Below are 57,671 nucleotides of genomic sequence, written 5' to 3'. Positions count from 1 at the left end.
GTATATTCTCCTCCCGGTAAATACAACACAAATCTACCATCCCTGTCGGTAAGCGAACTAAAAGAGCTATTGTCCGCATTATTGGTAGCGGTTACCCGAATATTATCTATCAGAACATCGCGCTGTGTACCGTACCGGTCGCGTTGCAACAATATACTCCCACTCAACCTGGCACCATCACTATACGGCAGAAAAAGCGTCCGGTTACCCGAAACTTCTTTATAAAAGCGTTTAATGTCGGCCATGGCCCCCTGTGCGGTCAAGGGTATGGTTTCAATGATGTAGTTGCCTTTGGGTAAGTTCCTGAAAGAAACGACTCCCTCATCATCGGAAATAAGACTGTACGCTTCTGTCTCATAATAAAAATCATTGCCATCCATATCTCGCATCGGGCTATCCGGGCTGGCCTTGACTAATACATCGGGAATGCCATGTTCGGCACCATCTAAAATTCCGTTGCCATTGGCATCCTGAAAAACGACAAAGCGGGCATCATAATTGCGCGGCATGGATGCCGGAACATTCAGATTAAACTTAAGTCCCGCCCCATACTCGGTATAGCCATAAGAAGTAGCCGATTGGGTAATGGTTGTCGGCACCCCGCCTCGAACGATGTCTCTGTCGTAATCCCCATGACCAAAAATCATGTGTCGTGCATAAACGGAAAAAACAAAGCCATTTCTTGATCTGTAAAACAGTTCAGGCAGAAAATTAAACTGATGTCGGTTCTGATAAGTAGCGTAGTAATAATTCAGCCCCGTATGTAAATTGATATAATCGCTGAACAACCACCAATCATGCAGCAAATTGAGATAGACTTTTTGAGGATTAAAACCGGTTTGAATGTATTCCATCTGATCCATCGTTGTATATGGACCATAGTAGTAGCGCACAGAGGCATTGACATCTTTGTAACGCAAAGATGCCCGGGCATTGGCAACAAAAATGGTTGCTAAATCCTCTATTTCCGGAAAAGCCATAGCCCCCAAAAAAGCATTGGCAAAAACACTTACCTGCCCCGTCCGGGTACGATAATCCAAATCCACCCCATAATTATCGCTGAAAAGATAGGAGCTGCGCATAAGATACCAAACCGCTCCCAAACCATAATTATCCGATCCGTGTCGTTGATGATACTTGAGAAGCACCCTGGTGCGCTCATTAAAAACAGAATCGGTGAGTAATTGTCCCCGACTGTAACGCTGTGGGTCATATTCAAAAAGCGAAGCTGACAGGCTTAAGCGATTGTTATCATCCATGGAATAGCTTAAGCTGGTGGCAGCTGATAATACACCGTTTTGTGCGACATACCCGGGAGAACCGTAATACCCATTGGCAGAAAAATTAAATTTCTGGATGCTTGTATTATAACCAAAACGTGCTAAATAACCATTGACAACAAAGGAGGAATCCGGCACCCAAGCGTGTGTTTCAGCACTATAGCCACCTCCCAAACGCAATCGGTGTCGGGGGATAAACTGCCAGGAGACATCTGCGGTTGCCAGAACCGACTCGGTGTGCCGGATTTTACTCTCGGTGAACTGCCCATAACCATCCACTCTCAACTTTTGTGTGTTGTACGAATAGAAACTGCCCATGCCACTCCCAGTGGATTCATTCATCAGGTCAGGTTGCCGCAAATAGATGCCTCCAATCCGGTGGTTACCGTAAATATAACTTCCCCGCAACCCCTTTCCGCTGATACCGTATCCTGCCTTATTCATGGAAAGGTTACCTGCTTCAAGGGTCATTTTCTGACTAAAATAGCCCATGTAGTGATAATTCCCCAGAAAAGATTCCAGGTTCATTTGATTTTGCAAAAAATCCGTCTGATAATAGTAGTTTAAAAGTCCGTTGTTGCGCTCAAACTCCTTTGTCCCGGAGAGGCTAAGTGTGGCGTAAGTGTAATCAGAAACAATGTTATAGGTATTAAAAGCCACTGTAAGTGGTAAGGCATTAAAGCGGGAGGGTTCCATTTTTGCATCACTGTCCAACCTAAAGCACTCAACTGCACCTGTCCATGTACGCCCGGCTTGTCGAACCCCTCCCTGTGATTGAACAGAAAGCTTTATGCGGTAAGTTTGGTCCTCATAGCCACGTGGCTGCCCATCTGGTCGGGACATCTTAGCAATCAACTTCACAGGCAACCAAAGAACAGTATCCTGCCCAGGAGGCAACTGAACGGCCATCTCCAGCTGCCGGATAAAACCATTGTCACTGTCAAAAACCAAACCCTCGGGTGCCTCTGCACGCATCATCAATCGTTCATTGGTGTTTCCGTCATTAGAAAGGCGTAAAGAAACACTGGCTGTATCTGAATTATGTGCGAAGTAGAGCCGATTGCCCGAAGTGGAGACCAACCAGGCACTTGTGCGCAATAATCGCACACTCCATTCAGCGTTGGCAATAACCATGCCCCTTAAGGAAACGACTGCATTCAGGGCATAATTTAATTCCCCATTTAGTGGCGTTCCACTACTGATACGTACAGGAACAAAGGCAGAATCACTGGCTGCCACATGAACCGTTCGGGTATTCTGTCCCCATAATTGCCATCCATTCGGCGCAATCAGTTGCACCTGAACATCCTGAGATTGTCCGGAATTGTTCCTAATCACAAGAACATTGGAAGCCAGGCCTTCATCCTTTAAGTCGGTTGCGGCAGACCTGAAACGGACTTCCAAACCACCTGCCTGGGCATGCAGATCAATGTGCCCCACCAGTAACAAACAACTTATTAAAACAATATAGCAGATTCGCCCCATGCACAACTTATAAATCCTGAACAATAACATAGTCAATTCTCAACTCATAAAGACCGGCCCGGTATTCAAGTCCCGGAACAATCCTTAAATCAACATCAAAGCGGTAGCAATTAGGATTTAAAACAAAACTTCCTGGCGCATTGGCTCCGGTGTTGGGACAAGCCACTAAAGCATCGGTAGCAGCAGATCCAATTAAGTAAACCGGATCAGACAGATCGCGCAGTGGAACAAAATTGGACACCTGAGAAGTGTTGGAACCATTTCTGGCCCTCAATTGAAGTATAGAAACAGGAGGTCTGTCCCCATTTAAAGAATAAAGACTAACCTCATCCCAAAACCCTGGCAAATCAGAGGTTGTTCCAACGTACAAGTCCCATTGATCCGTAGTTTCAATATTAAGCTGAATGGCATTCACGCGTGTAACTCCCGCGAGGTATTGATTAACCGTTGTAAATTCAAAGGCCACATTGGGGGATGTTTTTAGTTCAAAACTGACCGATTGCCCCTCAGCCGTCGTACTTAAACAGGGTGTGACCATTATCAAAATAAGGTAAAAGGATAGCGTGCGAAACATACATTATATTTCCTACCAAAATAAGCAAAAAAAAGGAAACAGGGCTTACCTCCCCCGTTTCCTTTCAAGTACTAAAGACCAAAATGTTATAAATCTTCAACTAAGGAATAAACAACTTCCATATAATAGTAGCCCGCCTGAGCAAAAGCAATATTGTTTCCATCCAATGTTAAATCAACACCGGTAGTAGCAAAAGTGGCGGGAACTTCAGGTCTCAAACGCATATCGATACGAAACTGGTGGGTGTCGGGATTAGCAGATGCGGTTCCCGGGTCAAAAGACTGACCGGCTGCGGTACCAAATTCCCCGGCCAGAAACTGAGTGGCAGCAGTGGGCACACCGGCGGCTACAGTAGAGTTGGTCAAACCCAACAATGAAGTGAAGGCATTCATATTTACAGGTGCTGCACTGGTTACTGAAGATTGCATCTCCAAAATTTCAGCAGGCAATACAGGGTTACCATTGGTTGAATAAGCTTCAACCTGTGTCCAATTATCCGTACTGGCATAAACGAACAAGTCCCAGGCCAAAGTCGCATCCACTTCCAATTGCGTGGCATTAAAACGGGTAATGCCCTGCTGGTATTCCTGAATGGTTTTGAATACAAAATCAACTTGCGGATTGGTGGTCATTGTCAAATTTAAAATCCCGCGCAAATCCATTGTTACATAATTGTACTCCTCATCACTTAATTGTGCAGAAGCGTTTGGCGCCATTGATAACCCAAGTATCATTGCGGCAGCAAATGTTAGTAATTGTTTTCTCATATCAATCAGCATTTAATTAAAAATAACAACTATAATATATTAAATTTTAGAACATTAAAAACAATATAGTAACGCCAGCGGTATACTTTCCTGTGGTCTTTTGCAGAAAAGTATAATGCGGCTACGCTGCATTATACTAACAATAAGGGGAAAAAGTTACCCCTTTTTTCAATCCAGACGCAAAAATTTTAACTACCTGTCTGTCCCCATCTGCCAACTCAATCTTTCTTCTGGTATAACACAGAAACTCCTCCGATTTTAACAGAGTTCCGTGCATAATTTCCTATTTTTGGGGCTACACCAAAAAAATCAGGATGATGGATAAAATCAAACCACTGCTCCCCTATCTGGCAGCCATTGCATTCTTTATTGTAATCACATTGATCTATTTCAGTCCCGTGCTGGAAGGAAAAAAGTTGCCTCAGATGGACAACACGCATGCCATTGGCATGGCGCAGGAATTGGTCGAACTTGAGGATGAAACCGGCGAGAGGGCCCAATGGACCAACTCCATGTTTGGCGGCATGCCGGCCTATCAGATAAAGGCGGATGCTTCTGCCAACTTGTTTTCTTATGTCAACAGAGCCGTTCGTTTGGGACTCCCCTACCACACGGTGGCCATCGTCTTTCTTTATCTGCTGGGCTTTTTTATTCTGATGCGCAGCATGGGCTTCAGTCACTGGCTCAGCATTATTGGCAGTTTGGCCTTTGCCTTCGGCTCTTATAACTTCATCATTATTATTGCGGGACATATCACCAAGGCCTACGCCATAGCACTTATGGCTCCGGTGATTGGCGGCATTCTCTATACCTACAATAAAAACAAATGGGGCGGTGCCCTTTTTACGGCGGTAGCACTGGGCAGTGAAATTGCCTATAACCATGTGCAAATCACCTATTATCTGGCCTTACTGGTATTAATTCTAATTTTGGACCGGTTGTACCGGGCCATTGTTGATAAGACTTTTCCCGACTTCCTGCAGCGCACGGGCCTTTTGGCTGTGGCGGCGGTTTTGGCCATTATGCCCAACATCTCTAACCTGTGGACCACCTACGAATACGGACAGGAAAGCATGAGGGGACAGTCGCTCCTGGCCGAAGAAACCACGCAAAAAAAGGTGAGCGGACTGGATCCGGATTACGCCTTTGCCTGGTCGTACGGAAAAGCGGAGACGCTAACCCTGCTGATTCCTAACTTTCATGGTGGCGCCTCGGAGCCCATCGGACAAGATCCGGACCTGGGAGATGGCCTGCAACAGCGCATTGCCGGTTTTCTAAGTCAGAAAGGCATCAATTACGGCCAGCAACAACCCCAATTTGTCAACCAGCTGGCCAATGAAATTTTACAGCAATCAAAATACTGGGGCAGCAAGCCTTTTACTTCCGGACCGGTTTATGTGGGTGCCATCGTGTGTTTTCTGTTTGTCCTGGCCCTTTTCTTTTACCAAGGCCGGGAAAAATGGTGGTTACTGGCAGGCACCATTTTATCGATCCTTTTGGCCTGGGGAAATAACCTCGAGTGGTTCAACCTATTCCTGTTTGATCATTTCCCCCTTTACAATAAATTCAGAACGGTTGAGATGACACTGGTGTTGGCCGCATTGACTATGCCGGTACTGGCCTTGTTGGGACTCAAAAAAGTAACGGAAACGCCACAGATTATTCGGGAAAACCCCAATAAATTTCTATTGGCGCTTGGACTGACCGGTGGCGTGGCGCTTATCTTTTATTTGATTCCGGGGAGCTTCCTTAATTTCATCAGCGAACAGGAGTTAAATGCCATCAACGCCCAAAAGGCGGCCAACCCGGATCAGGCTTTTATCTACGATTTGTTTGTCCAGGAGATGCAGTTCATGCGGACCAACCTCTTGAAAACGGATGCCTTCCGGTCTTTGATCTTTATCGCTCTGGCCAGTGGTTCTCTGTGGTTTTTCTCACGCAACAGCATCAGCGTCAAATATTTGCTACCCGGTTTGGCCATTCTCATTTTGGTAGACCTGTGGGGCGTCGATAAGCGCTACCTGAACAATGAGCACTTTGAGTCCAAGCGAATGGTGAATCAGCCCTTTACAGCAACAGCGGCGGATAAAATGGTGCTGGAGGACAAAGATCCCAACTACCGGGTATTCTCGGTCTATCGAAATCCCTTCAATGAGGTACACACCAGCTACTTTCACAAATCCATTGGCGGTTACCATGGTGCGAAACTCCAAAGGTATCAGGATGTTATCGACTGGTACATTCAGAACGATTTACAAGTTTTGCGCCGCATGATGCAACAAAGTCAGCCCAACGAGGCCATTCAGACTGCCTTGCAAAAGATGCCGGTACTTAACATGTTAAATACCCGCTATGTCATCCACAACCCGGAAGAAGAGCCCGTCAGAAACCCCTTCGCCATGGGCAATGCCTGGCTGGTGAATGATGTATTGACCGTTACGAGCACCCGGGATGAAATAGAGGCACTGGCAGAGGTTAATCTGAGTGAGACAGCAATTGTGCACAGCGAATTTGCCGGGATTTTGGAGAACCAGACGGTTGGCGCGGAATCCGGTACCATTGAGCTGACCGACTATCATCCTGAGAAATTGACTTATCAATCGGAGACCGGCTCAGCACAACTGGCGGTCTTTAGCGAGATATACTACAACAAGGGATGGAAGGCCTTTGTGAACGATACTGAAGTGCCCGTTTTGAGGGTCAATTATTTACTGAGGGGCATTTTTGTACCGGGCGGAACCAACACCATTGAATTTCGCTTTGAACCGGCCTCCTACAGATACGGAAAGGCCTTGGCCTATTTTGGTTCTGTTCTGATCCTTGTTTTGATGGTGGCTTGGTTTATCCGCCGAAGAAAAGAACAGAAAAGGAGCTAATTTTCAATATAAGGAAAGTAAATCCCCCTTTTCGGCGGCTCAGCAGAGCCACCGAAAAGGGGGATTTTTAAAAGGGCAGGTGTCGATTATACTTTTTCTGCCACCATGAGAATGGCCGAACTTTCTTCATGAATGATTTCCAGTTCTTCCTCGATCTTTAAAATTCTTGAGCTCAGCCCCTTCATCAACATTCCCAATGAATCGACGGTTTTTTGCACACAGAAACCGGTCATCCGTAACTTGCGGGACTCCACCCAATCGGCGGTGAGGCAATTAAAGAAATCGGTCCTGAAATGCATGACGGCCTGAAAGTGCAGATCCAGATCTCTGCTTTGGGCAAATTCGTTGACCTCACTTTTAAATCCGCAAAGGTGGATACAGGCGTTGATAACGGATTCAAACATACGCTCGAGCAGGGCATTGGCATGGTCGTCGTTTTCTCCCGGAAGAGCAGCTTCACCACTGCCCCAAAAGGTGATCTCTCTTAGGTCATTGGACAAGTTGCGTAGATGGCGATGGGCCGCTTCTCCATGAATTCTTGCTTCACGGGCCGCCTTTAACTGACCTTTGTAATCCCCTATTTTTTTGGTAAAGTTAATAAAACGCACCTGGGTGGATCCTTCCATCAATTCGGACGCTTTTTCGAGCTGGCGCTGAAATTTTTGTTCGTCCCGGCGAATGCGCTTTAAATTAATTTCACCGCTGTAGCTCATGTTTTCCAGTCGCCTGCTCAAATTGTACACAATTTCTTCGCTGGCCAGGCAGTTCAATTGCATGATCAAAAGTTTTTGCCGGGTAACACTGCGCTTGGTGGAATCGGGACTAAATGTGGAGCAGATAAGGTGCCAAAGCTGTGATTTGTTATAGGTCTCAGGCAAGATGCCTGCTCGCCTCAGCGCACTGGAAGTTTTTCTTAACTCAGAAATCTCATTTTTAAGTACTTTACTGCATTCGAGCAATAAACGGTCGTGGTGGGTGACCTGACAAATGGTTTCGCGGGTTTCAAAAACCTGTTTTTGATAAACATCAATCATAACAGAAATTTTTAGGTTAAGGGCGTCATTCATCCTCCTTCCTGAAAACAGGAAAGCAAGGCATCAAGTTTTGGGGGTGGGAATAAAAACACGTCGGGTCTAACAACTCTCACATTATAGACCCCATCCTAATAAACAAACTTTATTCCCGGCGTCTGTTTAAAATCTTCGATGTATTAATAGATAACGTAAAAACCTGCAAGTTATTGGAATATGATGAAAAAAAGTAGCCAAAAGGCCAAAATTTTTCTTCATTATTTTGAATCGCTCCTTTAATCCGGGCAGGATATTCTTTTTCGTGAGGCCGCCATCCAGAAATCTGGACAAGACCATTTCGCCATTCACCACCACCCGGGCCCGCCTCAGGGCGGACAACACCCAATCGTAATCGGCCGAGAAACGATACCTCAGGTCATAAGGTGTGGCCAGCGACCGGGCCACCAAAATCGATTGGTGGCTCACCAACATGCCCCTGTGAAAATCTTTCCAGGTGAGCGACCTGGGGGGAGACAGACGTCGATGCCCTATTTCCTTTCCTTCCAAATCAACAATCATGGTATCACCATAATAGATGTCGGCGCCAGGACGCTGCTCAAATAATCGTGTCAACACCTGAGGTGCTGCCACCTCATCGCCTGCATTCAGAAACCAGACATAATCCCCGGTAGCCATGTTCAGACCTTTGTTCATGGCATCGTACAGTCCTTTGTCCGGTTCACTGATCCAGGCATTGATGTGTGCTTCATATCGTCGGATAATGTCCAGGGTTCCATCGGTGCTTCCACCATCCACGACGAGGTATTCCACATGGGAATAATCGAGCGATCTGACACTCTGAATGGTTCTTTCCAGGGTGGACCGGGCATTAAAGACCACCGTTATGATGGATACTTTGGGATTTTCCGAAGGATTATTCATTGCACTATTCATTTCCACCTTCCTTTTCACCAAGCAATTGTTGATAGAGATTCAAATACTGCCGGGCCACAAGCTCAGGGGCAAAATGGTTCAGCACCTTGTCCCGGGCATTCTCCCTGCAGGTTTGCTCTGCACACTTAAACAGCAGATATTCAATCCCCTCCGCCAATCCATCCGCATCACCCGGCGCGGCCAGATACCCACATATGCCATGGGCGACCATTTCCGGCACCCCGCCAATACGAAAAGCGGCCACCGGTGTGCCGCAGGATAAGGCCTCCATCACGGTATTGGGCAGATTGTCCTCCAGAGAAGGTAAGACAAAGACATCGGCCGCATTGTACAAATCCACCAGGGTTTCTACATCACTTACATAGTGCATCAAGCGGGCCGGGAACGGCAGTTTCTCGGCCAATCGGGGTGGCGTTTTTCCAAAAATCACCAGCTCTATTTGATCGGCCTGCTTTCGGGTACTCAATGTCTTGAGGGCATGTAACAAAAGCGCCATGCCTTTACGCGGATCGGCCACGTTGGCTGCCCCAAACAGAAGTATTTTTTTATCGGGTGGTAAATGGAGTCGCTTGCGCGCTTCTTTTCGGGGAACAGGCGCATAAAGTTCTGTATCTATGGGATTCGGGATGGAAATAACTGCGTGCTGTTGCAGCAAACTGGATTCCCGGGCCACCGATCCCAACCATTGACTGCAGGTCACTATGGATAAAGGCGCCTCGGCATAGGCCGCTTGCTTCTTCAGATGCTGCAGGGCCGATATATCATTGTGGGAGGGATCCTGAATGACCGGACAATGGCCACAACTTTTCTGATAGCCTTCACAGTCCCCGGCATAATGACAGCCGCCTGTAAAACTCCACATGTCATGCAGGTCCAGACGACCGGTTTTCCCAATTGCAGAATTTTTTCCAGGCCTTTAAGAGATAAGAAGCCCTGGTTGAACCAATGCAAATGAATAAGGTCTGCCTCCAAAACCAAGGGGTGTTTATGCAAATTAAAACCCCGACGGGCCAACGAAAAGGCAAAACGCGATGTTTTGCTTTTCTCGTGGGGCAGAAAGGCCGCCACCTCCTGCAGAAAATAATACATAACTTTGGCTTTTTCCCGTCTGGAATTGGCGATGGAAACAACGGATGCATCGTTTCCGGACTTCTCTGCCACCAGCATGGAAGCCTCCACATCCATGCCCCGTAGCGCATGCACGATACGGGAAGCTGCCACGGCAGCTCCGCCTTTTACATCACTCTTATTTATGTGTAATACGCGCATATGCCTATCTATTAAAATGAAGGTCAGATTTTTAAACCCGGACTTGTTTTAAGGGAATCTCAAAGTAAAATACAGAGCCCTGGCCGATTTCAGACTCCACCCATATTTGTCCACCCATCAGATCGACTTGTCCCTTGGAAATGGCCAGTCCCAACCCGGTTCCGCCATACTTCTTTTGAATGCTTTCACCCGCCTGCCTGAATCGTTCAAAAATCTTATCCTTTACTTCAGGCAAGATACCGATTCCGGAATCTTTCACAAAAAAGCGGATGCTTTTTTCCTGCATTAAATCGTAACCAAAGCAAATGCTTCCTTCGTGCGTAAATTTAATGGCATTTCCGATCAGATTGATAAAGATCTGCCGCAATTTTATTTCGTCCGCTAAAATGGTCAGTCCCTGCTGATCGTCTTCGCTAAAAACATATTCTAAATCTACCCCTGGCTTTAAATTGTTGGCAAAAACAGCATGCAATTCCCTCAGCAAAGAGGGGATATGTACCGGTGATTCAGACAACTTATTCTGCTGCGTTTCAATGGTGGATATGGTCATGATATCATCGACCAGACTCAATAACTGGCGGGAATTATTGACCACGATATCGGCAAATTCCTGCTTTTCCTCATCACTGAAACCGCTTAGAGACATCATTTCTGAAAAACCAATAACGGCATTAAGGGGGGTGCGTATTTCATGCGACATATTTTGCAAAAAGGCCGTTTTTAGCCGTTCACTCTCCTGCGCTTTTTCAATGGCATCAAATAATTCGCTGTTGGTTTGGTTCAGCTCCTCATTCAGGGTTTGGTATTCCTCATTTAGGGCCAAATATTCGTCATTCTGTTCCTGCAATTTCCTTTGATTTTCTTCCAAAGCCAGCTCAGAACGCTTGCGCTTGGTCACCTCCCGCCCCACACCAATAAAACCAACCACTTGACCGTTTTCCATTACGGCACTGTTGTTCCAGGCCAACCACCGCCATCCCTGAACCGACTTCACTTTTTGCTCAAAAGACACCTGATAGGGAGGTGCGGCCAAATCCTTTAACGCTTTAAAGGAAGTCACCACATCGCTCTCATCAATTTGAGGAATAAAGACTTTGCCCAACAGATCGCTTTCCTTCTTGCCAAAAAACCTGCAAAAAGAGGGACTGGCGTACAAATACTGTCCTTTTCGATCCACCTTGATGACCAAGTCGTTCTGATTTTCCACCAGGAAGCGATACTTCTCTTCACTTTTCTTTAAGGCCTCTGTGGCCAATTCTATTTCGGTGATATCATTAAAAACGGTGGCAAATTGATCGGGGCCAACCGAGGTCACGGACACATCAAAATGACGATTCAAGGGTAGGAAAAATTCCAAAAAACGGGCTGGCTCACCGCTTTCCACCACACGGGCGAATACGTCCAGATGCGGGGGCGGTCCACCCTCCCCATATACCACACTGCCCAGTTGTCCTTTTACTTCACTTTCGGGTTTCCCGACCAAACGGCGATAGGCGGGATTGACATCGGTAATAGAATAGTCGGTGATTTGCCCTTTCTCATTCCGAACGACCTGATGCAGGGCGATGCCCTCCAGGGCAGAACTAAACAAAGAAGAAAAGCGCTTTTCAGAGGCCGCCAGCTCAGAGGTTCTTTCATCTACAACACGCTCCAGACGGTAACGTTCCGTTGTGAACGCCCCAACAATGAAAGTAATCAAAAACAAAAATAGAAGCACCGTGGGAATAATAAAATACAATATTCTTGGCGGGTGGGTAGCAATGAATGCCGGGCCAGGCTGCATATTTAAAACAAAAACACGGCCGAAGACAAATACCGGATGCTGGCTATCCATACCCACGATGCATCGGGAAGGCGCGGAAGAGGAACCGAATTGCGCCATCTCCTTTTTGACACCACCTTCCAGATACTCCTCCCATTTAATATTAAAAGTGCCGGCTTCACCACTGGAAGCAACGGCCTCATTTAAAAGCACCTGCGGTTCAACTACCGCAAAAAAGAGCGCTGGTAATTCAGCGTCCTTAGGATCAATGGGCTGAAAGACGAAGGCCAATTTAATGTCCAGAGAATCCCGGACCGCAAACTCAATACCCCTCAATCCCGTTGCATAGGAGGTTTCCAATTTGTCATGGATATGGGCCAGAAAATCTTCCAGACATTCCTTGGTAAGGTCCAATCCCTTATCCTTCTCCGAATAATGCTGCAGTATCCATCGGGCCATGGAACCATTGCTTCCGGTTTTCATCGCAAAACCACAAGCTTCTATAAATTCATAATTTATAAGGGTGGATGTTCGCTGTCTGAATAGCGCATCGTCAACAGAATTTTGGGTAGGTATCGGACGAAAAGTCTCTTGCCAGGAGGTGCCAAACGAACGAAAGTAATCGTTGATCCGGGCCGCATAAAAGGTGGAGGATTGAGAAAAGATGGCTTGGCGATAACGCATTTCGTAAGAAAACGAGAACCAAATAATGAGTCCGCCAATGGCCAGACCAATAAGCAGGGTAAAGAGGGCTTCCGGACTTTGCCACCATTTATACCGCTGAAAATCGAGGACACTTCTTTGGGCGAGATAAAACGAGCCGCCCAATAATAAAAGCAAAAGCACCAAAGTGACCACCAATGGACGAATGGAGCCATGGCCCTTTCGATATCGAACTGTTCCGCCTCCATATCCACACCAATCATTATGGCAGGTGCAGATGATAAAGGATGTAAAACGGGTGCAAAGGCGCTTATATAGTATCCGAACTCATCCTTATAGGGGTCGAGGATGAGGCTTCGGCCGCTTGAAAACAATTCGGACAATCCCTCCGGCGGGTGTTGATAAATTTCACCGGGCAGAACGGTATCATACTGGTTGTGGGCGGGACTGCAGGGACCAAAGACGATGAGGGAATCACGCATGACCATCGTGTAAATCTGGACGTGGTCATAGTGCCCGGCCATCACCTCCAAATGATGGGAAATGTATCCGTATGCGGCATTGGAGGTATCGCTTTCAGTAAAAGTCAGCGGCGCAATCAATTCATAACTGAATCCGTTGGCAACCGATTGGGCAATGGTTTCCAATTCCTGGTAACGATTGTCCCGCACCCTCTGAACTTCAAAGTAAGCACCCCCGAGTCCGATCGCTAAAATCAAAGATCCAAAAACGGCCAAAATAATACGCAAACTCTTTAAACGACGGGAAAGTGACAATCGGGAAGACAGGCCCTGTTCAGCCCTCATCATTTTATATCCCAGCCCCTTAAAAGAAAGTATCATAACACCTGTGAAAACAACTATACAGGCAATGAGTAAAAGATATGGCCAGTAACTACTCATGGTCATCTACAAAATATCCATTTAAGTTCATCATTCTTATTATCCGTATAAGGCAGAACTCTATCTGCGAAGCATTTCAGGGACTCAAGATAGTCATTATTTAAATATTTTAAGTCCCGTTTGAACATCCTCCCTTGTTATCAGACCCATAAAAAACATGAAAGCCATAAAAACCAAAACCACCAATGATTTGAACAACCAGCCCAAAGGTAAATCAAAAACAAAAGTCTGCATACCAATCACCACCAAAACAGCCCAAAAAATAATGAGCCAAAAACTTTTGACCAACTGCAAATGAAGGGTTTCATATTTCTTGACTTCAACAATGATCCAGACCAAACCAAACAATTGGGCCAACACCGTTGATACAGAAGCACCCATTTTTCCGTATTCCCGAACCAAAATCAGGTTGCCTGCTATATTGACCACTGCACTGAGTATCAGGATGAGTGATATCCGCCTGGTCTTCTTATGCTTATTCAATGGCAAGGTAAGAAATTGTCTCAAACCGGAAAAAATAAGACCTGCCATCAAAACAGGAATCAAAATCACCGAACTCTGGAAAAAGGGACTGCCGGAAGAAATGACATAGATAATTTCCGGCGAAAACAGGACAATCCCGAGTCCTCCAAAGGTGATCAAAATAACAAACAGACGGGTAAAGCGGGCAAAGAAAAGCATGCTGTCCCGGTTATGCATCGTCTTAAAAAAGTAATTGGAGTAAGAGGTGATGAGTGAGGCAACCACAATCATTTGAACCAGATTGGCCACCTTAAAGGCCATGCTGTAACTCGCCACCTCATCCAGATTCTGATACTGATTAATGATATGGCGGTCGCTCAGCGTCAAAACCGTGGTCAACACGTTGGATACGGCCAGCGGGAACCCATAGTGAATTAATTGTTTAAGTATGCCTTTTAAAAAGGTTAGTTGAATGTTCTTTATAATAAACGGAACTAAGGCCAAAAAGGTCAAAACATGGGCCACCATCTGTGCCAGATAAATTCCTTTTAAACCCATCTTCTTGTATTCCAGAAAATAAAAGGTGAAGCCCAACATCAATGTGATGTTTAGCGCCAACCACCAGGTTTGGCTCGTGGCCCTTTGTTCCAATTTAAGCAGGTAAAAGGGCACATCGTAGAGGATCCGAAAAAAGGTCCCAATCAAAAAGTAAATGATTAAATCGGTTGGTATCTCGTATTTGAAAATGGCCGTTGAATAAAACAAGAGAAGCAGGCCGACCGCCGAAACGGACAAGAAACTGGTGAAGGCGTTAAAACTCCAGGTGGTAAAAAAAAGCGACCGTTTTTGGTCCTTACTCTCCATTTCATGGTACCAGCGGGTAAAACCACCCTTGACGCCCAGTCCGGAAAGCATCAAAATAAATTGAAAAAGGGTCTCAAAAAGGGTGAAAATGCCAAACTCGCTTTCATTGATATAATCCAGGTAGAGCGGAATTAAAATAACGCCACTTAATTTGGTCAACACATTGCCAACGCCGTAAATGGCACCTTGCCTGAAAACAAAACGCGTTTGAAATTGCATGGATAATGGTTTAAACAATTTAAGACCCTACCAACCGCGAAGATAGCGCGTTATTTTTAAATAATTGATGGCACGCCGGTAGAGCGAGGGTTTATAAAAATCACGAAATCGTTGATTTATGACGGCACTATTGCCCGCCTTTTGGATGATAAGTATTTATGGCATAAGGCAACAGCATATTTACCTGAATGTTTCATGTGGGTGCCGGAACCGTCAGCTCCCCGGTTGCTTACCAAAGACTGAACCGGATAAACATTGGTCATTCCCAGATTAAAACAGGCCTGGTTAAAGCGTACAGCCCAGGAAGCAATCTTACCTTGCTGTTGCTTCAGCAGCATCACCGGCAGGTCGGCCCCCTGCTCTGCCAATTGCTCCCGCATGGCCTTATTTGAGATAAACGGCTGAAAATCGGCCACCGACCAATCCACCTTTTCCCACCTGTCCCGCCACGTTCCCCAGCCCCAGGAATTGATTCGGGGAAACAAAAAGGAATCCAAGCTATAATCCTTTGGAATGGCAATGGGTGGACAATACCCGGATACTGAAAAAATGTGCCCATCGTTCTTATATTGCCAGAGGGCTTCATTCATGAACTTCAGAAAATAGGGCGCCGTTTCCAAATCATCCTCCAAAACAAGACAGGCATCAAAGGTGGACAGAACCTCCGAAACACCATCAATAACACTGGCCGACAAGCCCTTATTGCCTTCACTGCATACGATCCGAACCGATTTAAAACCCTGGACGATGCTTAAAAGGCGTCGGACGGATTTCACCAAAGCAACATCCCTGGTTGTAGCCGGTCCGTCACTGAATACAATCAAAGGCGTATCAAGTGCACCCTCATTGGCCGAAAGGGCCGACAGGGTTTTCTGAACATGATCGGGACGATTGTAACAAAACAGCACAACGGGATAATACATAAGGCTTATTTTAATTGAATTCTTTTCCAGACATTGTCCTGCTCAATCAGACATATCTGCTGTTCAATTCGATCTACAAGAACCTGTTCTTCTGTAATTAAAGACTTAACAACTTTATCTATACTTGAAGATACCTTTCCACTACTCACATCCACCAACAGCTTTTCCAAAGAAAACATGGTCGCCAGATGCCGGTACTTTTCCGCCCAACCCACAATAATAACGGGCTTATGAAGCTTCAAGCATGAATGGCCCCATGGTAACGGCCCGAAACGACAAACCTCGATCCCCGGATAGCCGTATGAAGGTCCTCTAAAGTCAAAACCTGATCTTCCACCTTAAATAATTCATGAGAAATCCGGCTTTTCAGCAGCTCACAAAAAAGGCGGTCGTCCCGACTATGCTGTATGATCCTTACCGGTATACGCAGATCCAGTGCTTGACGGATCAGATTCTCAAACAATTGCAGGGTCGAATCTTTCCCCACAACACGAAACAGCTGTTGGTTGGGAATAACCAAAACACCGGGGCCCGCCAACACAGGGCTGTTGGTTTTTTTTTCGGGCACCTGAAGTACTATGTCGGCCGACAGTTCGGATGCTTCTTTCCTAATTTGGCGAACCGCTTTGAGTCCGGCCGGTTCACGCACAAAAATGATTTTTGGATAGCGCAAAAGAGGCACGGCAAAAATTTGAAACAGCCATTTTTTCAGACCCTTAAAATGAAAAGGCCCCATGCTTTGCGGCAACAGCCAAACAGGAATGCCCTTCTTTCTGGCCAGATATATGGGCAGCAAATAGGCGACACTCCACATCAGGGCCTGGTTGTGCGAGCTAAGACCATAACCACTAATATCAAAAACAGCAGAGGCAGAATTTATGGCACTTTTTATTTCTGATTCAGGATCACTGATCGCCTTTTTTTTAAACAACAACTTTAATATTGGAAAACCCATTCGGTAAAGCGTTCGTACATGCATGTTGACAATGCGAAAAGGATAAGCCCCCTTGTCTGAAGCTTTCACCGTCGGAAAAAGGTCCAGCAGCACCGGTTCATAGCCGGGAAAATAAGTCCGTACCGCATCCACTGTAGACATCAGCATGGATTCTGCTCCCTTATTGACAAAGTTACCACCGGTGATAACGATGGTCGGTTTTGGTTGTTGCGACACCATTATAATATTTCAAGTAATTCTTCAACTTCTTTCCGTACAGAACAAGCAACCATTGAATTATCCTTGGCCATCCCCATGGCAATAAGCATCACGGGCCGCTCGTATTCTTTCATGGTCAAATGCTTTCGCAAGGCCCTGTCGGCCTTTTGGTGATCGGGCCAATTGATGGGACAGCTGCCGCAGCCCTGACTTTCAAGGGCCAGCATAAAGCTCATGGCTGCCAGACTGCCATCGATGTACATCAAATGCCGGTCGCCCGGAGAAGGGGATACGGCGGTGGAGCCCAATACAACCGCCAGTGCAGGAATGCCTTCGGCAAAGGATCTGGCTCCCCCTGCCAGACGGGCCACATCACCCACCAGGGGAGCTTCGGTGAGTACCACAAACCTAAAGGGCTGCCGGTTACACGAGCTGGGCGCCAAAGCGGCCAGAGCCACGGCTCTTTTTAAAACATCTGCCGATGGCACACTTCCCGGCACAAAAGAACGGACAGATTTGCGGCTTTGGGCCAATTGTTGAAACCGGGCATACAATTCCTGGTCGGTGGGCGACTTAACAAAAGGACCCCGGTAAACCGCAGGTAATAATTTCAGGTAGTTCACCGCTGAAAATATCCCCTGGGCCTGAGTCACCAGAGGAACTTCCGGACTGCATTGAAAATACTGTTCCAACACATCAAAGGCCCAATCATTGAGCGTACACTGCTGAAGCTCTTCCACAGAATAAGCAAACTGGTGAACCGTTTCCAACAGATAATCAGCGCCAAAAAAGGCCTTGCGATTTTCGGCCATCAGTCCCTTTTCCAGACGATGAATGTTACGGCGCAGATGAGAAGGATTACCTTGTTGAAAAAGACTGCGCTTCAGGTAGGCTTGGCGACCCAAAATATACAACTTCATTTCAGAAGAAAAAACGTCTGAAAACAAAGCAAAATAGACTTTTCGCATTAAGCCGGATGCACTGAGCACAGGTATCAAAACCCGTGTTTCCAGTCGCTTTATAAAAAGCGACCATTTGAAGTACAGTCGCAGTAGTCGCTCATACTGCCCCGTCTTCTCCGACCAATTTCTTAATAGCTTTCTCATATTTTGTTAACAAAATTAACCATTAAATATGAGAAATCGCGGAATCATTCAAAGCCTTTTGCGCCCTTCGGACACAACCGATTCCCGTTAGCGCCAAAGGCTGGTACTCCATGATTTGTTGCAGTAAATGCATATAAAAATCTGTGACACCGTTGTATTCATCATTATTTAACCGACAATTGTGCCACAAAAGAGAAAACAGGCCCCCAAATTTTTGAGCTTCCTGTACATACTGTAATACGCTGGTTTCGATTTCGGCAAAGGAGAGTTGACGGTATTGTAAAGCGGACACTTCCATCATCACCAGGGGGATTTCCCATATCTGCATCGGGACATCCTTCTCAAAATCATAGGGACGAAAGGGATAACAATAGCCATTGCGGTAGCCGTCATGGTCGTGAAAAGACAGGGTGGAATCGTAGACCAGGCCAGCGGCCTCCTGGATTTTAAAAGTAGTGGGATGCGAAAAAAGAAGATAGTGCTGTCGAATGCCTGCCGGTGCTTCACCGGAGACTTTGCTCAGTGCTGCTTTTTGCTTTTGCAGACTTGGACCGTCCGTAACGGATTTAAAAGTACCATGAATGCCTACTTCAAATTCTTCACTTTTAAGTTCAGATATTAAATGTTTTATTTTTTTAGAAGAAAAATTAAACCAGGCATTTTTAGTCCCCTCTTCCCTCGCCAAAAAGAAAAAAGACGAACGGATGCCCAGGCGCTTTTCCACATCCATCATCCAACGAAAGTTCCACCAGGGATCCTTTCCTCCCCAGAGATTAAGGTGAAAACGGAGACCTGAAAGGAGCTGTTTAAACAATTTACTTTTACTTTCGGTATTAATTTTTAATCCTATAATCTGCAGCACTTTATAAATCATCAATCTTGGATGATGAAAGGATACCCTATCCACGTCATGACTGAGTAAAAAACCAAAGTTATCAAACAAGCGCCGGCGCTTAATCGGCAGATCATGCAATTGGCCGAAAGCTTCGAAACCTTTCAATAAACACTCGAAATAATAATTAACAACAGGCTTTGAAACAATGTTATATCTGTTTTGAATACTTCCGGCATATTGAAACCGGCCGTAAGCATCCCGATGGCCTTCCCGGAGTTCCTGAAGGCCCGACAATACATAAAAAGCGGAAGACAAGTAATCGTGGCTGAACCAAAGATTGCCGGATTCATCCATCTGATAAAGCACAGAACTTTCAGAAAGCGGAAAAAGAACAGGAATGTCCTGTCCCTCAACATTAACATTAACAGGCTGTGGCTGGTCCTGGCCCGACAACCGGAACACAATCTTTCCCTGAAGTCCCTGCGGCACAGGCTGGTGAGGCCCAATAATGACAAAAGCTTCGGTCACCCGTTTATCCGGCACCCAATGCTGCTGCAAATGGTCAAATAGGTAATGTATTTTATTTTGTGAAAGATGCATGGCGACAAATATAAGCAACTCATTTAAAATCAAGCGAAATTTTTCCAAAGCCGAAGGACACCAGACGATAATTACATAACGAAGAAAGCGGATTTTTAGGGTATGGCCATGATTAAGCCCCATAAGATATGTTCATGCCCAAGATTTGACTATATTTGCAGCTAAGTTGAGAGAGTTATACCCTTTCGGTCATCAAAAAACAACCATTGCATGAGCCATACTGCAGCCAAAAGGAAGCTTCGAAGTTCATACGCGACAACCATTATCAGCATTTCGCTGGTACTATTTCTATTGGGCATCATCGGTTTTTTGTACCTGAATGCCAACCGACTTTCGGTCTATGTGAAAGAAAATCTTGGATTTACAATATTAATCAATGACAACGCCCGCGAGGCGGAAGTGGTTCGCCTGCAAAAAGTGCTGAACGCAGCGGCTTATGTGCGCGTGGCGGAATACATCAATAAGGAACAGGCGGCAGAATCGCTTAAAGATGAACTGGGAGAAGACTTTGTGGAATTTTTGGGTTACAACCCTTTACTGGCCTCCATCGAAGTTAAGCTGGCGGCCGACTGGGCCAATCCCGACAGCATGGCCCGCATTGAGGCACAGATCAACAGCTTTCCGCAGGTCAAGGAGGTCTATTACCAGAAAAATCTGCTGGATGCGATTCATGAAAATGTCAAAAAAATCACCATTGTATTGGCCATTTTCAGTCTGCTGCTACTATTCATAGCCATTGCTCTGATCAACAACACCATTCGCTTGTCGGTCTATTCCCGCAGATTTCTCATTAACACCATGCAACTGGTAGGAGCCACACGGGGATTCATACGAAAACCCTTCCTGCTAAAAAGTGTGCTGCACGGACTGGCAGGGGCTACGGTGGCCATCGTGTTGCTTTCCATATTTATTTTCGGATTGAGCAGTGAAATGAATGGGGTCATCGGATTTTCAAACCTCTTCCTCATTGCCCTGCTGTTTCTCTTTGTCATTGGCGTCGGGATATTCATCACCCTGATATCCACCTTTTTCGCCGTCAACAAATATCTGCGGCTTAAAACCGATCAACTCTATTATTAATCATTGGAAGATTTGCCCGATGGCTTCTTCATTGTTATCAAACAAAAACCTTCAATAGTATGTCACAAAAAGCAAAATCTGAAACACCGACGAAGAAATTTGAAATGGCCCTTCACAAAGAGAATTACATCCTTTTAGCCATTTCTTTTGCCATTGTTGTCATTGGCTTTATTTTAATGATGGGTGGGGGTAGCGATGATCCGGAAGTCTTCAGTGAAGCCATCTATGGCTTTCAACGGATAACTCTGGCACCCGTGGTAGTGCTCTTTGGCTTTGTGTTCGCTATTTATGCCATCATGAAAAAACCTTCTGTCGACAAAAAAGACACTAACCTATAAGACCAACACTTTAGATGAATTGGATTGAAGCACTTATTCTTGGTCTTATCCAGGGATTGACGGAGTTTTTGCCGGTCAGCAGCAGCGGGCATCTCGAAATAGGGAAAGAATTACTGGGCGTGGAAGCCGCCGAAAACCTCACATTTACCGTAATGGTGCACGGGGCCACTGTTTTAAGTACTTTGGTGGTATTCCGAAAGGACATTGCCAATCTGCTGTCAGGCCTTTTTCGCTTTCAATGGAATGAAGAGACACAATACATTGTCAAAATAGCGGTTTCTATGATTCCCATCGCCATTGTCGGCCTCTTTTTTAAAGATGCGGTGGAAGCTGTTTTTGAATCGGCCAATATCCTGCTTCTGGTAGGCGCCATGTTGTTGGTGACGGCCGTATTTCTGACTTTTGCCTACTACAAAAAATCAGGGGATAAAGACCTCTCCTTTTTCCACGCTTTTGTCATAGGCATGGCACAAACCGTGGCTGTTTTGCCGGGCATCTCCCGGTCGGGGGCGACCATCGCCACCGGCTTGTTATTGGGTAACAGAAAAAGCGAGGTGGCCAGATTTTCCTTCCTGATGGTATTGGTGCCCATTTTGGGGGAAAATGTACTGAGCCTGCTGAAGTACGATGCCGCCGCGCAGGCTTCTACCCAAAGCTCAGAGGTTCTGGTGCTTGTGGTGGGATTTGTCGCCGCCTTTGTGGCCGGCCTGGTGGCCTGCCAATGGATGATCAACATTGTAAAACAAGGCAAACTGATCTATTTCGCCATTTATTGTGCAGTGGTTGCAGTTATTGCCATAAGCGGAAATTTGCTGGGATAGATAGTGATGGAAGAACTATTAAAAACATTGAGCGTGGACAGCTCCTGTCGGGCTGAAGATTTTTTGGAGGGTCGGGCCTTACTCATCAACAAACCCTATTCGTGGTCGTCGTTCGACGTGGTCAACAAAATCCGCATCCAATTTAAGAAATACCTGGGCATTAAAAAGATAAAGGTGGGTCATGCCGGCACACTGGACCCCTTGGCGAGCGGACTGCTCATCATCTGTACCGGCAAAGCCACCAAGACCATTGACCAGTTAATGGGAATGGACAAGGAATATGTGGCCCACATCACTTTTGGGGCTTCCACGCCCTCCTATGATCTGGAAACGGAGCCCGACCAACACTTTGAAACGGACCATATAACAAAGGCTGAAATTCAAAAGGCCCTGCAAGGTTTTCAGGGCATTCAGATGCAAGCACCGCCTGTTTTTTCGGCCATCAAAAAAGATGGTCAAAGGGCCTATGAGCAGGCCCGAAAAGGTAAAAGCCTGAAACTCGATAAGCGGGAAGTGGAATTTAAGGACCTGGAGCTTCTGGCATATACCGCACCAACAGCCCTGGTTCGGGTGGTTTGCAGCAAGGGAACCTACATCCGTTCTTTTGCCCACGATCTGGGCAAAGCGCTTCATAGCGGGGCCCATTTATCGGGCCTTGAAAGAACGGCCATCGGCCCCATGAAGCTCGATGGGGCCTTAAGCATGGAACAATTTGAAAAATTGTTGGTTACAATTCAAACAATTTGACTTTTCATACGTATAAGATTAGCTTATTTTTGTGTATAAATTATTCATCCATATAACTCTTTTGTTACAATGAAGTTATCGAAATTCAAGTACAAACTGCCAGAAGAATTGATCGCCCTACACCCGTCACCCAACAGGGACGAATCCCGTTTAATGGTCATCAACCGCGCCACCGGCAAAATTGAACATAAAGTTTTTAAAGACCTCATCAACTATTTCAGCATCAATGATGTTTTGGTGTTTAACGACACCAAGGTCTTTCCGGCCCGCCTGTATGGCAACAAAGAAAAAACGGGCGCTGAAATTGAGGTCTTCCTGCTCAGGGAACTGAATCAGGATCAACGCTTGTGGGATGTTTTGGTGGATCCTGCCCGAAAGATCCGTATTGGCAATAAATTGTACTTTGGTGATGACGATTCTTTGGTAGCGGAAGTCATTGACAATACCACCTCGCGTGGACGGACCCTTCGTTTTCTCTACGACGGGCCCTACGAAGATTTCAAGAAAACACTCTATAGTCTGGGAGAAACCCCACTGCCCAAATTTATCAAAAGAGAAGTGGAACCGGAAGACAGTGAGCGCTACCAGACCATTTTCGCCAAAAACGAAGGTGCTGTGGCAGCCCCGACCGCCGGCCTGCACTTCAGTCGGGAATTACTTAAGCGTCTGGAAATTAAAGGTTCGCACTTTGCCTACGTCACTTTGCATGTGGGCCTTGGCAACTTCAGAACCGTAGATGTGGAGGACCTGACCAAGCACAAGATGGACTCGGAGCAAATATTCATTTCTGAGGAGGCCACCAAGGTCATCAACAATGCCAAAGACCAGAAACAGCGGGTTTGTGCGGTGGGTACCACCGTCATGCGTACCCTTGAAAGCTCGGTAAGCACCTATGGCCATGTGAAGCCCTTTGAAGGATGGACCAACAAATTCATATTCCCGGCCTACGACTTTCAGGTGGCCAACAGCATGATATCCAATTTTCATTTGCCCTACTCTACGCTCTTAATGATGTCGGCCGCTTTTGGCGGCTACGATTTAATCATGAAAGCCTATAAAGTAGCCGTTAAAGAGAAATACCGCTTTGGCACCTATGGCGATGCCATGCTCATCCTTTAGTCGTCAAAACCAAGCATGATACAACTCTGTATTTGAGCGTATTGAAGAAATAAAAAGAGGGGTGTCTGTTCGGACACCTCTTTTTTTTGCGCCACAGTTTCTTAACTTTACTTCCGCAAATGCACCCTTAAAGTGAGAAAAGCAGTATCTTTCATTGGTGAAACCTGACAAACCTCCAAGCTATGATAAAAATTCTGGTGCCCCTCAACTTTTCGGACTATTCGCTGAATGCACTCAACTTCGCACTCACGCTTGCGGAAGAATTTCCCGCCGAAATCTCCGTTCTGCACTGTTTTACCGATTACATTTCCCTGGAAGAAACGGAGCAGGACACGGAATCACAAGGTTATACGCCCCTCTTAACCCGGGAGGAAATTAAGCAAAAGGATGCAGAAACACAGGAAAAGCTGCAGCAATTGATTTCCCACAAGGTTCAGAAGATGTCTTCCTTGCAGGAGAAAAACATCCGCCTCATCTATCGCTTTGAATACGGTTATCCGGAGGACATCATTCCCAAAATCAGCAACGAGGAGATTTACGATGTGGTAATTATGGGAACCAAGACCAAAGGAGAAACCATTAAAGAAGCTTTGGGCAGCGTGACCAGCGATGTGATACAGCGCGTTACCGCCCCTGTTTTGGCGGTACCCGCCCATTCCGTAATAGACCTGAAAAAACATGGCAAGGTTCTTTTTTTACTGGAACTCAACGAGCGGGATTACATTTCCCTGCACAGCCTGATTCGGCTGATCTCTCCTTTCCATACAGAAATTAATGCCGTGCTTTTCTGCCCCACCAGAGCCGACAAAAATGACATTCGGAAAATGGATCAGTTGCGCAGCTATTGTGACACCACTTACCGTCACTTCAATATTAATTTTGACATCATCACAGGGAAGAACTATGTTAAATCCATTGAGGAATATCTCGTGGATAACCCGTCCGACCTGGTAGCCATGACCCGTAGAAAGCGGACCTTGCTAAAAAAACTGTTCAGCCCTTCCATCATCCGCCAACTTTTATTCAGCACAGACATCCCATTGTTGGTTTTTCACTCCTGAATGACTTAAATTTGCCGGTAGAAGGAAACAAAAGAAACTTTTTTAAAATACAATCGATATGGGAAGCAGAAAAATGAGAATTGGGATTTTATCAGCCGGAGGTGATTGTCCCGGAATCAATGCCGCCATCAGGGGCGTAGGAAAGACAGCCATTGTGGAATACGACATGGATGTGGTTGGTATTGTCAACGGCTTTAGCGGACTGGTGGAAAAAGAAACCATCGATTTGAATGAACAGCTCTTGTCGGGCATCCTGACTTTGGGCGGAACCATATTGGGCACATCTCGTCTGAAGCCTTTTAAGGCGGTGGACGGAGAAGACCCGCAACATAAACCGGACTTAATAAAGAAGAATTACGAGGAGTTGGGACTCGAGGCGCTGGTTTGTATTGGCGGCAACGGAACGCAAAAGACAGCCAGTCTGTTGGCCCGGGAGCTTAAACATCATTGGCGTTCCCAAAACCATCGACAATGACATCTGGGGCACCGAGGTCACTTTTGGTTTTGATACGGCGGTACACATCGCGACCGAAGCCATTGACCGTTTGCATACCACCGCCAATTCACATAAGCGGGTCATGGTCATTGAAGTCATGGGCCACCATGCCGGCTGGATTGCCTTGTATTCGGGGATAGCCGGGGGCGGTGATGTTATTCTGGTACCGGAAATTCCCTATAACCTGGATCACGTTTACGAATGCCTGATGGAGCGCAGCCGAAAGAAAAAACCCTATTCCATTGTTGTGGTCGGTGAAGGCATCGAAAAACCTTCGAAGAAATCGGCCGGGGCCTATATTGCCAAACAAATTCGTAAAAATACCGGACTGGAAACGCGGGAAACCATCCTGGGCTACATTCAACGCGGAGGCAGCCCCACGGCTACAGATCGTATTTTAGCCACCCGTTTTGGCGCTTATGCGGCGCGTCTGATACATGAAAAACAATTCGGCACCATGGTGGCCATGCGCAATGGGGTCATCAGCAGCGTGCCACTGGACGAGGTGGGCGGCAAGGTCCGTCTGATTGAGGCCGACAACAAATTGGTTGAAAAAGGCCGCTACATGGGGGTTTGTTTTGGCGATTGCAGAAAATGACAGAATTGAATTGGACCATATAAAGGAAAGAAAATGACCAAAGAGGAAATCAAAGCACTGAACAAGGAATTAGAAAATGCCTCACCAGAAGATATACTAAAAAGGGTATTGCCTGTTTTTAACCCCAAAATTGCGCTCTCCTCAAGCCTGGGAGCCGAAGATCAGGTACTGACCGATATGCTGATTAAAATCGATCCCAATGCCCGTATTTTCACACTGGATACCGGCCGGCTTTTCCGGGAGACCTATGACCTCATCGATCGTACCTCCCGCAAATATAAGAACCAAATAGAGGTGTTCTTTCCAGACCATCAAAAGATCCAGGAGATGGTTAACCGCAAAGGCATCAATCTGTTTTATGAAAGCGTTGAAAACCGAAAAGAGTGCTGTCACTGGCGTAAAATAGAACCTTTGCAAAGGGCCTTCTCCACGCTGGATGCGTGGATTTGCGGACTTCGGGCCTCGCAGGCGGTTACCCGACAAAACATTGATGTGATTGAGTGGGATGAGAACAATCAACTGGTGAAGATTAATCCTCTGGCCCAGTGGACCGAAGAACAGGTTTGGGAATACATTCATGCCCATAAAGTCCCCTATAATGTATTGCACGATAAGGGATTTCCATCCATTGGTTGCCTGCCATGCACACGTGCCATTGAGCCGGGCGAGGATGTACGTGCCGGAAGGTGGTGGTGGGAAAATCCCGACACCAAAGAATGCGGCCTGCACAAAAGATAAATCAAAACCGGCTGAACGAAGTCCATCCACTTGACAAAGCTGACCACTTGACTACAGGTGCAACCAGCCCAAATACCTGCGGTTGGCGAAGTTGACAACTTGCTTAAATGTCCTTGATAAAGTTGGCAACTTGCTTAAATGCCCTTGACAAAGTTTGGCAACTTCTTTAAATGTGCTTGGCGAAGTTTGTAACTTCGCCCTTTCACTTCACTTCTTCATAATCCACATACTCCCCATCCAAATCACCTTTTGGGGTATTTTTTTTATCGGAGGATGGTGCGTCACAAACACTTTCCCTTCGTTTTCTTTCTGTTGCTTAACGTATTCCTTATAAGCGTTCTCCTTCTCAGACGCCATCTTCCTTATTCTGTTCTTAACAAATATTGGTAAAAAAACCCTGGCCACCAGCTTGAATAAATAATAGAAGATGATGAAGAATAGAATTATTTTTAATACCATGATCCACTTTTACAATTTAATTCAACAATAATCCAGCCCCGCTAATTGTCAAAAGTCAACACATCATTACCCTTTTGAATCTGATTCACGGCCACTTTCAGCACCTCGTCTATTTCATGAAATACCGGATAAAATCCCTCATTGTCCAAAATATTTCTTGTAATGTAAGCCTTCAGTTCCACGGCTATATACTGACGCGAACGTCTAAAGTCTTTTTCATTGTAGGCGACGCCCTCTTCACGAGCAAAAGCCAACAAACCGTCGAGCAAATTCTGCTCATCCAAATGATTCTTAAGGGCATCTACGTCATCAAAACGTTGCAATTGCAAACGGTTGTCGTCACTATATCTCAGGGCATACTGATAAATAATGGCCCGGTCCCGTAGTCGGTAGTAATAGTCAGAAAAAGCCGTTGTATCCCTGGCCACAAACACATCGGGCATAATTCCACCACCACCAAACACCAAACGACCGTTTCGGGTACGAAATTCAAGCGACTCATCCAGATCAATGCTGTCCCTTTCAAAAAATTCACCATGCTCGAACCGGGCTAAAATATCCCGGTGATAGTCCTCCACCCCATTCTCATAGGGCTTTTGTATGCCTCTTCCACTGGGTGTATAGTAGCGCGCCACCGTCAGTCGGATGGCAGAGCCATCGGGCAGCGGAATCTGCTGCTGCACCAGTCCCTTGCCAAATGAGCGTCGACCCACAATTAATCCCCGGTCATTGTCCTGGATGGCCCCGGCAAAAATTTCACTGGCCGAGGCACTGAATTCATCAATCAAAACCGTCACGCCCATATCCTTGCAAGATCCCAGGCCGTTGGCCAAAGCGTCTTGTCTCGGACTTGCCTTTCCTTCTGTATAAACAATTAAATCACCCTTGTCCAGAAACTCATTGGTCATGCTAATGGCAATATCAAGGTAGCCGCCTGAATTGCCACGAAAATCGACGATCACACTTTGACAATTGTGCGCCTTGAGGCGCGCCATGGCCGTCAAAAATTCCTGATAGGTGTTGCGTCCGAAACGGCTGACCTTAATGTAGCCGATGGAATCCGTGACCATGTAAGCCACATCCACACTATAGACAGGAATCGAACCACGTGTAATTTCCACATCGATCAAATCGGGCCGGCCACGACGCATGATCCCACGTCCACCTTGGTTCCCATTTCACCCCGTAACATTCCAACCACCTTATCCGTGCCCATTTCAACCCCGGCAATAACACTGTCATTCACGGTAATTATACGGTCGCCCGGTATAATGCCTAACTTTTCAGAAGGTCCGCCGGATACCACGCTAATCACCAAAACAGTATCGTTTTGCATGCTGAATTGTACGCCAATACCCCCAAAATTTCCTTCCAGTTCCTCATTGGCAGCATCCAGATCTTCAGCGGGAATGTAAACCGTATGGGGATCCAGATTTTTTAGAATTTCCGGGATAATCCCCTCCACCAATTCTTCTTTCTCCACAGAATCCACATATTGCTCTTCAATCAGATTGAGTAAGGACTCTATCTTATTGCTCTGGGGATATATAAACATTCGGCTGCTGGATTTTCCTTCCCCGGAAGGCACCCATAGCTGTCCCAAAAAAAAGCCCCCGGATAACACAAGCGCGAATAAAATCGGTAAAATAACTTGTTTGAGGTTGTTGTTGTAACGCATATTGAAAGATTGGTTGTGCAAAAGTAAATATTCTATCTGGTGCTTTGGCTGACCTGGATGACCTCAATGCCAGCCCGGCGTAAAAGCTGAACGCCATCTTCGACCCTGTAATTGTCCAGAAATACCACGCGAATAATGCCGGCCTGAATAATCAACTTGGCACATTCAATACAGGGGGATGATGTCACATAAAGCGTCGCCCCATCAGAACTGTTATTGCTCCGGGCCACTTTTGTTATGGCATTGGCCTCAGCGTGCAGCACATAGGGCTTGGTTACATTGTTTTCATCCTCACATTGGTTCTCAAATCCGGATGGGGTGCCATTGTATCCGTCACTGATGATCATTTTGTCTTTGACCAGGAGGGCACCCACTTGCCGCCGTTTACAATAAGAATTTTCTGCCCAAACGGTGGCCATAGCCAGATAGCGTTGATCTAATAAGCGCTGCTTCTCTGTTAAAAGTTCACTTGATGATGGATCCATGGACGGATGATTTGGATAAATGATTTGGGTTTTAGCACCAGATCTACAAAAGTAACAAAGAAAGTTGGAATGAGTTGAGTAAATTTGGAAGTATCACCAAAAATTTTAAAACTTGCATTCGAATATTAAAATCAGGTAATACTAACCTTAAAATGAAAACAATGAAAAATTTAATGGTTACGGCCCTACTGACCTTCCTGGTCAGTTTTGGATCCATGGCCCAAAACAACATGTGGGTGGGTGGAACACTGAGCATCAGCAGTTCTGAAAACGGAACGGACCGGGCATCCACCACCCTTATGCCCCAATTTGGTATGCACCTGAATTCCAACTGGTCGGTAGGTGGCAGTCTCGGATTCAGCTCCTCCAGTACCGACGATGGTGTTACCGAAACAAAATACAACACCACCTCACTGGTTCCCTTTGCCAGATACTGGTTCAGCGAAGCCGGAAATGTTCGTTTCTTTGGTCAGGGAGAACTTCCCCTGCGCTTCCACGCCGGCGAAGTCAATGGCAACGACCTGGACGGATACAATTCGGTAGGCCTGGTCGCCAGACCCGGTCTGGGGGTTTCTTTGAGTGAAAGATGGGGATTAACCATGCTGATGCCTCCGGTGTTTTCCTTTGTCAATACAGACGGAAGTACCAATTTCTACTTTGGGATCAATGATGGCTACAATATTCAGGATTATCTGCTGGATACCTCCGTCGGCATTATTTATAAATTCTAGCATTTGGCATGCAGATATATAAGAAATACTTAACCCAGCCCGAATTCTCGTCTTTGGAAGATTTTCAGCAAAACTTCCAAATTAACATTCCTGATAATTTCAACTTTGCCTACGACGTAGTAGATGAATATGCCCGTCTGGAGCCGGATAAGGTGGCGCTTGTCTGGGTCAATGACCAAGGCGAAAACCATCTCTTTAGCTACCGGGATCTGAAAGAAAAATCGGATGCGACCGCCGCCTATTTTCAGTCCATCGGCCTTGAACGGGGGGATAAAATCATGCTCATACTCAAACGACGCTACGAATTTTGGTTCGCTTGTCTGGCCCTCCACAAAATTGGAGCAACGGCCATTCCCGCCACGCATTTGCTGACGGAGAAAGACATCATATACCGCTGCAATGCGGCCAGCATCAAAGGCATTATCTGCGTGGGCGAACAACAGGTGATCGATCATGTGCAAAAGGCGCAACCCGACTGCCCCACCATAGAAAAACTGGTCTCCATCGGCCCCCTGGTTCCTGACGGATGGGACCATTTTCAGGAGGAAATAACTCGGGCCCGACCATTTGTGAAGCCAGACCTTCCTTCGGAAAACGACGACCTGCTTTACCTCTATTTCACATCCGGTACAACCGGCCAGCCCAAGATGGTGGCCCACGACTATACCTATCCCCTGGCCCATATCATCACTGCCAGCTTCTGGCACAATGTGGAGGAAGACGGCCGGCACCTCACGGTGGCCGATACCGGCTGGGCCAAAGCTGTCTGGGGCAAGCTCTACGGACAGATGATGGCCGGTTGCAGCGTCTTTGTCTACGAACACCAGAAATTTACGCCGGCCCACATGCTCAGGGTCATTGCAGATTACAAGGTGACTTCTTTCTGTGCGCCGCCCACCGTATTCCGATTTTTAATACGGGAGAATCTGGCCGACTATGACCTCTCTGCCCTCAAGTATTGCACCACGGCAGGCGAGGCCTTGAACCCGAAGGTATTCGAAACCTTTCAGCAGCTCACCGGTATTCAGTTGATGGAGCTTTTGGACAGACCGAGACGGCGGTTCAACTGGCCACACTACCATGGATGACGCCAAAGCCGGGATCCATGGGCATTCCGGTGCCCCTTTATGACATCGATCTGCTGAAGCCGGACGGTACGCCTTGCGAGGACGGGGAACAGGGGCAAATCGTTATCCGGGTGGGCAAGCAGTCGCCTCAGGGCCTATTTAAGGGTTACTACCGGGATGAGGCGCGTACCCGGGAAGTCTGGCAGAATGGCATTTACTACACAGGGGATATTGCCTGGCGCGATGAGGACGGCTACTACTGGTTTGTGGGACGCGTCGATGATGTGATCAAAAGCTCCGGCTACAGAATAGGCCCTTTTGAAGTAGAAAGTGCCCTGATGACCCATCCGGCGGTGGTCGAATGTGCCGTGACCGGCGCACCGGACGAGATTCGGGGACAGGTGGTGAAGGCCACCATTGTGCTGGCGGCCGACCAGGCGCCCTCGGAAGCACTCAAACAGGAGATTCAGGACCATGTCAAAAAAATTACCGCGCCCTATAAATATCCGCGCCTCATTGATTTTGTAAAGGAGCTGCCCAAAACCATCAGCGGAAAAATACGCCGCGTAGAAATACGGGGAGAGGAAAAGAGTGACCGACCTTAGTTATGGCCATAAGTTAATTCCCCCGCGGGTATATAGATGATTTAAGGACGATAAAAATCGCTGATTTAACCGCCTTCGACAAAAATCGCTAAGAGATGGAGGATGATTGCCGTTTAGAAGCCCATACTGTTTGAGTGCAGCAAAAACATGGGGGCCATTCCTATTGTGCCTTCCCGAATAAAAAGTAAGATAAGGGTAATTTTTGTCATTGAATCTGCCCAAAAAACAACTTAACTTGATTGTTATCTGATCATTGAATCTACTGTTGACTTAAAAAACAGGTTCATGCAAAAGCAACAATCAAAGCAGCCCTTCCATTACGGGAAGGATGGTATGACCATTGGCGGGGCTCTGGATCTGGCCAGAGGAAAGCGGCGCGGCATCCTTTCGCCCGCCATCCTCAAAAAAGTGCAGGACAACCGACAGATGGTGGAGAATATTGTCCACCATAAAAAACGCGTGTATGGCATCAATACCGGCTTTGGACCGCTCTGTACCACGTTGATCGACGAGGAGGACACCAAAAAACTTCAATACAACCTGCTGATGAGCCACAGTGTGGGCGTTGGCCAACCCATCTCCAGGGAGCTGGCCAAACTCATGCTGATTCTCAAGGTCCACGCACTGGCCAAAGGCTATTCGGGCATTGCCGTGGAAACCCTCCAACGTATTATCTGGCACATCGATCGGGATGTGACTCCCTGTGTGCCGGAGCAGGGTTCGGTAGGGGCCTCGGGCGACCTGGCACCCTTGGCCCACCTGTTTCTGCCACTGATTGGTCTGGGTAAACTCTGGCAGGCCGATCAGATAAAACCGGCGGCAGAGGTCCTGCACCATATGGGCATGGCCCCGATAGAACTGGGACCCAAGGAAGGCCTGGCGCTGATCAACGGTACGCAGTTCATGGCTGCCCACGCCATAGCCATTGTGGAGCGACTGCAAAACTGTCTGGACCACGCCGATATCCTGGCGGCCCTCAATCTGGAGGCCATGATGGGCTCGGTCAAAAGTTTCGATGCAGAACTGCACGCCTTGCGTCCCCACACCGGCAGCGTCTATGTGGCAAGTCGGATGCGGAAACTCCTGAAGGACTCTGAAATCGTCGATTCGCACCGCAACTGCACCCGTGTCCAGGATCCCTATTCCCTGCGCTGCATTCCGCAGGTCCACGGGGCCTCACGCAATGCCTGGCTGCACCTGAAAGAGACCACGCTGACGGAGATCAACGCGGTCACCGACAATCCCATCATATTCTCGGAGGACAAGACCATCAGCGGGGGCCTGTTTCACGGTCAGCCCATCGCCCTGCCGCTGGATTATGCGGGACTGGCAGCGGCAGAGCTGGGAAATATCTCGGACCGGCGCATTTACCTTTCCATGACCGAAAGTGTGCCGGGCCTGCCCAAGCTGCTGATGACCCACACCGGACTCAACTCGGGATTCATGATTCTGCAATACACGACAGCCGCACTGGTCAGTGAAAACAAGAGCCTCTGCTTTCCGGCGAGTGCCGACAGCATACCAACCTCTCTGGGTCAGGAAGACCATGTGAGTATGGGTTCCATCAGCGGACGTAAATCCCTGCAGATCGTTGATAACCTCGAAAAGATCCTGGCCATTGAGCTCATCACAGCAGCCCAGGGCTTTGACTTTCGTAAGCCGCTGAAGTCGGGATTCCTCATTGAAGAGGCGCACCGACTCATCCGCAGTCATGTCTCCTTTACCGAAAACGACCGCGTCTTTGATGAAGACATCGCCTATGCCATAGAACTGGTCCGGTCCAAAGGTCTGATTCAGCATCTCAACCAGATGGCCGGCCAGGCCAATATCCACTTTGAAAACGAGCACCATGAAATATTCGGAATTTATTGACACCTATGCCCGGCACCCTGTTTACCGGGCACCTACCGGCAGTCGGCTGCATGCCAAATCGTGGCAGACCGAAGCGCCTTTGCGCATGCTGCTCAACAATTTGCATGCCGAGGTGGCGGAAGATCCGGCCAACCTGATTGTCTATGGTGGCACGGGACAGGCCGCACGTAACCCGGAGGCGGTGAAAGAAATCATCCGCCTCCTGCTGGAGATGGACGAGCACCACTCCCTGCTGGTCCAGTCGGGCAAACCCATCGGCCTCATCCGCTCCCACCCCTCAGCACCACGGGTGCTCATCGCCAACAGCAATCTGGTGCCGGCCTGGGCCAACTGGACGCATTTTGAGGAACTCAAAGCACGGGGCCTCATGATGTACGGCCAAATGACGGCCGGCAGCTGGATATACATCGGCTCGCAAGGTATTTTACAGGGCACCTGGGAGACCTTTGTTGAATGTGGCAAAAAATATTTCAATGGAGATTTGAAGCACCGGCTCATTGTCTCGGGCGGATTGGGCGGCATGGGTGGCGCTCAACCACTGGCGGCAACCATGGCCGGCGCCTGCTTTTTGGGCGTAGATGTGGATCCGGAGCGTATTCAAAAGCGCTTGCAGACGAAGTACATTGACCGCATGACGGCCGACTATGAAGAGGCCAAACGATGGGTGCTGGCGGCCTGCGAAAAAGGGGAGACGCTGTCGGTGGGACTGGTCGGGGACATCGGCGATGTGCTGGAAAGGCTGCTGCGCGACAAGCTGACACCGGATATCCTGACCGACCAGACATCGGCCCACGACCCGGTGAATGGCTATGTGCCCAACGGACTGTCGCTTCAGGAGGCTTTAGCGTTGCGAAGAAGCGACCCTGAAAAATACAAGGAACGTTCCCTTAAAAGCATGGCCCGCCACGTGGGTTTTATGTTACAACTCAAAGAACGGGGTAGTGTGACCTTCGACTATGGCAACAACCTTCGGGAATTGGCCCGGCAGGGCGGTGAAGCCCGTGCCTTTGACTACAACGGTTTTATTCCGGAGTTTATCCGTCCCCTCTTTTGTGAGGGACAGGGCCCTTTTCGCTGGGTGGCGCTTTCGGGGGATCCGGAAGACATCTATGCCACCGACCAGGCGCTGATGGAACTCTTCCGCGACAATGCCCATCTCCTGCACTGGCTGACGGAAGCGCGTAAAAAGGTAGCCTTTCAGGGACTGCCCAGCCGCATTTGCTGGCTGGGCATGGGCGATCGTGAAAAGGCCGGCCTGCTATTCAACGAGCTGGTGAAAAGCGGTCGGGTCAAAGCCCCCATCGTCATTGGGCGCGACCACCTCGACTGCGGCTCGGTGGCCTCCCCCAACCGGGAGACGGAAGCATGATGGATGGCAGTGACGCGGTGTCCGACTGGCCCCTGCTGAATCTCATGGCCAATACGGCCGGTGGAGCCACCTGGGTCTCCTTTCACCATGGCGGCGGCGTGGGCATGGGCTATTCCCAGCATGCCGGCATGGTGGTGCTGGCCGATGGCAGCGACCGGGCGGCCGAATGCCTTTCCCGGGTCCTGTACAACGACCCGGCCATGGGCATCTTCCGTCATGCGGATGCCGGTTACCCGTCGGCCCTGGAAAACCTGAAAAACTTCAACTTATAAAGGAGATGCTTACTGTAATTGTTTAATAATTGGGATAAATCTAAAACAGAGATGGATGATACTGATCGGACCATTTAAACAGCTGGTAACCATGGCCGAACTGCCCGAGAGGGGGGCCTTATCGGACCACCAGCTCCAGATCATTCCCCATGGCGGCGTGCTGGTGGCCAAAGGCCACTTTCAGGCCGTGGGCAATTTTGAGCAGCTAAAGGCGGAGGCCAATCCCTCATCCATCCAGTTTATGGACCAGGACCTGGTGGCCTTTCCGGGATTGATCGATGCCCATACGCACATCTGCTGGGCAGGCTCCCGGGCAGACGATTACGCCGCGCGCCTGTCGGGACAAAGCTATCAGGAAATCGCTGCCAGGGGTGGCGGCATCTGGAGCACCGTGACCCAAACCAGGGCAGCTCCATTGAACAACTGACAGAACTCACCAAACATCGTGCACAAAATCTGCTGAAACAAGGTATCACCACCATTGAAGTCAAAAGCGGTTATGGCTTGTCGGTAAACCACGAGCTGAAAATACTACAAGCCATCCGCCAGGCCGACACCCTATGCGTCCCACAACTGATCCCTACCTGTCTGGCCGCCCACCTGCTGCCCCGCGATTTTGAGGGTTCAGAAGCGGACTATCTCAGCCACCTGGTCCACCACCTGCTACCCAAAGTCAGGAAGTTCCATCTGGCCAACCGGGTGGATATCTTCGTGGAAGAGAATGCTTTTTCCAGCGCTGCCGCCAAAAAATATTTGCTCAAGGCCAAAGCCATGGGCTTTGACCTGATCATCCACGGCAATCAGTTTACTTCGGGCTGCGTGCAACTGGCCAACGATGTGGAGGCCCTAAGCATCGACCATTTGGAAACAATGACACCCGATGAAATACGCGCGCTGGCCAAGGGGAAAACAATACCCGTGGTGCTGCCGGGGGCGTCTATCGGACTGGGCGCACCTTTTGCACCGGCGCGCCAATTGCTGGATGCCGGCACTTCTCTGGCCATTGCCTCCGACTGGAACCCGGGATCGGCCCCCATGGGTAATCTGCTGGTGCAGGCAGCCCTGATGGGGGTGGCGGAAGGGCTGACCATGGCGGAGACCTGGGCGGCCATGACCATCAGGGCGGCGCGGGCACTGCAACTGGAGGACCGGGGCTGCATCCGGCGGGGACATCTGGCCGACCTTATGGCTTTCCCAACCTCCAACTACCAGGAGGTCTTGTACCATCAGGGACAAATGCGTCCGGAAAAAATCTGGAAAAACGGAATTTTAACCCAATAAACAAAAACCACATGGACCAAATCATAGAATGCGTACCCAACTTCAGCGAGGGCAACCAACCCGAAACGATCCGACAGATTACCGAGGTCATACAGTCCGTGAACCAGGTCCGCCTCATTGATGTGGATGCCGGTCAGGCCACCAACCGCACGGTCGTTACCTTTGTGGGACCACCTGAAGCGGTCTGCGAAGCGGCCTTTTTAGCTGTTCGGAAAGCGGCCCAACTTATTGACATGCGCAAACACCAGGGGGCCCACCCCCGCTTTGGGGCCACCGATGTGCTGCCTCTGGTGCCCGTCAAGGGCATCAGCATGGAAGAAACCGCCAGTCTGGCCCGCCAGCTGGCCCAACGCATTGGTGAAGAACTGCAGATTCCGGTCTATTGTTACGAAAACGCCGCTTTGGAAGAGAAACGGCGGAATTTGGCCGACTGCCGCTCAGGGGAATACGAAGGTCTGTCGCAAAAACTGAGCGATCCCGACTGGCAACCGGATTTTGGTCCGGCCCGCTTCGACGAAAAAGTCGCCCGCTCCGGTGCAACGGCTGTCAGTGCCCGGAACTTTTTGGTGGCCTACAACATCAATCTCAACACCACTTCTACCAGATGGGCCAATGCCATTGCGTTCGACCTCCGGGAAAAGGGCCGGGTCAAAAGAGAAGGGGGGACGCTCACAGGTAAGCCCTTGAAAAACAACCAAGGGGAGCCCCTTTTCGAGCCCGGCCTGCTGAAAGGGGTCAAAGGCATTGGCTGGTACATCGAAGAATATGGCATCGCACAATTGTCGTTCAACATCACGGATATCACCCGCACCACCATCCATCAAACATTTGAGGCGGCGTGCCAGCGGGCGGAAATCCGCGGCCTTCGGGTGACCGGCTCGCAACTGGTAGGCGTCGTACCCCTGCAAGCCATGCTGGATGCCGGGCGTTACTTTTTACACAAACAAAAACGTTCTGCCGGGGTGTCCGACGAGGCATTGATAAAAATAGCGGTTAAATCGCTCGGACTGGATGAACTGGGCCCCTTTGATCCGAAAAAGAAAATCATTGAATATTTAATCGAAGACAAAGATGCCAGGCCCTTAATCAATAGCTCTGTAAGTCAATTTGTCGAAAACACAGCCTCGGAATCTCCTGCACCCGGGGGCGGCTCGGTATCGGCCTGCATGGGGGCCATGGGAGCGGCCCTGGGCAGTATGGTGGCGAACCTGTCGGCCCACAAAAGAGGTTGGGAGGCGCAATGGGAAACCTTTGCCCAATGGGCCGAAAAGGGTAAGACCTTCCAGGATCAGTTGCTCAGGCTGGTGGACGAAGACACCAGGGCCTTCAACGCCATCCTGTCCGCCTTTCAACTGCCGAAAAGCACCGATCAGGAAAAGCAGGACCGCCGGACAGCCATTCAAAAGGCCACCCGCTACGCCATTGAAGTCCCCTTGAAAGTCATGGAACTGAGCTACCAGTCGATGGAAGTGATGAAGCCATGGCCCAAACAGGTAACCCTGGCTCCGTTTCCGATGCCGGCGTGGGCGCTATTGCAGCCAGGGCGGCGGTAAGGGGAGCCGCCCTGAATGTGCAAATAAACGCGAAAGAATATCCTGATAAAAGCTATAATGACAAGGTATTAAAAACTGTCACTGAAATCCTTTCTAAAAGTCAACAGCTGGAAGAAGACATCCTGACCCTAGTGCACCGCCAAATGCAGGGCTAAAGGCAAGTTTCTAACTGTGGGATAGCACTCTTTTGTTCCAGGAAGGTGGGTGCCCAACTGCCCCTGTGCGCAGCTTAAACCAGCATCATGCCGGGATGATCCCCCGTGATGCAGAGACCGCCCTTGGGCGTTACCACAAAGGTGTTTTCAATGCCCACCATGCCAATGCCCCTGATCCCTTTCTTGGGCTCCACGGCAAAGACCATGTTTTCTTGCAGAGGTTCATCAAATCCTTTAGCTAAAACGGGTAATTCATCGACCGTCAAGCCAATGGCGTGACCCAAAAATTTCACCTGGCGGGTACCATAGCCCATGAAATTCTCCAGGAAGTCCGGACTTAAACCGGCCATGACCGACTCGTAAATCTCGGCGGGCACTTTTCCCGGTTTTAATTGAGCGGCAATTTGATGCTGCAAATCCACACATTGCTGATGCACAGCCAAAACCTCCTCCGGCAGTTGTCCGCCATATTGGTAGACCATGGTCTTATCAGAATGGTAACCGTTGACCCCAATGCCCATATCTACAAACACCAACTCCCCCTTTTTTAATCGTCGCTCCCGACTGCCCAGTCCGGGCATGGCCGGACCCATGCCATAATTTCCGCCTGGACCATTAAAATTAGTGGGATAAAGCGAGCTCTCTCCGAAACCGATTTGTCCGACCACCAATTCGGTATCAAACATATTGAAACGGGCCACCCCTTGATGGCCCTCTTCCAACATGGCCTGGTACAAGGCACCGGCCAGTTCCAGCTCACTCATGCCCTCCCGCAAGATGGCCGGCACCCGTTCTTCCAGCACACGCTGATGAATGGCTCCGGCTTGCTCCATATAACCCAGCTCCCAGGCGCTTTTGACCGACCGGGTCATGGCTACCTGAAAATCCAGCGATTTGAATTCCGAAAAAGGAAAGTGCTTTTGAAAACGCTGGTACATGGCCAAAGGAACAAATTCCGTTTCGAGATAGACCACCCCGGGAATCTGCGGATAAGCCCCCGCTACTTCACGGTAACTATCCATCGGCTGAATAAAGGGAAAGCGCGACTCATCTCTGGATCGTCCATAACTGCGACGAACCCAGAGTTTTGCGGGTTTATCCCGCTCAATCAGCAACATGCCCTCGGGCATGCTACCGGTAAAATACAACAAATTTAATTTGCTAAAAATCACCGCCATTTCCCAATCGGGATGGCTCAAACTCATCTGCTCCTGAAACCGTTGTAAGCGTTGGTTCAATTCAGACAAAGGGACTTGATTACTCATATGTGAATCGTTTTAAACTTTAAAAGTACGCATTTAGCTGGCACTGAAAGCCTCTCTATTCGTCCTCCAGCACCAGAATTTCCACTTTTCGAAAGTCGGTAGGATGACTCTCTGCCTGGAGAGCGATGTGCCCCTGCACCAAGCGGGCGCCATGAACTTCTGAATAAAGCCGTTGATAATCGGGCCCCATCTCATCCAAAACCGGCTTTTCATATTGAAGCACCGTTTCCCCATCTATGAGGTGCTTAATAATGGAGTCGCCCCTCACTTCCACTTCTACCGTTACCCACTGGTCGCCATCAAAAGTGGCGCCCGTTGAACTGTAACAATGTTGCTCAAAATAGGCGCCATCGATCTGCACCATGGTGCCGGGCGTACAGACATTCATGTTGGAACGGGGCCCGAACCGTCACCCCCTAATAACTGCACCTCAATGCTTACCGGAAAGTCCTGATCCAGTCGCATGCTTTCGGCCGACTGGCTGTGTATCATGATGCCGTTGTTGCGATAGGCCCAATCGGCTCCCCCCTTCACCTGCTCACCCACAAAGCGGTATTCGGCGCGCACTTTATAGTGGGAATAGCTTTCCTTGGTCATCAGGTGACCGAAAATGTTATTCAGACTGTCCCATTCGTCGTAGCGGACTTTCAATAAGCCCTCTTCTACCCGGAAGGTGTTTTTGTAATTGACCCCCATGGGGGAATGGGTGAATTTGATGTCCCAGCCCTCCAGATTCTCTCCGTTAAAAAGGGGTTGCCAGTCTTCATTAACCGACTGAGGACCATTACAGCCCCATACTGTCAGAACCAAGATGCCGGCTAAAATCAGATTTTTCATAGCATTCAAAATTAGTTACTGTTGCCGAGGCTTCATCTTCATTCATTAAAAGTAACGGATGAAGTAAAGCCTCTATTTTTCATTTAATGATTTATTTATAGGCCATTTTTTTTGTCCGAAATTCAAAAATTGATCCAGGGTATAGTCTTTCGCTTCCGCGCTTGTCAGCTGATGCGACCAGGCCACCCGCTGGGTTGTCTCTGCACCGGGACCCTCGTTTTTAAATTCGGCATACCAGGCGCTTTGGTCGCGCTGGGTGCCCGACCAATTACTCCAGCCTTCGGGCAAAATATGGACGCCCAAGTGACACTCCACAAAGGCGACTTTGGCAAAATCACGCCAGGGCCGTCCCAGATACACCGCATCAACGCCTTCATCGGCGGTCAATTCACAGGCCAAAAACAAATAGCCATAAGGAATGTGTTCCTGCGTACTGGCGGCTGTTATGTAGGAGTTGCTCATGCTGTGAATCCGGCATTGGTAAAAAGCGGCCGTGGCTTCTCCAAAAATAAAATCGGTGGTGCCGCTTATGAAGCAGGCACTAAACAATTGTCGCGCCCCTTCACCGGCCGCATATACCGTGTCCTGATGTCCCAAAAACCGGCAATTCTCAAAATGGCAGCGATCCCCCTCCACGTGCAGCGCTACAGCCTGCCCCACAGGTCCCGCAGAATTCTCAATCGTGAGGTTCTTCATGGTAAAATCATTGGCCTCCACCTTTAGGGTGTAGGTATGGAAAGTACTGTTGCGTCCCAAGGCCAGTTTATCGAAATAATCTCCATAAGTAATGATGGTATTTTCTTGACTTTCACCAATCAAAGATAGCTTTGTATTCCAGGAATAGACCCGGACTTTTTCTTCGTAAACACCATTTCGGATAAAAATGGATATGGGCTCATCCGGAAAGGCTTTGGTGGCATCAATGGCAGATTGAATGCTCGTAAAATCACCGGACCCATCCTTGGCTACCGTATAATCGTAAGAAACCCCGGCTTTTAAGCATCCCGCAAAAGCCAGTCCCATCAGAAGGGCACTCAATGAGCTAAATCTTTTATTTAAATTCATAATCCTAACTATTTGTAATCAATTAGCCCTAAAAAAAACTTTATCTATTTGGCAGAAAAACACCCCGCTAAAACTGGCCTTTGATCGCTACATTCCGCCAAGAAACATCTAATATAGTCAATTTTGAAAAATCAGCCATGATACCTACTTTTGTTCATGTTCCCCGTTTATTGTTTTTCTTACAACCACCATCGCATGAAATCTATCCTCATCCTCCTGTTTGCAGCCATGATGGCGGTGTCCGTTTCCACACCCGCCCAAACCAACGAAGTGGATTCGCTGCTTCTGGTGCTGGATAAAGAATTAAAAAACAGAAACCTGTACACCCAACAAAGAGAGGCCAAAATTGCTTTTCTAAAGGGAACCCTGGCCGAAAGCAGCCATCGGGAAAACCGCTATGCCATTCATCAAAAACTCTTCCAGCCTACCAGCCTTTATTTGTGATTCGGCCATTCATTACCTCGAACGCAATTTGCAATTGGCCCAAAATCTTGAGGACATGGAAGCCTACCGGGATACAAAAATCAAGCTGGCCCACCTCCTGGCTTCCAGCGGCATGTATAAGGAGGCGGTGGATATCTTGGATTCCATACCTGAAGCGGCCCTCACCGAAGAGCTGAAAATTCAATTGTACCACGCCTATGATCATGTCTACGGGGAATTGGCTTTTTATTCCCGTTCGGAATGGCTCAAAAAAACCTATTACAAAATTGCCCGTCAATATAAGACCCAACTGTTTCAAAGACTCGACACCAGGTCAGACCTCTATCTGAGTATGCTGGAAACCAACTACCGTGATTCCGGCAATATTGACCTGGCGCTGAAAACCAACGATCAGAGGATGGCGTTGCTCACACCGGAAGATCAGGGGTATGCGGTGGTAGCCTTTCACCGCTCGCTGGACTATCAACAGCAAGGGGACCCTTTTTTAAGAAAAAAGTTTCTTATCCGCTCTGCCATTTCTGACACCCGCTCTGCCATTAAAGACAATGCCTCCATCACCTTGCTGGCCAATATTTTGTTTGAAGAAGGCGATCTCAAAAGGGCCTACAACTATATCCGCTACGCCATGGAGGATGCCAATTTCTATAATGCCAAACTCAGGAACGTTCAGATATCGGAAATCCAACCCATCATTGACCGCACCTATAACCTTCGAAATGAGCGCCAAAAACAGCAACTCCGCCTGTTTTTGGGAATATCCGTTCTTTTGTTCCTATTTTCCATGCTGACCCTTTGGATCATCTACAAACAAAAACGGAAACTGCAGAAAGCACACGCAAAGGTACAGGGATACAACGACCAGCTTGAACAACTCAACCAGGATCTGAAGGACGTCAACCACCGTTTAAAGCACCTCAACAGCAGTCTGGCTGAAGCCAACCATGTGAAGGAGGAATACATTGGTCTGTTTTTAAGCATTTGCTCCACCTACATTGACAAAATGGAGGACATGCGCAAAATGGTCAACCGGGAAATTACCAAAGGAAGGGTAGCAGAACTGCTGAGCTACACCAAATCGGGCAGCTTCATCGACAATGAGCTCAAGGAGTTTTACAACAACTTTGACAATACCTTTCTGCACATCTACCCCAACTTCGTCAAAGAGTTCAATAATCTCCTTCAACCTCAGGAGCGCATTGAACTGAAGCCGGGCGAGATGCTCAATACGGAACTAAGAATCTTTGCTCTGATCAGATTGGGCATTCCGGACAGTTCCAAAATTGCCGGCCTACTCCGTTACTCGGTCAACACCATTTATAATTACCGGGCCAAGATCAAAAATAAATCCATGGTACAGCGCGACGATTTTGAAAAATTAATCATGGAAATCAATGCACCCAATGTAGAAGAGACCAAAGACAGCCTTTAACTAAAGTGTTACTTTAACATTTTGGGCGAAAGGGTTCTTTGCGACCATTGATGGATCATTTCGGCGACAAATGACATTTTTAAACACTTTGGCTGTTTAAGACGATTCTTATTCCTTCCACTTTTTTTATCTCCTCCGGTTTTTATATAAGTCTGTTTTAAAGCCATTTGACGCCATTCCGGCCTCAACTTCATCCACTCTCCACCCATCCGGAATTGACGGGTACGGACAGGGCCGATATCTTTGATTTGTTAATTTTTGCAAAAACAATCAAACTCACTTCAAATGAAAAAGACAAATTCGATGAAACGTCAATGGATGTTTGCCTTGACCTTTTTGATGATGTTTCTGACCGGCCACAACCTGATGGCTCAGAATGTCACAATTGATGGTCAGGTCACCGACACCTCAGGCGAGCCCTTGCCTGGGGTAACTGTTTGGATTCAGGGCACCCAAACAGGTGCCATCACCAACCTCAATGGGGAATATACCATCGATGCCAACCCGGGAGATGTGTTGGTTTACTCCTTTATTGGTTATACCAATGAAGAAGTTGTTGTAGGTGACACCTCTACGATCAACATCGCCCTGACTTCAGATATGGTTGGTTTGGAGGAAGTGGTGGTCATTGGCTACGGCTCCGTTAAAAGAAAGGATGTGACCACGGCCATCTCCACGGTATCGACGGACGACCTGGACCAGCGACCCATTAACATGGTTTCGCAAGCCCTGCAGGGAAAGGCCGCAGGGGTCTCGGTGACCCGTCCCAACGGGGAACCGGGCGCTGGGATGGTGATCCGTGTGCGAGGAACCACCTCTTTTAACGGCAGCAACGACCCCTTATATGTGGTAGATGGCGTGCCCATGACCGATATCGCCTTTTTATCGGCCAACGACATTGAAAGCATTCAAATATTAAAGGATGCCTCGTCCGCGGCCATCTATGGTTCAAGGGCGGCCAACGGAGTGGTCATTATCACCACCAAATCAGGGTCGGTGGACAATGCCCGGATTACGCTGACGGCACATACCGGTGTGACACGACTGGCCAATGAGATTGAATCGCTCAAGGTGAATGAATACCGTGAATTGCTGAGCGACATGGGCTCTACCATTAATTTGCCCAACAATTTGAGCGACCAAACCGACTGGTATGAGGAAACCTACCAAAGCGCGCGAACAGAAAATTATCAGCTATCGGTTTCCAATGCCACCGACAAGCTAAGCTATTACATTTCGGGAGGTTACACCCAGGAAGAGGGCATCATCAATGTGGCCTTTTTTGAGAGATACAACTTCAAAGCCAACATTGACAACCAAATCAAACCCTGGTTAAACATCGGCGCCAATATTTCCTATTCGGACTATGCTTCCAACGGCATTATTTCGGGCCAGGGAGCCAACCGTGCCGGGGTGGTTTTATCGGTCATCAACACCCCCACTTATGCACCCATCTGGGATCCAGAAAACCCGGGGCAGTACAACAACCAATTCTACGGAGCCAACATCACGCATCCTGTAGAAAACATGTCGCGGAGCGAGGATAACAGGAACGGCAATAACCGTTTGATAGCTACAGGAAATGCTGAGATCACCTTTACGCCTGATTTATCCTTTAAATCGACCATGACCATGGATCGCAGCTACAACCATGCCACCACCTTTCTGGATCCGCTCAAAACGTCCTGGGGTCGCTCTCAGCATGGGGCGGCCAGCGACAACCGCTCACTGGGTACAGTCATGATTTTTGACAACATCCTGAACTACAACAGGGACCTCAACGCCCATAACTTCGATGTCATGTTGGGTAGTTCCGGCACCACCTCCAAATGGTCGCAAAGTTCCCAGGCCGTTACCCACTACAACGATGGCAGCATCCAGACCATCAATGCCGGTAACAAGTTGTCACAAGGCAACGGCACCTATGCCGCCAACTGGGCCATCATGTCTTATTTGGGTCGGGTGGCTTACAATTTCGACAGTAAATATCTCATATCGGTGAATATGCGGGCCGATGGCTCTTCCAAGTTGCACCCCGACCATCGCTGGGGCTATTTCCCCTCTGCGTCGGCCGCCTGGCGTTTATCCTCCGAACCTTTTTTACAAGATCTATTCTGGCTGGATGATTTAAAAATCAGAGGCGGCTGGGGTCAAACCGGCAACCAATCTGGTCTGGGCGATTATTCTTACCTGGAGCGATATGGCATTTCCCGTCAGAATTGGTGGGAACCCGGAAAAGAAAATGCTACAGTGACCCTCTATCAAAACAACCTGCGCAACACGGATCTGACCTGGGAAACCACCACCCAGTCGAACCTGGGTATTGATTTAACCATTCTCAGCAATCGGATCAATCTGAGCGCCGACTGGTACTACAAAAGCACCACCGACATGCTGATGAATGTTTCCCTTCCTTCGGGATCGGCCCAGGCCAGTTCAATTACACGGAACGAAGGAGAAATGACCAACACCGGTTTTGAGTTTATGGTCAACTCCCGCAATCTGACAGGCCCGTTTAGCTGGCAAACCGATTTCAACATTTCCTTCAACAGAAATGAGCTAAACAGCTTGTCGCTCACACAAATATATTATGACGCGCGCACCAGTGACAACCTCAATGAGTTTGTGGTTCGCAACGAGCCGGGCCGTTCTCTGGGTGGCTTCTATGGCTACATCAGCGATGGGGTGGATCCTGAATCAGGGGAATTGATGTACCGCGATTTCAACGAGGATGGCGTACTCTCCAGCTCTGACAGAACCTATATCGGGGACCCCAATCCGGATTTCACCTTTGGTTTAACCAATAACTTTGAATACAAAGGCCTGTCGCTGAACATTCTGCTGCAAGGCGCCTATGGGAACGACATCTTCAATGCCTCTCGCATTGAAACAGAAGGGATGTACGATGCCAAAAACCAGTCGCGCAAGGTATTAAACCGCTGGCGCATCCCTGGTCAACTGACCGATATGCCCAAGGCGGGTTACGACATGAAAGTCTCCTCCTATTTTGTGGAAGATGGCAGTTTCCTAAGGGTAAAAGACATTTCCCTGGCCTATAACTTTTCAGGCGGACGTCTCGAGAGATGGGGTATCAACCGTCTGCAACCCTACTTTACCGCCACCAACCTGCTTACTTTCACCAACTATTCCGGCATGGATCCGGAAGTGAATCAGTGGGGCAACAGCGGGGCCGTGCAAGGCATTGACTGGGGCACTATCCCCACACCAAATCCTTTGTACTGGGTGTCAAAGTTGAATTTTAAACAGCATAAAAAGTAAATCATGAAAAACAGATTCATATACCAACTCATCATCCTGGGACTGGTAGCTTTCACCACAGGCTGCTCACTGGATGAAGATCCGATTTCAGAATTTTCCGAAGTCATTGTCGGGTCCACCGACGATGAAGGCGACCGCATCAAGTACAAAAACCGGAGCGAAGTCCTGGCGGCTTACGAAGGACTCTACAACACCTTGAAGGACCGGCAGGAACACTGGTACCTCGATTACCTGATGCTGTCCGAAGTGCGCTCGGACAACGCCTATGCCGGCACCACGGGATCGGAAGTTGTGCCGGTTGAAAACAACTCCCTGGATGGCGGCAACAGTGTCATCAACCGGGACTGGAACAGCTATCTGGCCGATATTGCCAAGGCCAATGCCCTTATCACCAACATTGATTCGGTACCAGATGCCGCCTTCTCTGCCACTGAGCGTCGCCAATGGAAGGCCGAAGCCAAAATATTCAGAGCCATGGTGATGTTAGACATGGTGCGCTTTTGGGGAAACATCCCGGTGATTACCCGCGAAGCAGGTGACATCACAGCAGAAAACATAGAGGAGGTCTATCCCAACTATTTTCCGGCGCAAAAAACCGCAGAAGAAGCTTATGCGCAAATCGTAAAGGACCTGACTACCGCGATTCCCTATGCCCCGGCGAACAATGCCACCAACAAGACCAAACTCTCCAAATCAGTGGCCAGAGCCCTGTTGAGTAAGGTTTATGCCGAAAAACCCATGCAGGATCTGGATAAGGTGATCGCCTATGCCGATTCGGTGGTAGCAGATGGTTTCCTGCTGGTGGAGGACCTTTCCCTGTTATTTGGCATGAACGAAGCAGGCAACGATGTGAAAGCCCGCAACACTTCCGAATCCATTCTGGAAGTCCAGTATTTCACCGGTGGTGGCAACTGGGTGACCTGGATGTTTGGTCGCGACTTGTTGAATTACGACACGCAGTTCTCCTGGGCCAAGTGGGTGACACCTTCCCGCGACCTCATCGCGGCATATGAGGCAGAAGGCGATGAAATCCGTAAAAACCAATCCATCGTTTTTTACGAAACCACCTGGGCCAATTATTATCCATCGGACAATTATGCGTTTATGTATAAGCTACGCTCGGCCAACAGCAGCATCATCAAATTACGTCTGGCCGACATCCTCTTACTTAAAGCAGAAGCCCTGGTCAAAAAAGGAGGTGCTGCCAACTTAACCGCTGCAGCGGAGATCGTGGATCAGATCCGCCAAAGAGCGAACCTGAACGGACTGGAAGCCTCGGTCAAAGGCTCGCCCGAGCAGATGCTCGCTGCGGTTTTGAACGAGCGCCGACTGGAGCTGGCCTTTGAGGGCCAACGCTTGTTCGACCTCATCCGTAACAATCAGTTGCAAGAGGTCATGAACAGTCTGAATCAGCGCGACAGCGGTCGCCTTCCCCAAATACGCGCTTACAACGAATTTTCAGATTTGCTGCCCATTCCCCAAACGGTTCTGGACAACAATCCCAACCTGGTTCAGAACCCCGGATATTAAGCATACGTGTTCATGCATCCGGGAAACCATCCGGATGCTGACCATACCATCAAATAAAGAAAAAAACAATGAAGATAACTTTCAAATATACTTACCTGCTTTTGGGACTCAGCTTTTTGGTGACGGCCTGCGGCACCTCGGCCTGTGATTCAACGGAGAAAGACATCGATCCCGAACCCGTGCCAGAGGTCACCGACCAAGAGGTGTATGTATTGGTAACGACCAACAACCGGGCCTATGACCTGATGCGGAGTGATGTGGATTTTAGCAGCACTTCCAACATGTCGCCCAACACCATCACCCTTGAGGCAGACACCCAATTTCAGGAAATGGATGGCTTTGGGGCGGCGCTAACCGGCTCCTCTTGCTACAACCTGCTGCAGATGAGTCAGGCCGACCGTACCCAATTCCTCACGGAGACCTTTTCGCACGAAAAGGGTTACGGCTTCAGCTACATCCGCATTGCCATCGGTTGTTCCGATTTTTCACTCAGCGAATATACCTGTTGCGATACGCCTGGCATCGAAAACTTTGCCCTGCAAACGGAAGAGCTCGATTATGTGATCCCTATCCTGCACGAGATTCTGGAAATCAACCCGGATTTACAGATACTGGGATCGCCGTGGACCTCTCCCCAATGGATGAAGGTGAACAACCTGACCGATTTGCAGGCCTATAACTCCTGGACCAGCGGCCATCTCAATCCGGCCTACTACGAGGATTATGCCACTTACTTTGTGAAATGGATACAGGCATTTGCCGGTCATGGCATTCACATTGATGCCATCACCCCGCAGAACGAACCGCTTAACCGGGGCAATTCGGCTTCTTTGTTCATGGGTTGGGAAGAACAGCGCGATTTTGTAAAGAAGCTGGGACCTGCCCTGCAGGAGGCCGGTTTGCAGACCAAAATTTATGCCTTCGACCACAATTACAACTATGATAACATGGCCGATCAGGTGGACTACCCCGTAAAGATTTACAACGACGCAGAAGCCTCCCAATATCTGGCGGGTGCGGCCTACCACAATTATGGCGGGGATAAAGCGGAGCTGCTCGACATTCATGAAATGGCGCCGGACAAAGAATTGATCTTCACGGAGACCTCCATCGGCACCTGGAACAATGGTCGCGACTTAAGCACCCGCTTAATGGAGGACATGGCAGAAGTCGCCCTGGGAACGGTCAACAATTGGTGCAGAGGGGTCATTGTATGGAACCTGATGCTGGATTCGGAGCGGGGTCCCAACCGGATGGTGGCTGTCAGACCTGCTACGGGGCGGTCGACATTAACAGCTCGGACGACCAAAGCATCACCCGCAATTCCCACTATTACATCATCGCCCATCTGTCGGCCGTGGTGAAACCCGGTGCCTACAGAATCGGGACCAGTGGACTAAGGGTTCAGGGACTGACCTATTCGGCCTTTAAGAACAGTGACGGCACCCATGCTTTTGTGGCGCTGAATAACCGTGAGCAGGCGCAGTCGGTCACCCTGAGCGACGGAGATAACCATTTTTCGTATGAAATACCAGCCAAATCGGTGGCCTCCTTCAGATGGTAAGCATTGATAACAAACTTAAAAAAATCACCATGAAAAAATATCATTTATTTCTCATCAGTATCCTCTCACTCTCCCTGATTTTTGCTTGTAGTGATGAGGAAGAATCCCAGGGGCAACCCCAATTAACGGTCAGTGGCGTGCCTTCTACGGCTTATTTTGGCGACAGCCTGTCATTCAGCGCAGAGGTCAGCGATCTGGAGAATGTGCCGCTATCCACCCTGAAAGCACGCCTGTTCTTTGGCGATGATCTGGTATCAGAAACCGTTATCCGCACAAAGAGCGCGGGAAATTATTCAGGACAGCTATATATTCCCTTTTTACCCAACATTCCGGATGGAACAGCCACTTTAGAATTGGTGGCGCAGAACATTGAATTTGCCACCGAAATACAAAAATGGGAGCTTCCGGTGTCTCGTCCCGATTTCCCCCATCTGACCCTGGTCACAGCCGAGGGAGAATTCACTATGGAAAAAACAGGCCCCAACCAATATGCGGCCACGGAAAATTTCCCCCAAAAAGTAAAAGCGGTCATCAAAGCACCTGCTTTTGGCGACAGAGGTAATGATATCACCTTTGGCTGGCGCGAAGGGGCTGTGCAACACCATTCCGATACACAGATTCCTTTTTCCAATTCCAATGCCGGCGTCTACGCTATCTCTTTCAACACCTTGAATTACCAGGCGGCCCCCTTTATCGTTCTTCGGATGGCCGGCACGGAAATGGCCATGGTGGATGACAACAATTATAAAATTGAAAAGGAACTGGAACAAGATGCTGCCATTTCCATTGAAGGCTTTAGTGATTTGGACGACTGGTGGATAGATCCCGATTTTATGGAAGCCAACGAGGACGGCACCTTTGCCTTTGTGCCCTCCAGCGGCAAATACCGGGTGACGGCCAACTTCGAGCATAAATACTTTATTTTTGAAGTGATGTCGGGTAACGATTTGGCCACTTTGCAAGCCGATGGTTCTGGTGCCCTATGGATTATCGGAGAGGACATTGGTAAGCCTTCCCTGGCCAATACCACAGGATGGAATCCCGGTAAAGCCATATGCTTTGCGCCCGTAGCGCCAAAAATTTACCAGGTAACACTGGTAGGAGGCCAAAACATTAACACCTCTTCCATCAACTTCAAGTTTTTCCATCAGAAAAATTGGGGTGGCGAATACACCAACAACTCCCTAACAACCGAAAGCGATCTGATCTTCGTTGGAGATGGCGAAAATGGTCGCGATCCCGGCAACCTGGGTCTGGCAGAAGGTGTGACCCTGGAGACTGGAAAAACTTACATTTTAAAAGTGGATATTACAGCAGGCAGAGACAACGCCGTCCTGACCGTTACAGCAGAATAGTTTTTTCACACCTGACAGGCAGTATGCAGGTAGTCCGGAAACCCTTCCGGAACTACCTGCATACTCAATTTATTTTAGAAGCAGCGCCTGACCAGAAAGCCTCGATGACCATTTGATCCAAAATAATTTGAGGAAGGACCAAAATTAATTCATAAATTTCTGTTGGTTAGGACCATGGCAGTCGTGACGATAGACAGATAAACTTAAACAGAAACAAACAACAATTATGAAGCATTTACTGATAACCATAATAATGGGATGTGCGGGATGGATGCTGCCGCTGGCAGCGCAGGAGCTCCCGGTCTATCTGGATGATACCCAGGCCCTGGAAGCAAGAGTGGACGACGCGCTGTCGCGCCTCACCACCGAAGAGAAAGTGGCGCTGCTCCATGCCCAGTCAAAATTCAGCTCGGCCGGTGTGGCGCGTCTGGGTATTCCAGAAGTCTGGATGACCGACGGTCCCCACGGCATTCGGCCGGAAGTCCTTTGGGACGAGTGGTCACAGGCGGAATGGACCAACGACTCCTGCATCGCCTTTCCGGCCTTGACAGCCCTGGCCGCTACCTGGAATGTGGAGATGGGCAGAAAATATGGCGTGGCCATTGGTGAAGAGGCCCGCTACCGAAACAAAACGGTGCTTTTGGGCCCCGGCGTCAACATTTACCGCACACCCCTCAACGGCCGCAATTTTGAATACATGGGCGAAGACCCTTTCCTGGCCTCCAAAATGGTGGTGCCCTACATTCAAGGGGTGCAATCCAACGGGGTAGCTGCCTGTGTGAAACATTTTGCGGTGAACAATCAGGAGACCGACCGCGGTTCGGTGGATGTTCAGGTGGATGAACGTACCCTCCGGGAAATTTACCTGCCTGCTTTTAAGGCAGCTGTTCAGGAAGGCAAGGCCTGGGCCATTATGGGTGCCTACAACAAATTCAGGGGCGAACACTGCTGTCACAACGACTACCTCCTCAACCAAATCCTACGCGAAGAGTGGGGTTTCGACGGTGTGGTCGTATCAGATTGGGGCGGTGTGCACGATACCCGCGAGGCCATTTACAAAGGCCTGGACATGGAATTTGGCTCATGGACCGACGGCCTCTCCTGGGGGGCCAGCAATGCCTACGACAATTACTACCTGGCACAGCCCTATCTGAAGCTGATCGCTTCGGGCGAGGTAGGTACTGAGGAACTGGACGAGAAAGCTAAAAATGTGCTGCGCCTGATCTTCCGCACGGAAATGGACCGCAGCCGTCCCTTCGGTTCTTTTGCCACCGAGGCCCACGGAAAAGCGGCCCGTGAAATAGCGCAGGAAGGCATTGTTTTGCTAAAGAACGATGACCACATCCTGCCCATCGATCCGGCCAAAACCAAAAAAATAGCCGTTATTGGCGAAAATGCCATTAAAATGATGACCGTGGGCGGTGGTAGTTCTTCGCTTAAAGCCAAGTATGAGATATCACCGTTGGATGGTCTGCGTCAGCGCCTGGAACCCGATGTGGAAGTGGTGTATGCCCGTGGTTACGTGGGAGATGTGGGCGGCAGCTACAACAATGTATCCACCGGCCAGGATTTGACGGACGATCGCTCCGAAGCGGAGATGATGGCGGAAGCCCTTGCCGTAGCCAAAACGGCCGATTATGTGATTTTCTTTGGCGGACTCAACAAAAGTGAACATCAGGACAGCGAAGGGGCCGATCGTTTGAGCATGGATCTGCCCTACAACCAGGACGCCCTGATCGCTGAACTGGCTAAAGTTAATGAGACTTCGTTGTGGTGAACATATCTGGCAATGCCGTCACCATGCCTTGGATCAACCAAACACCGGCGGTTGTCCAAAGCTGGTATCTGGGATCGGAAACGGGTACCGCTCTGGCCGCCATTCTGGTGGGCGACGTGAACCCTTCCGGCAAACTACCTTTTTCCTATCCGGTAAAGCTGTCCGACAATTCGGCACATGCCGTGGGGGACTATCCCGGCACAGACGGTGTGGTGAAATACAAGGAGGGCCTTTTGGTGGGATACAGGTGGCACGATGAAAAGAACATTGAGCCGCTCTTTAGTTTTGGGCATGGCTTAAGCTATACAACCTTCCAGTATGGAAAGGCCGCGCTCAGCAGCAACGCCTTGTCGGCTGACGGACAACTCATCTGTTCCGTTGAAGTGACCAACACCGGACGACGAGCCGGGAGTGAAATCGTTCAGCTCTATATCGCGGATAAAAAATCCTCCCTGCCACGACCGGTGAAGGAACTGAAAGGATTTAAAAAAGTGAAGCTTGAGCCTGGCGAAACGGTCACTGTTGAATTTACCATTGACGCGTCTCTGCTGCAATTCTATGATGATCAAATGGCGCAGTGGGTGGCAGAACCCGGAAAATTTGACGCCATCATTGGTGCATCTGCTACCGACATTAAGACTTCCGCTTCCTTCTCTTTAAAATAAGGAATATTCTATTGGAAAAGCCCCGTTGTGAAATCAAAACGGGGCTTTTTTGTTTTACCCCCTCCATCCTAGGCCTACCCCATCGCTCATATCACAATCTGGTGGAATAACACCTGTGAAATCCCCAAAACTTTACCGGCTTGTTAAGGTTTATTTTGATTATTAAGTCCTTTGGCAAAAAGATTTCCCCTAAATTTGTGGATTCTAAACCAAACAAGACTGAGGCATGGAACTTTTCACTCAACCCTATTTCGCACTATTCGTCATTATTTGCATCGGATTTATCATCGGGAACATAAAAATTGCCGGCGTTTCACTGGATATCTCGGCCATTATTTTTGTGGCCCTCTTTTTTGGCCATCACGGGGTAGTGATTCCCCCCATCATTGGCACCCTTGGGCTGATCCTTTTCATTTACACCATTGGCATGCAGGCCGGACCCGGTTTTTTTGATTCCTTTCGTAAGCAAGGCCGGGCGCTCATGGTTCTCACCACCATTGTCATTGTTTCCGCCTCGCTCATCACCTTCATCGCCTTTTACTATACGGGTATCGAAATGCCGGTGGCCATCGGATTGCTAACGGGAGCACTCACCAGTACGCCGGGCCTGGCAGCTGCCATCGACGCCACCGACTCTCCCCTGATTTCTATCGGTTACGGTATTGCCTACCCCTTTGGCGTTATCGGCGTTATTTTGTTTGTGCGCCTTTACCCCAAAATTACCCGGGCCAATGTCAAAGCTGCGGAAGACGAATACGAAAAAGAGAGCCACTCGGGCTTTCCCGATATCCTTAGCCGCACTTTTCAGGTGGACAATGAGGCCATTCTCAATAAATCCATCAAAGAGCTGAAGATACGCTCCATGACCGGTGCGGTCATTTCCCGCATCCTCCACGAGGGGGAATCCGTCATCCCGGCACCGGCTGCGTCTTAAGCAAGGGCGATCTGGTCAAGGCGGTCGGCACCAAGGATGCACTGGAAAAGATCAAGCTGCTGATTGGACACGAGACCGATGAAGATATCCCCCTGCACAAGTCCTATGAGGTCCAATCCGTATTGGTCACCAACAAAGAAGCAGTTAACAAACCATTGGGCAGTTTCAACCTATGGCTCAACTATCAGGCGACGGTAACCCGCGTGCGCCGAAGCGGTATCGACATTACCCCCTCTCCTTCCATGCGTTTGCAAATGGGTGATAAGGTGATGGTGGCTAGCAGCAAGGAAAACATGAAGCAGGTTTTCAGCTTTTTTGGGAACAACGATAAAAAATTGTCCGATACCGATTTCTTCCCCATAGCCATTGGGATTGTTTTAGGTATTCTCTTTGGCAATCTTTCCCTGACTTTTGGCAATGGGGATGCCTTTACTTTTAACCCGGGACTGACCGGTGGCGTTTTGCTGGTGGGCATGATATTGAGCCGCATTGGACGCACCGGCCCCATTATCTGGAGCATGTCGGGTGCCGCCACCCAGTTGTTACGCCAGGTGGGCCTGATGTTCTTTTTGGTGGAAGTGGGTACCAAGGCAGGTGCCAACATGGTGGAAACCTTCGAACTCTATGGCTATAACCTGTTTATCATCGGTGGATTAATCACCATTGTCCCCATGTTTTTAGCCGTTGTTGCCTCTCACTTTTTCAAGAAAATGAATTTCTTGTCGCTCATGGGCACCATCACCGGTGCCATGACCAGTACGCCGGGACTGGCGGCTGCTTCACCGATGACCGACACCAATGCGCCGGCCGTGGCCTATGCCACGGTTTACCCGGTGGCCATGGTGCTATTGATTGTCTGTGTTCAAATTTTGGCGGCCTTTGGCTAATGCCCGGGACTTTTAACCATAAAATCTTCCTATGCTCCATCGGTTTAAATGGACCATAGCGGTCCTCGCGGGATTAATCCTTCTGTTTTTCCTTCTGCCGGTGATCCGCTTCCCATCTGATTATGCCACGGTGCTGACCGACCGCCACCACCATTTACTCGGCGCCCATATTGCCCGGGATGAGCAGTGGCGTTTCCCGCCCGGCGATTCGGTGCCGGACAAATTTACAAAGGCTCTTCTTCTGTTCGAGGACGAGTACTTCTTTCAACATCCGGGTATCAACCCCGTGTCACTGCTGAGGGCCTCCTGGTCCAACCTCAAAAGCAGACGCATCGTCAGCGGCGGCAGCACCCTGACCATGCAAGTGGTGCGACTGGCCCGTCCGGCTCCCCGAAACCTGCTGCATAAAACCAAGGAGATGGTGCTGGCCCTGCGACTGGAGGCGGCACTCAGTAAGGATTCCCTGTTGGCCGTTTATGCGGCCCATGCGCCCTTCGGGGGCAACACGGTGGGACTGGAAGCGGCTGCCTGGCGCTATTTTAACCGTCCGCCACATCAGCTCACCTGGGCAGAAACGGCGTTGTTGGCCGTTTTGCCCAATGCTCCAGCCTTGATGCATCCGGGTAGAAGTCGCGACCAACTCCTGAAAAAACGCAATACCCTGCTGCAAAAAATTCATACCAGAGGCCACCTGTCGCCGCTGGAGCTGCAACTGGCTTTATTGGAACCCTTGCCCGAAGCGCCCGGCCCCATGCCCCATCTGGCGCCCCATTTACTGGATCGACAAATTGTCCGTAACCCCGGCGTACAGCAACAACTGACCATTGATACGGATTTACAGCGACTGGCCGCCCAGGTCGTAGAGCGCCACAGCCGTCGATTACAAAGCAATGAGATTTACAATGCCGCCGCCCTCATCGCCTCTGTAGAAACTGGAGAAGTGCTCGCTTATGTGGGCAACAGTCAGGGGCCGCATAAAGACAAGGGCTATCAGGTAGATATCATCCGTTCGCCCAGAAGTTCGGGCAGCGTGCTCAAACCCTTTCTTTATGCCTTTGCCCTCAAGGATGGACAAATTCTGCCTGCCACTCTGCTACCGGACATTCCCACTTATTACCGGGGCTTTACCCCCCAGAATTATCAGCGGCAGTTCGACGGGGCCGTACCGGCCCATCAGGCCTTATCGCGCTCCCTGAACATACCCTTTGTCCGCTTGCTCAACGATTACGACGGCAGCCGCTTCATCAAAAACCTGCATGAGACCGGTTTTACCACCATCCACCAACCCTATTCCCACTATGGCTTGAGCCTCATTCTGGGCGGTTGTGAAACCACTCTGTGGGATTTGGCAGGCAGTTATGCCTCCCTGAGCCGGACACTGCAGCATTACGTGAACGAGAACAGCCGTTACCGCCTGGGCGACTTTCGGCCCTTGCAGCTGGAAAAGCAGGAAACCCCTAAAAAACCGGACCTCCTCCTTCCCTACCCGACAGTGCTCAACGCGTCCTCCATCTATTTTACGCTCAAGGCCATGACCGGTGTGCAGCGCCCGCCGGAGGAATCGGGATGGGAACACTTCTCCTCTTCCCGACAGATGGCCTGGAAGACGGGCACGAGCTATGGCTTCAGAGATGCTTGGGCGGTGGGTGTAACGCCGGAGTATGTAATCGCCGTTTGGGCCGGCAATGCCTCCGGCGAGGGTCGTCCCGGCATTGTTGGCGGTCTGGCGGCCGGTCCGCTCCTCTTTGAGCTATTTGGCCTGCTTCCGCCCACTTCTCCCTTGGCGATTCCTTATGACGACCTCCTGCAAATCCCGGTCTGTGCCCAATCGGGATACCGGGCCGGTCCCCACTGCACGCCAGTCGAACAGCAGTTCATCCCCATCACCACCAAAAAACCGCCCCCTGTCCCTACCACCAACTGGTACATTTAACGGCCAACGGTCTGTACCGGAGTAGCCTTGCCCAGGAACCTGCCGGCACCCTCCTCTCCAAAAGCTTTTTCATCCTTCCGCCGGTCATGGAATGGTATTACCGTCGCTTTCACCCGGAATATCCGACACTGCCCCCTCTTAAACCGGGAATGGAAAACACGGACACCGGACCCACCATGGACCTGATCTATCCACCCGCCCACACCACCGTTTTGTGCCCCGCAACCTGAGCGGAGAGCGCTCGCGCATCGTCATCAGTGCGGTTCACCGCCAGGAAAATGCCGCCATTCACTGGCATCTGAACGGACAGTATCTGGGACGCACCCAACAAAATCATGACATGGAGATTCTGCCGCATCCGGGACCCAATACGCTCACCTTGATTGATGAAGCCGGTCAGCGCCTGGTAAGAAGCTTCCGGGGTGCAGAAGAACCCAACAGGGAACATTAGGCCTTAATCCTAAACATTAATTCATTA

Annotated in this window: 52 protein-coding genes and 2 pseudogenes (1 of these 54 running past the window's edge); 31 read left to right on the top strand and 23 right to left on the bottom strand. The window is 49.0% G+C overall.

The features are described from left to right. From JCM15548_RS08220 to JCM15548_RS08210, 3 genes are all read right to left on the bottom strand, one after another. Positions 1-2,765: the 5' portion of a hypothetical protein gene (locus JCM15548_RS08220; RefSeq protein WP_157482548.1), read on the bottom strand. 163 nt of this gene lie to the left of the window's left edge; only the first 2,765 of its 2,928 coding nucleotides appear in the window; it begins with the start codon at positions 2,763-2,765; its stop codon lies off the left edge, out of view. Positions 2,766-2,772: 7 nt separating this feature from the next. Further along, positions 2,773-3,303 carry a hypothetical protein gene (locus JCM15548_RS08215; protein WP_157482546.1) on the bottom strand — a complete coding sequence of 177 codons (531 nt, stop codon included), beginning with the start codon at positions 3,301-3,303 and terminating at the stop codon, positions 2,773-2,775. A 122-nt stretch (positions 3,304-3,425) separates the two neighbouring features. Then, entirely contained in the window at positions 3,426-4,106 is a 681-nt protein-coding gene (locus JCM15548_RS08210) for a hypothetical protein (protein ID WP_157482544.1), read from the bottom strand. A 314-nt stretch (positions 4,107-4,420) separates the two neighbouring features. On the opposite strand from JCM15548_RS08210, the gene JCM15548_RS08205 reads away from it, so the two are divergent. After that, a complete protein-coding gene (locus JCM15548_RS08205; RefSeq protein WP_227625596.1) occupies positions 4,421-6,982 on the top strand; it encodes a YfhO family protein in 2,562 nt (853 codons plus the stop codon). An 86-nt stretch (positions 6,983-7,068) separates the two neighbouring features. Here the strand turns inward: JCM15548_RS08205 and JCM15548_RS08200 are convergent, their stop codons facing one another. The 12 genes from JCM15548_RS08200 to JCM15548_RS08150 form a co-directional block, all read right to left on the bottom strand. Continuing rightward, positions 7,069-8,016 (bottom strand): hypothetical protein, encoded by a 948-nt coding sequence (locus tag JCM15548_RS08200; RefSeq protein ID WP_062124201.1) that lies wholly within the window; start codon positions 8,014-8,016, stop codon positions 7,069-7,071. Between the two features lie 159 nt (positions 8,017-8,175). Next, positions 8,176-8,946: a glycosyltransferase family 2 protein gene (locus JCM15548_RS08195; protein WP_227625595.1), complete on the bottom strand. Its 771-nt coding sequence runs from the start codon at positions 8,944-8,946 to the stop codon at positions 8,176-8,178. After that, the gene (locus JCM15548_RS08190; protein ID WP_227625602.1) at positions 8,939-9,619 is read right to left on the bottom strand and encodes a glycosyltransferase; all 681 of its coding nucleotides are present in this window, start codon (positions 9,617-9,619) and stop codon (positions 8,939-8,941) included. The genes JCM15548_RS08195 and JCM15548_RS08190 overlap by 8 nt, the downstream gene beginning before the upstream one ends. 65 nt (positions 9,620-9,684) lie before the next feature. Then, positions 9,685-10,215, bottom strand: coding sequence for a glycosyltransferase family protein (locus tag JCM15548_RS23420; RefSeq protein ID WP_062124197.1), 531 nt, complete (start codon positions 10,213-10,215; stop codon positions 9,685-9,687). 31 nt (positions 10,216-10,246) lie between these two features. Further along, complete coding sequence (locus tag JCM15548_RS08180; protein WP_227625601.1) at positions 10,247-11,998, bottom strand: PAS domain-containing sensor histidine kinase; 1,752 nt, start codon at positions 11,996-11,998, stop codon at positions 10,247-10,249. Positions 11,999-12,492: 494 nt separating this feature from the next. Then, positions 12,493-13,548: a hypothetical protein gene (locus tag JCM15548_RS23415; protein WP_062124193.1), complete on the bottom strand. Its 1,056-nt coding sequence runs from the start codon at positions 13,546-13,548 to the stop codon at positions 12,493-12,495. Between the two features lie 90 nt (positions 13,549-13,638). Further along, positions 13,639-15,087, bottom strand: coding sequence for an oligosaccharide flippase family protein (locus JCM15548_RS08170; protein ID WP_062124191.1), 1,449 nt, complete (start codon positions 15,085-15,087; stop codon positions 13,639-13,641). A 116-nt stretch (positions 15,088-15,203) separates the two neighbouring features. Further along, positions 15,204-16,010 carry a glycosyltransferase gene (locus JCM15548_RS08165; RefSeq protein ID WP_062124189.1) on the bottom strand — a complete coding sequence of 269 codons (807 nt, stop codon included), beginning with the start codon at positions 16,008-16,010 and terminating at the stop codon, positions 15,204-15,206. 5 nt (positions 16,011-16,015) lie between these two features. Further along, positions 16,016-16,225, bottom strand: a complete 210-nt coding sequence (locus JCM15548_RS21570; protein ID WP_157482539.1) for a hypothetical protein — start codon at positions 16,223-16,225, stop codon at positions 16,016-16,018. 23 nt (positions 16,226-16,248) lie between these two features. Further along, on the bottom strand, positions 16,249-17,184 hold the full coding sequence (locus JCM15548_RS08160) for a polysaccharide pyruvyl transferase family protein (RefSeq protein ID WP_062124187.1): 936 nt from the start codon (positions 17,182-17,184) through the stop codon (positions 16,249-16,251). After that, a complete protein-coding gene (locus JCM15548_RS08155; RefSeq protein WP_062124185.1) occupies positions 17,184-18,269 on the bottom strand; it encodes a nitroreductase family protein in 1,086 nt (361 codons plus the stop codon). The genes JCM15548_RS08160 and JCM15548_RS08155 overlap by 1 nt, the downstream gene beginning before the upstream one ends. 22 nt (positions 18,270-18,291) lie before the next feature. Further along, the gene (locus tag JCM15548_RS08150; protein ID WP_227625594.1) at positions 18,292-19,827 is read right to left on the bottom strand and encodes a polysaccharide deacetylase family protein; all 1,536 of its coding nucleotides are present in this window, start codon (positions 19,825-19,827) and stop codon (positions 18,292-18,294) included. 87 nt (positions 19,828-19,914) lie between these two features. On the opposite strand from JCM15548_RS08150, the gene JCM15548_RS08145 reads away from it, so the two are divergent. The 9 genes from JCM15548_RS08145 to JCM15548_RS08110 all read left to right on the top strand — a co-directional run bounded on the left by JCM15548_RS08145 (position 19,915) and on the right by JCM15548_RS08110 (position 26,702). Then, entirely contained in the window at positions 19,915-20,784 is an 870-nt protein-coding gene (locus JCM15548_RS08145; RefSeq protein ID WP_062124183.1) for a cell division protein FtsX, read from the top strand. A 59-nt stretch (positions 20,785-20,843) separates the two neighbouring features. Beyond that, entirely contained in the window at positions 20,844-21,122 is a 279-nt protein-coding gene (locus JCM15548_RS08140) for a DUF3098 domain-containing protein (RefSeq protein ID WP_062124181.1), read from the top strand. A 14-nt stretch (positions 21,123-21,136) separates the two neighbouring features. After that, positions 21,137-21,943 (top strand): undecaprenyl-diphosphate phosphatase, encoded by an 807-nt coding sequence (locus JCM15548_RS08135; protein ID WP_062124179.1) that lies wholly within the window; start codon positions 21,137-21,139, stop codon positions 21,941-21,943. A 6-nt stretch (positions 21,944-21,949) separates the two neighbouring features. Then, positions 21,950-22,690, top strand: coding sequence for a tRNA pseudouridine(55) synthase TruB (gene truB / locus JCM15548_RS08130; RefSeq protein ID WP_062124177.1), 741 nt, complete (start codon positions 21,950-21,952; stop codon positions 22,688-22,690). A 69-nt stretch (positions 22,691-22,759) separates the two neighbouring features. Then, positions 22,760-23,809: a tRNA preQ1(34) S-adenosylmethionine ribosyltransferase-isomerase QueA gene (gene queA / locus JCM15548_RS08125; protein ID WP_062124176.1), complete on the top strand. Its 1,050-nt coding sequence runs from the start codon at positions 22,760-22,762 to the stop codon at positions 23,807-23,809. Positions 23,810-23,991: 182 nt separating this feature from the next. Then, entirely contained in the window at positions 23,992-24,870 is an 879-nt protein-coding gene (locus JCM15548_RS08120) for a universal stress protein (protein ID WP_062124174.1), read from the top strand. 58 nt (positions 24,871-24,928) lie between these two features. Next, complete coding sequence (locus JCM15548_RS26230; RefSeq protein ID WP_369403686.1) at positions 24,929-25,345, top strand: 6-phosphofructokinase; 417 nt, start codon at positions 24,929-24,931, stop codon at positions 25,343-25,345. Then, entirely contained in the window at positions 25,260-25,964 is a 705-nt protein-coding gene (locus JCM15548_RS08115; protein ID WP_369403685.1) for a 6-phosphofructokinase, read from the top strand. The genes JCM15548_RS26230 and JCM15548_RS08115 overlap by 86 nt, the downstream gene beginning before the upstream one ends. Positions 25,965-25,997: 33 nt before the next feature. Further along, positions 25,998-26,702, top strand: coding sequence for a phosphoadenylyl-sulfate reductase (locus JCM15548_RS08110; protein WP_062124172.1), 705 nt, complete (start codon positions 25,998-26,000; stop codon positions 26,700-26,702). A gap of 207 nt (positions 26,703-26,909) precedes the next feature. On the opposite strand, the gene JCM15548_RS08105 is transcribed toward JCM15548_RS08110, so the two are convergent. The 4 genes from JCM15548_RS08105 to JCM15548_RS08095 form a co-directional block, all read right to left on the bottom strand. After that, the gene (locus JCM15548_RS08105; RefSeq protein WP_062124170.1) at positions 26,910-27,161 is read right to left on the bottom strand and encodes a hypothetical protein; all 252 of its coding nucleotides are present in this window, start codon (positions 27,159-27,161) and stop codon (positions 26,910-26,912) included. 41 nt (positions 27,162-27,202) lie between these two features. Next, a complete protein-coding gene (locus JCM15548_RS08100; RefSeq protein ID WP_227625593.1) occupies positions 27,203-28,312 on the bottom strand; it encodes a S41 family peptidase in 1,110 nt (369 codons plus the stop codon). Further along, the gene (locus JCM15548_RS23410; RefSeq protein WP_227625592.1) at positions 28,288-28,716 is read right to left on the bottom strand and encodes a S41 family peptidase; all 429 of its coding nucleotides are present in this window, start codon (positions 28,714-28,716) and stop codon (positions 28,288-28,290) included. The genes JCM15548_RS08100 and JCM15548_RS23410 overlap by 25 nt, the downstream gene beginning before the upstream one ends. A 155-nt stretch (positions 28,717-28,871) precedes the next feature. After that, on the bottom strand, positions 28,872-29,324 hold the full coding sequence (locus JCM15548_RS08095; protein ID WP_062124169.1) for a deoxycytidylate deaminase: 453 nt from the start codon (positions 29,322-29,324) through the stop codon (positions 28,872-28,874). A gap of 161 nt (positions 29,325-29,485) precedes the next feature. On the opposite strand from JCM15548_RS08095, the gene JCM15548_RS08090 reads away from it, so the two are divergent. The 8 genes and pseudogenes from JCM15548_RS08090 (at position 29,486) to ftcD (ending at position 38,229) form a co-directional block, all read left to right on the top strand. Continuing rightward, a complete protein-coding gene (locus JCM15548_RS08090; RefSeq protein ID WP_062124167.1) occupies positions 29,486-30,055 on the top strand; it encodes an outer membrane beta-barrel protein in 570 nt (189 codons plus the stop codon). A gap of 8 nt (positions 30,056-30,063) precedes the next feature. Beyond that, positions 30,064-31,143, top strand: a complete 1,080-nt coding sequence (locus JCM15548_RS08085; RefSeq protein ID WP_262486952.1) for an AMP-binding protein — start codon at positions 30,064-30,066, stop codon at positions 31,141-31,143. Then, positions 31,140-31,727 (top strand): AMP-binding enzyme, encoded by a 588-nt coding sequence (locus JCM15548_RS25245; RefSeq protein ID WP_369403684.1) that lies wholly within the window; start codon positions 31,140-31,142, stop codon positions 31,725-31,727. The genes JCM15548_RS08085 and JCM15548_RS25245 overlap by 4 nt, the downstream gene beginning before the upstream one ends. 285 nt (positions 31,728-32,012) lie before the next feature. Continuing rightward, positions 32,013-33,599, top strand: coding sequence for a histidine ammonia-lyase (hutH, locus tag JCM15548_RS08080; RefSeq protein ID WP_062124165.1), 1,587 nt, complete (start codon positions 32,013-32,015; stop codon positions 33,597-33,599). Further along, positions 33,577-35,240 (top strand): annotated as a pseudogene (gene hutU, locus JCM15548_RS08075) (urocanate hydratase). Before hutH ends, hutU begins: the two are co-directional and overlap by 23 nt. Positions 35,241-35,295: 55 nt before the next feature. Then, a complete protein-coding gene (locus JCM15548_RS23400) occupies positions 35,296-35,667 on the top strand; it encodes an amidohydrolase family protein (RefSeq protein WP_227625591.1) in 372 nt (123 codons plus the stop codon). Then, positions 35,622-36,521 (top strand): amidohydrolase family protein, encoded by a 900-nt coding sequence (locus JCM15548_RS08070; RefSeq protein WP_227625599.1) that lies wholly within the window; start codon positions 35,622-35,624, stop codon positions 36,519-36,521. The genes JCM15548_RS23400 and JCM15548_RS08070 overlap by 46 nt, the downstream gene beginning before the upstream one ends. 11 nt (positions 36,522-36,532) lie before the next feature. Next, a pseudogene (ftcD, locus tag JCM15548_RS08065) lies at positions 36,533-38,229 on the top strand (glutamate formimidoyltransferase). Positions 38,230-38,303: 74 nt separating this feature from the next. Here ftcD and JCM15548_RS08060 read toward each other — a convergent pair. From JCM15548_RS08060 to JCM15548_RS08050, 4 genes are all read right to left on the bottom strand, one after another. Continuing rightward, positions 38,304-39,494 (bottom strand): M24 family metallopeptidase, encoded by a 1,191-nt coding sequence (locus JCM15548_RS08060; protein WP_062124163.1) that lies wholly within the window; start codon positions 39,492-39,494, stop codon positions 38,304-38,306. A gap of 55 nt (positions 39,495-39,549) precedes the next feature. Continuing rightward, positions 39,550-39,882 carry a 3-keto-alpha-glucoside-1,2-lyase-like domain-containing protein gene (locus tag JCM15548_RS25230; protein WP_262486947.1) on the bottom strand — a complete coding sequence of 111 codons (333 nt, stop codon included), beginning with the start codon at positions 39,880-39,882 and terminating at the stop codon, positions 39,550-39,552. After that, on the bottom strand, positions 39,879-40,331 hold the full coding sequence (locus JCM15548_RS25225) for a 3-keto-disaccharide hydrolase (protein ID WP_262486946.1): 453 nt from the start codon (positions 40,329-40,331) through the stop codon (positions 39,879-39,881). Before JCM15548_RS25225 ends, JCM15548_RS25230 begins: the two co-directional genes overlap by 4 nt. 72 nt (positions 40,332-40,403) lie before the next feature. Then, positions 40,404-41,396, bottom strand: coding sequence for a pectinesterase family protein (locus tag JCM15548_RS08050; RefSeq protein ID WP_157482537.1), 993 nt, complete (start codon positions 41,394-41,396; stop codon positions 40,404-40,406). 195 nt (positions 41,397-41,591) lie between these two features. Between JCM15548_RS08050 and JCM15548_RS08045 the strand changes: the two genes are divergently transcribed. From JCM15548_RS08045 to JCM15548_RS23375, 13 genes are all read left to right on the top strand, one after another. Then, positions 41,592-41,840: a hypothetical protein gene (locus JCM15548_RS08045; protein WP_157482534.1), complete on the top strand. Its 249-nt coding sequence runs from the start codon at positions 41,592-41,594 to the stop codon at positions 41,838-41,840. After that, positions 41,794-43,269 carry a SusR family glycan utilization regulator gene (gene susR / locus JCM15548_RS08040; RefSeq protein ID WP_062124159.1) on the top strand — a complete coding sequence of 492 codons (1,476 nt, stop codon included), beginning with the start codon at positions 41,794-41,796 and terminating at the stop codon, positions 43,267-43,269. The genes JCM15548_RS08045 and susR overlap by 47 nt, the downstream gene beginning before the upstream one ends. A gap of 285 nt (positions 43,270-43,554) precedes the next feature. Beyond that, positions 43,555-46,548: a SusC/RagA family TonB-linked outer membrane protein gene (locus tag JCM15548_RS08030; protein ID WP_227625590.1), complete on the top strand. Its 2,994-nt coding sequence runs from the start codon at positions 43,555-43,557 to the stop codon at positions 46,546-46,548. 3 nt (positions 46,549-46,551) lie between these two features. Then, a complete protein-coding gene (locus JCM15548_RS08025; protein ID WP_062124155.1) occupies positions 46,552-48,078 on the top strand; it encodes a RagB/SusD family nutrient uptake outer membrane protein in 1,527 nt (508 codons plus the stop codon). Between the two features lie 68 nt (positions 48,079-48,146). Beyond that, positions 48,147-49,442, top strand: coding sequence for a glycoside hydrolase family 30 protein (locus JCM15548_RS08020; RefSeq protein WP_227625589.1), 1,296 nt, complete (start codon positions 48,147-48,149; stop codon positions 49,440-49,442). Further along, positions 49,436-49,642 (top strand): glycoside hydrolase family 30 beta sandwich domain-containing protein, encoded by a 207-nt coding sequence (locus tag JCM15548_RS23395; RefSeq protein WP_227625588.1) that lies wholly within the window; start codon positions 49,436-49,438, stop codon positions 49,640-49,642. The genes JCM15548_RS08020 and JCM15548_RS23395 overlap by 7 nt, the downstream gene beginning before the upstream one ends. Before the next feature lie 29 nt (positions 49,643-49,671). Next, positions 49,672-50,997 carry a DUF5125 domain-containing protein gene (locus JCM15548_RS08015; RefSeq protein WP_062124266.1) on the top strand — a complete coding sequence of 442 codons (1,326 nt, stop codon included), beginning with the start codon at positions 49,672-49,674 and terminating at the stop codon, positions 50,995-50,997. A 226-nt stretch (positions 50,998-51,223) separates the two neighbouring features. Continuing rightward, entirely contained in the window at positions 51,224-52,774 is a 1,551-nt protein-coding gene (locus JCM15548_RS08010) for a glycoside hydrolase family 3 N-terminal domain-containing protein (protein ID WP_262486945.1), read from the top strand. Continuing rightward, a complete protein-coding gene (locus tag JCM15548_RS25220) occupies positions 52,768-53,439 on the top strand; it encodes a fibronectin type III-like domain-contianing protein (RefSeq protein ID WP_262486944.1) in 672 nt (223 codons plus the stop codon). Before JCM15548_RS08010 ends, JCM15548_RS25220 begins: the two co-directional genes overlap by 7 nt. A 226-nt stretch (positions 53,440-53,665) precedes the next feature. Further along, positions 53,666-54,373: an aspartate-alanine antiporter-like transporter gene (locus JCM15548_RS23385; protein WP_227625587.1), complete on the top strand. Its 708-nt coding sequence runs from the start codon at positions 53,666-53,668 to the stop codon at positions 54,371-54,373. A 155-nt stretch (positions 54,374-54,528) separates the two neighbouring features. Next, positions 54,529-55,260, top strand: coding sequence for an aspartate-alanine antiporter-like transporter (locus JCM15548_RS23380; RefSeq protein ID WP_262486942.1), 732 nt, complete (start codon positions 54,529-54,531; stop codon positions 55,258-55,260). 31 nt (positions 55,261-55,291) lie between these two features. Beyond that, the gene (gene pbpC, locus JCM15548_RS08000; protein ID WP_227625585.1) at positions 55,292-57,193 is read left to right on the top strand and encodes a penicillin-binding protein 1C; all 1,902 of its coding nucleotides are present in this window, start codon (positions 55,292-55,294) and stop codon (positions 57,191-57,193) included. A 214-nt stretch (positions 57,194-57,407) separates the two neighbouring features. Continuing rightward, positions 57,408-57,644, top strand: coding sequence for a hypothetical protein (locus JCM15548_RS23375; protein ID WP_227625584.1), 237 nt, complete (start codon positions 57,408-57,410; stop codon positions 57,642-57,644). Positions 57,645-57,671 lie beyond the last annotated feature (27 nt).

This window comes from Geofilum rubicundum JCM 15548, assembly GCF_000974365.1.
Taxonomy (GTDB): domain Bacteria; phylum Bacteroidota; class Bacteroidia; order Bacteroidales; family Marinilabiliaceae; genus Geofilum; species Geofilum rubicundum.
This window is presented reverse-complemented; position numbering and strand designations above follow the sequence as displayed.

Bases quoted from the DNA above. Each gene is read 5' to 3' on its own strand.
- JCM15548_RS08140 (WP_062124181.1), top strand. From the start codon at position 20,844: ATGTCACAAAAAGCAAAATCTGAAACACCGACGAAGAAATTTGAAATG.
- JCM15548_RS23415 (WP_062124193.1), bottom strand. From the start codon at position 13,548: ATGACCATGAGTAGTTACTGGCCATATCTTTTACTCATTGCCTGTATA.
- hutH (WP_062124165.1), top strand. From the start codon at position 32,013: ATGCAAAAGCAACAATCAAAGCAGCCCTTCCATTACGGGAAGGATGGT.
- JCM15548_RS08085 (WP_262486952.1), top strand. From the start codon at position 30,064: ATGCAGATATATAAGAAATACTTAACCCAGCCCGAATTCTCGTCTTTG.
- JCM15548_RS25245 (WP_369403684.1), top strand. From the start codon at position 31,140: ATGACGCCAAAGCCGGGATCCATGGGCATTCCGGTGCCCCTTTATGAC.
- JCM15548_RS08180 (WP_227625601.1), bottom strand. From the start codon at position 11,998: ATGCAGCCTGGCCCGGCATTCATTGCTACCCACCCGCCAAGAATATTG.
- JCM15548_RS08110 (WP_062124172.1), top strand. From the start codon at position 25,998: ATGACCAAAGAGGAAATCAAAGCACTGAACAAGGAATTAGAAAATGCC.
- JCM15548_RS23420 (WP_062124197.1), bottom strand. From the start codon at position 10,215: ATGCGCGTATTACACATAAATAAGAGTGATGTAAAAGGCGGAGCTGCC.
- JCM15548_RS08165 (WP_062124189.1), bottom strand. From the start codon at position 16,010: ATGTATTATCCCGTTGTGCTGTTTTGTTACAATCGTCCCGATCATGTT.
- JCM15548_RS08045 (WP_157482534.1), top strand. From the start codon at position 41,592: ATGAAATCTATCCTCATCCTCCTGTTTGCAGCCATGATGGCGGTGTCC.
- JCM15548_RS25230 (WP_262486947.1), bottom strand. From the start codon at position 39,882: ATGAATGTCTGTACGCCCGGCACCATGGTGCAGATCGATGGCGCCTAT.
- JCM15548_RS08200 (WP_062124201.1), bottom strand. From the start codon at position 8,016: ATGATTGATGTTTATCAAAAACAGGTTTTTGAAACCCGCGAAACCATT.
- JCM15548_RS08030 (WP_227625590.1), top strand. From the start codon at position 43,555: ATGAAAAAGACAAATTCGATGAAACGTCAATGGATGTTTGCCTTGACC.
- JCM15548_RS08090 (WP_062124167.1), top strand. From the start codon at position 29,486: ATGAAAAATTTAATGGTTACGGCCCTACTGACCTTCCTGGTCAGTTTT.
- JCM15548_RS08210 (WP_157482544.1), bottom strand. From the start codon at position 4,106: ATGAGAAAACAATTACTAACATTTGCTGCCGCAATGATACTTGGGTTA.
- JCM15548_RS08025 (WP_062124155.1), top strand. From the start codon at position 46,552: ATGAAAAACAGATTCATATACCAACTCATCATCCTGGGACTGGTAGCT.
- JCM15548_RS25225 (WP_262486946.1), bottom strand. From the start codon at position 40,331: ATGAAAAATCTGATTTTAGCCGGCATCTTGGTTCTGACAGTATGGGGC.
- pbpC (WP_227625585.1), top strand. From the start codon at position 55,292: ATGCTCCATCGGTTTAAATGGACCATAGCGGTCCTCGCGGGATTAATC.
- JCM15548_RS08170 (WP_062124191.1), bottom strand. From the start codon at position 15,087: ATGCAATTTCAAACGCGTTTTGTTTTCAGGCAAGGTGCCATTTACGGC.
- JCM15548_RS08135 (WP_062124179.1), top strand. From the start codon at position 21,137: ATGAATTGGATTGAAGCACTTATTCTTGGTCTTATCCAGGGATTGACG.
- queA (WP_062124176.1), top strand. From the start codon at position 22,760: ATGAAGTTATCGAAATTCAAGTACAAACTGCCAGAAGAATTGATCGCC.
- JCM15548_RS08145 (WP_062124183.1), top strand. From the start codon at position 19,915: ATGAGCCATACTGCAGCCAAAAGGAAGCTTCGAAGTTCATACGCGACA.
- JCM15548_RS08050 (WP_157482537.1), bottom strand. From the start codon at position 41,396: ATGAATTTAAATAAAAGATTTAGCTCATTGAGTGCCCTTCTGATGGGA.
- JCM15548_RS08120 (WP_062124174.1), top strand. From the start codon at position 23,992: ATGATAAAAATTCTGGTGCCCCTCAACTTTTCGGACTATTCGCTGAAT.
- JCM15548_RS26230 (WP_369403686.1), top strand. From the start codon at position 24,929: ATGGGAAGCAGAAAAATGAGAATTGGGATTTTATCAGCCGGAGGTGAT.
- JCM15548_RS08100 (WP_227625593.1), bottom strand. From the start codon at position 28,312: ATGCGTCGTGGCCGGCCCGATTTGATCGATGTGGAAATTACACGTGGT.
- JCM15548_RS08155 (WP_062124185.1), bottom strand. From the start codon at position 18,269: ATGAGAAAGCTATTAAGAAATTGGTCGGAGAAGACGGGGCAGTATGAG.
- JCM15548_RS23400 (WP_227625591.1), top strand. From the start codon at position 35,296: ATGATACTGATCGGACCATTTAAACAGCTGGTAACCATGGCCGAACTG.
- JCM15548_RS08095 (WP_062124169.1), bottom strand. From the start codon at position 29,324: ATGGATCCATCATCAAGTGAACTTTTAACAGAGAAGCAGCGCTTATTA.
- susR (WP_062124159.1), top strand. From the start codon at position 41,794: ATGCCATTCATCAAAAACTCTTCCAGCCTACCAGCCTTTATTTGTGAT.
- JCM15548_RS08020 (WP_227625589.1), top strand. From the start codon at position 48,147: ATGAAGATAACTTTCAAATATACTTACCTGCTTTTGGGACTCAGCTTT.
- JCM15548_RS08150 (WP_227625594.1), bottom strand. From the start codon at position 19,827: ATGGGGCTTAATCATGGCCATACCCTAAAAATCCGCTTTCTTCGTTAT.
- JCM15548_RS08060 (WP_062124163.1), bottom strand. From the start codon at position 39,494: ATGAGTAATCAAGTCCCTTTGTCTGAATTGAACCAACGCTTACAACGG.
- JCM15548_RS08195 (WP_227625595.1), bottom strand. From the start codon at position 8,946: ATGAATAGTGCAATGAATAATCCTTCGGAAAATCCCAAAGTATCCATC.
- JCM15548_RS08015 (WP_062124266.1), top strand. From the start codon at position 49,672: ATGAAAAAATATCATTTATTTCTCATCAGTATCCTCTCACTCTCCCTG.
- JCM15548_RS23385 (WP_227625587.1), top strand. From the start codon at position 53,666: ATGGAACTTTTCACTCAACCCTATTTCGCACTATTCGTCATTATTTGC.
- JCM15548_RS23410 (WP_227625592.1), bottom strand. From the start codon at position 28,716: ATGTTTATATATCCCCAGAGCAATAAGATAGAGTCCTTACTCAATCTG.
- JCM15548_RS08160 (WP_062124187.1), bottom strand. From the start codon at position 17,184: ATGGTGTCGCAACAACCAAAACCGACCATCGTTATCACCGGTGGTAAC.
- JCM15548_RS08010 (WP_262486945.1), top strand. From the start codon at position 51,224: ATGAAGCATTTACTGATAACCATAATAATGGGATGTGCGGGATGGATG.
- JCM15548_RS08215 (WP_157482546.1), bottom strand. From the start codon at position 3,303: ATGGTCACACCCTGTTTAAGTACGACGGCTGAGGGGCAATCGGTCAGT.
- JCM15548_RS08205 (WP_227625596.1), top strand. From the start codon at position 4,421: ATGATGGATAAAATCAAACCACTGCTCCCCTATCTGGCAGCCATTGCA.
- JCM15548_RS08105 (WP_062124170.1), bottom strand. From the start codon at position 27,161: ATGGTATTAAAAATAATTCTATTCTTCATCATCTTCTATTATTTATTC.
- truB (WP_062124177.1), top strand. From the start codon at position 21,950: ATGGAAGAACTATTAAAAACATTGAGCGTGGACAGCTCCTGTCGGGCT.